The following is a 55,952-nucleotide window of genomic DNA, read 5'->3' as shown; positions in this document are numbered from 1 at the left end:
CTGACGCGGTGCAGTACATCTACTGCACGTCCAGCGCGGTGCTGAGCGGCGCGGTCTCAGGCACCTGCAACGCCCGCGACAAGTTCGGCAACACTCGGAGTTGCAGCACCACCGTGCCGGCGATGATCGACGCCATCCAGAGCATCGACGACTCGTCGTTCGTCCTGTTCCAGGTCAACGGATCGGGGCAGTGCTCTTCGATCAGCGTGTATCGGGGATCGCCGTACATGGATCCGTGATTGCGATCCCGGCAAGAAAAAGCCCCGCGATGCGGGGCTTTTCCCATCCGAAAAAGGGCAGCGATTACTTCGCGGCTTTCTTCGCCGGGGCCTTCTTCGCCGGGGCCTTGGCGGCGGGGGCAGCAGCCTTCTTCGTCACCGGGGCCTTGGTGCCGGTGCCCGTACCACGGGCATTGCCGTAGCTGGAGATGTTGCGCTTGCCCTTGGCGGTACGACGGTCGCCCTTACCCATGTCTGCAATCCTTGAGAATCGAAAGTGGCGCGTAGGTTAGCAAACCGCGTCGCGCGCGGCCATGCTCGGCGGTCTGCTCAATGGCTATGCGCGCAACTGGCGTCGTGCACATGGCCGTGCGTGAGACGCAGGTTGACCAGGTGCGCGACCGCGATCAGGGTGCCGCCGAAGGTCATCGTCACCGCATGGACGATGGCGTTTTCGTGCAGCTCCGGCAGCAGGATGCCACCCCAGACGGCCAGCAGACCGGGCACGAGGAAGGCCAGGGCCCGATACACCCGATGGCGGCGATAACCCATCCAGAGACTGGCGAGCGCCAGCACCGTGGCGAAAGCGACGTAGCCGTATTCGAAGTCCGAGGTCGCCAGCACACCCAGTCCCAGGGCCGGCAACAAGGCAAGAACGAAGGGCAGCAGGGCGCAATGGATCGCGCAAAGCAACGAGCCGGCGGCACCGAGTCGGTCGAGCAGGCGATTGAGGCGTGGGTTCATTAGGGCGTGACTTGAGGCATTGACGAGGCGCTTCGATGTTATGTTATAACATAATTGTCGATCCGCTGTCATGGAGTTTCGCATGTTCCGTCCCGTCGCAAACCTGCCTCGCGCCGCGCTGGCATTGGCCCTCGCCCTGGCGCTGAACCAGGCGCAGGCCCAGCAGGCAACCGAACAGAACCCACCCTCCAGCCAGGAACCCGCGCCGCCGACCAAGGCGCCCAGCGACGACCGCCATACGCAGACGGGCGACAAGCACATCACGGACGTCGGCGATGTCGTGGTTACCGCCAGCGCTCTCGGCGATACGGCGGACACGCTGAGCAAACCGGCGGATGTGTTGTCCGGCGAGCGCCTGGACGAATCCCGCGCCGCGAGCCTGGGCGAAACCGTCGCGAGTATTCCCGGTGTGCAGAGTTCGAACTTCGGGCCGGGCGTGGGCCGCCCCATCGTGCGTGGCATGGACGGTGCGCGCGTGGCGGTACTCAGCGGCGGCTTGGCCACGCAGGACGTTTCGACGGTCAGCCAGGACCATGCGCCGACCATCGAACCCTTCCTCGCCGACCAGATCGAAGTACTCAAGGGTCCGTCCACCCTGCTCTACGGCAATGGCGCGATCGGCGGCCTGGTGAACGTGGTGGATGGTCGCATTCCCGAGTATCCGGTGAGCGGCGGTTTCAGCGGCCGCGCGGAACTGCGTTCCTTCGGCGGCGACCAGAACGGCACGACGGCGATGGCACGGGTCGACGGCGGTAGCGAGCGCTTCGCGGTGCACGCCGATGCCGTGCATCGCGACGCCGACGACTACGATACGCCCGCCGGGCGCCAGTTGAATTCGTACATCGACGGATTTTCCGGCGCCATCGGCGCATCCTTGCTCGGCGATTGGGGTTATGTCGGCCTGTCGGCGTCGCGTTTCGAAGACGAATACGGCAATCCCGGCGAACCCGGCGAACCCGATCTCGGTGAACTCGGCGTCCATCTGGAAGTGCATCAGGACCGCTACGAGATGAAAGGCGAAGTTCGCGACCTGTGGGGCCAGGGCAATGGCCTGCGTTTCGCCCTCGCCCACACCGACTACGAGCACACCGAATTCGAAGGCGACGAAGTCGGCACGATCTTCGGCAAGGACGCCAGCGAAGCGCGCGTGGAGGCCACGTTCGGTAGCCGGGAAAGCTGGCAGGGGGCGGTCGGACTACAAGCTTCGACCAGTCGCTTCGCGGCGATCGGCGAAGAAGCTTTTCTGCCCGAGACCGATACGCGCGCCCATGGCCTGTTGGGCGTCGCGCGACGCAGCTTCGGCGATTTCCAGCTCGACCTCGGTGCGCGCATCGATCGGATCAAGTCGACGCCGGCAGGCGCGGAAGGTCGCAGCTTCAACCCGTTCAGCCTGTCGCTGGCCGGCGGCTGGAAGCTCGCCGAGCACTGGCGCCTGACCGCCAATCTCGATCATGCCGAGCGCGCACCGGTGGAAGAGGAACTCTTCTCCGATGGTCCGCATATCGCCACCCTCGCCTATGAAGTGGGCGACGCCAACCTGCGCAAGGAAAAATCCAACCAGTTCGAACTCGGCCTGCACTACCAGGGCGGGCGCGTGGACGCGAAAGTGTCGGCGTACTACAACCGATTCCAGGGCTTCATCTACCTGCTGGATACCGGCAACGAATGGTATTGGGACGAGGAGGACGAATACCTGCCGATCCGCCAATGGGCGCAACGCGACGCGGCGTTCCGCGGGTTCGAGGGCGAAGCCACCTTCCATCTTGCGGCGAACGACAGCGGCGACTGGGACCTGCGCGTATTCGGCGACACCGTTCAAGCAACCTTCGCCGACGGCGGTGGCAACGTGCCGCGCATCGCGCCATCGCGATTCGGCGCGCAACTGCGTTGGGAACACGAAGGTTGGCGTGCTTCCCTCGGCGCCACCCGGACCGGTCGACAGGATGACGTGGCACAGAACGAAACGCCGACATCCGGCTACACCCTGGTCGACGCGCACCTCGCCCGACACTTCGATACGGGCGATCTCGGCTGGGAGTTTTTCGTGGATGCCACCAACCTCACCAACCAGGTCGCACGGGTGCATACCTCTTTCCTGAAGGACGTGGTGGCCCTGCCGGGCCGCAGCATGGGATTCGGTCTGCGCCTGTTCTTCTGAGGTCAAACCCGCAGCCCAGCGGAGGCTGCACACGCATTGGGTCCGCCCCGCCTCGGGGCGGGCCGACGCGGAGCAGGATGGATTGGCCGCCGCCTTCCCCGGGACGGCGGCTTTTTTATCTGATCGCCGCGCGATCCCATGCGGGAGGGATGGGGCGCCCAGAATCATTCGGGGCCGATACCCCCCCCCGATAAGAGGGGGGTGTCAGCCCGGCTTCCCGGATAACTTGCCGGTACTAGTTGGTGGGCGCTTCTGGCCCCGGATGCGGCCTCACCGGTCGCATCGGACACGCAACATTCCTGAGCCACTGTTCCGCCCCGGGGCAGTGGTCTTTTTTTATGGTGCGCCCATTGCCGGGCCGGTCCGCGACACGCCGGATCAGGCGCAGTTGGCGCAGACGCCGTGCACTTCGAGGATTTGCGCGCGAGGCGCGAAGCCGGCTTTGCGCGCCGCCGTATCGAGCAGATCGGTGATGCGCTCGTCCTCGAGCTCGATGGCGCTCTGGCAACGATCGCAGATCAGGAACGGCACCGAATGCTGCACCTGCGGATGATGGCAACTGACGAAAGCGTTGATCGACGCCAGCCGGTGGATGAAACCCTGTTCGAGCAGGAAATCGAGCGCACGATAAACCGTCGGCGGCGCCGTGCTGCCGTTCTCGGACTTCATCCGGTCCAGCAGGTCGTAGGCCTTGATCGGCTTGCCCGCTTCGGCGACCAGGCCGAGCACCTGCGCACGCAACGGCGTCAGCCGCAGGCCGCGCGCTTCGCAGGATTCTTCGACCGCGCGGACGAAACCCTTCGCATCATGCACATGATGCGAAGGATCGGTGCATTCGTGCTTGTGCGCGTGCCTGGCCATGTCCGTAGGGTGGGCCTTGGTTCACCGTCTTTCAAGCCGTGCCGTTCAGGCGGACTGGATTCGCGCGATCGCCGCATCGATGCGCGCGACGGCCTCGCCCTGCCCGGCCAGATAGACCGTCTGCGAGATGTCGGGACTGACCTGGGTTCCGGTGATGGCCACGCGCAGCGGCTGGGCGATCTTGCCCATGCCCAGGCCCAGCGTTTCGGCAGTGGCGTGCAGGGCGGCGGAAACCGACTCCGCCGACCAAGCCGGCAAGCTCGCCAAGCCTTCGCGTGCCGCCTGCAGCGGAGCGCGCGCGGCTTCCGTCAGGTGTTTGGCGACGGAGGCTTCGTCGTATTCGGTCAAGGGGCGATACCAGACCGACGCGCGTGCGGCCATGTCGTTCAGCGTCTGGACGCGATCGCGCAACGCGATCACCACGTCTTCGGCTCTCGGGCCGCGGCCGAGGTCGAGCCCCGCGTGCCGCAAATGCCATTCGAGATGCAGCGCAACGTCGGCGGGCGCGTCGCTCTTCAGGTATTGCTGGTTCATCCAGCCCAGCTTCGCGGCATCGAGACGCGAAGCCTTGGCATTGACGTCCTTCAGGTCGAACAGCGACTGCATCTCGGCGATCGAGAATATCTCCTGATCGCCATGCGACCAGCCCAGGCGGACGAGATAGTTCAACAGGGCGTGCGGCAAATAGCCGGCGTCGCGATACTGCATTACGTCCGCCGCGCCCGTGCGCTTGGAAAGCTTGGCGCCCTCCTCGTCGAGGATCATCGGCAAGTGCGCGAAGTTCGGCACCGGCCGTCCCAAGGCCTTGTAGATGTTGATCTGGCGCGGCGTGTTGTTGACATGGTCGTCGCCACGCACGACATCGGTGATGCCCATGTCCAGATCGTCCACGACGACGGCGAAGTTGTACGTGGGATAGCCGTCGGACCGGAAGATCACCAGGTCGTCGAGTTCGTCGTTCGCGATCTCGATACGGCCCTTGACCTTGTCCTCCCACACGACCGTGCCGTCGAGCGGGTTCTTGAAGCGGATGACCCGGTTCGGATCGTCCGGGCGATCTTCGCCGCGATCGCGGTAATAACCGTTGTAACGAGGCTTCTGCTTCGCGGCCAGCGCCGCTTCCTGCGCCGCGCGGATTTCTTCCTTGGTCTCGTAGGCATAATAGGCCGTACCGGCCGCGACCATCTGCTCGGCCACTTCCCGATAGCGATCCAGGCGCTGCGTCTGGTAGATCGGGCCTTCGTCGTAGTCCAGCCCGAGCCATTGCATCGCGTCGAGGATGGCGTCGATCGCCTCCTGAGTACTGCGCTCGCGATCGGTGTCCTCGATGCGCAGGATGAACTGGCCGCCGCGGCGACGCGCTTCCAGCCAGCAGTACAACGCCGTGCGGGCGCCGCCGATGTGCAGGTAGCCGGTGGGGCTGGGGGCGAAACGGGTGCGGCAGCTCATGCGGATGCGGCTCGGTCGAGGCGAGCCGGCGATTTTACCGCAGCAGCGGTGCCGCCGCGCTTATTTCACCGTGATCGTGATCTTTTCGGAAGCCACGACCGGCTGGTGCGGGACATGATTGGCGTCGGCCAGCAGCAGTTGCAGCGTGTGCTTGCCGGGCGCCAGCTTCAGCGTCGTTTCGGTCTGCCCCTTGCCGAAGTGCAGGTGCTTGTCGTCCATCGGCACCGGCATGTCCGCCGCCGGAAGAGGCGAATCGATGATCAGATGGTGATGGCCGGTGTTCTCGGCGGCGGTCCCGGCCGGAGCCACGCCCATGCCCTTCAGGCCGAAGCGCACCAGCACCTCGCCCTGGGCCGTATCGCCGTTCTTGGGACTGATGAAATAGACCTTCGCGCCGGCCGGCGACGCGGTGCGCGGCATACCCTGGGCCTGGACGAAGCCGGCGGCCAGCGCCAACAAAACTGAACAGACGACGGGACGCATGCGCTGCACTCCTGGAGGGACGGCCTGCAGCATAACGCTTCGCCGTTGTTGAGAATGAATCCGCCCGATCAAGGTCGGCCACCGCTAAAATGTGCGCATGAACACACTTCGTTTGCGCTTTGCCGGTTTGCTGCTCGGTTTCGCCGCGCTACCCGCTTTTTCCCAGGTGCGCAGCACCGATCTGGCGGTTCCTGCCCCGCCTCCAGCGGTCGGCGGACCGCGCATCGCGCTGGAAACGAACCAGGGCCGCATCGTTCTCGAGCTCTATCCGGACAAGGCGCCGCGCTCGGTGGCCAATTTCCTCAGCTACGCGCGCGATGGCCATTACAACGGCACCGTTTTCCATCGGATCATCGGCGACCTGCTGGTCCAGGGCGGCGCCTATACGCCCGACCTGCAACGCAAGCCCGACCGCGCGCCGATCCCGAACGAGTCGAAGAACGGCCTGTCCAATCTCCGCGGTACCATCGCTGCCGCCCGGCGACCGGGCGACAACAACTCGGCGACCTCGCAGTTCTTCATCAACACCGTGGACAACCGCCAGTTCGACCACCGCGGCGACGATGCCGCGAGCAGCGGCTATTGCGTCTTCGGTCGCGTGATCGAGGGCCTGGACGTCCTCGACAAGATCCGCGCGCTTCCCACCGGCGCGCGCGCGCCCTTCGCCGCCGATGTACCGAAATCGCCGGTCGTGATCGAACGCGTGCAGATTCTGCAAGAATAGCCTCCTGCCCGGCACGGCCATCGAATCGGGGGCAACCGACCCGCGTGAGCATCTATTTCGTTTCCGACCTGCACCTGGACGCCGAGCGCCCGGCCATCACCGAACTGTTCCTGCGTTTCCTGCGTGGAGAAGCGCGCCAGGCAGAAGCGCTGTACATCCTCGGCGACCTGTTCGAAGCCTGGGTCGGCGACGACGAAAGCAGCGAACCGGCGCCGGCGGTGCGCGCGGCGCTGCGCGAACTCACGCAGACCGGCGTGCCGCTGTACCTGATGCGCGGCAATCGCGACTTCCTGTACGGCGCGCGTTTCGCCGAAGAAACGGGCGCCTGCCTGCTGCCCGACCCCGCAGTGATTTCCCTGTACGGCGAACCCGTGCTGCTGATGCACGGCGATCTGCTCTGCACCGACGACAAGGCCTACCAGGCTTTCCGCAACCAGGTGCGGGACCCGAGCTGGCAGTCGCAGTTCCTCTCGCAGCCGCTCGCGGCGAGGCAAGCCTTCGCCCGACAGGCCCGCATGGCCAGTCGCCAGCACCAGCAAGGCCTGAAAGAGGCCGCACAGCTGGAGACGATCGCCGACGTCAACGCCGACGCGGTCGCGCAGACCCTACGCCGCTATGGCGTGGCACGGCTGATCCACGGCCATACGCATCGTCCGGCGATCCATTCGCTGCACGAATCCGGCGCGACCGGCCAACGCATCGTGCTCGGCGACTGGTACGAGCAAGGATCGGTATTGCGCGTGGATGCGGACGGTTTCGAACTCGCCGGGCTGCCGCTCGCGAACGCCTGAGCCTTACTTTCCCTGCGCGTAACGCGCTGCGTCGTAACCCCCGACGTCGAAGCTCACCGATCCGACCAAGCCGCTGCCTTTCGGCAATTCGATGCGGACCTTCTGCGACTGCGCCAGGCGCGAGACGAAACCCTGTTCGTCCTCGACGAACAGCGCCGGCCCCTGGCCGGAATCGGCCTGCTTGCCGGCGAAAGGCAAGGGATCGCCGCTGTCGAAACGGATGTTGACCGTGCAAGGCGTCCCGCACTGGAAACGCGACTGCGCCAACAGCAGGTAGGCGCTGCGTCCCCAGGCAGGATGGTCGCGCAACACCAGACGCGCGTCGGGCCTGGGAGCGGGCTGCCCTTCTTCGGCCAGAACCGTGCGGCTGTCGATGGCGGCGGATCGTTGCACGCCACCATCGGTGCTGACCGCCTGGTAATCCCACAGACTCTGCAGGCGTCGCGTTTCGCGCACCGCTTCGGCCTGCGCACGCGTGTCTTCGAGACTGTTCGCCAGGCGTTTGGCCGCATCGCTTTCCGGAAACCGGCGCCGCAGGTTGTCGGCGGCCGTCTCGGCACTCTCCCAATTGCGGCCGCTACGCGCCGTTTCGTAGGCGGTGAGCAGAGCCTGGGCTTCGTCCTGCTCCTGCGCCGTCATGGCCGGTGGGCCTTCGTCGCCGGCACAGGCGGACAGCAGCAGAACGGACAGCAGCAAGATCGGAATGGCTTTCACGGATCCCCCTCAAGATCGCGACAGGTCCGTGAGCATAGCCAGCTCTTCCTCGCTAAAACCTGCGCGCCGTCTCGCTTCGTGATTGAACGGCCCCCGGATCGAACCCTTGGCGACGCCACGGATCAATTCGCGGAAGGTCGAGCGCGGTTCGCGCCCTTCGCGCTCGCAGCACCAGGCGAACCAATGGCTGCCGATCTCCACGTGCCGCACCTCTTCGCGCAGGATCAGCTCGAGGATATCGGCGGAGGCATCGTCGCCCAGTCCGCGCAGTTTCAGGATCATCGCCGGCGTGACGTCGAGGCCGCGCGCCTCCAGCACGCGCGGTACGAGAGCCATGCGGGCCAGGCAAGAGTCCGCCGTTTTCTCCGCCATGTCCCACAAGCCTTTGTGCGCCTCGAAATCGCCGTACTCGCGACCGTACTCGCGCAGGCGTTGCGACAGCAGCCCGTAGTGCCGCGCCTCGTCGTCGGCGACGCTGACCCAGTCGGCGTAGTACTGCGCCGGCATGCCGCGGAAACGGTAGACCGCGTCCCAGGCGAGATTGATCGCATTGAATTCGATATGGGCGATCGCGTGCAGGAAGGCCGCGCGACCTTCGTCGCTGCCAAGGCCCCGCTGCGGGAGATCGCGTGGTGCGACCAGTCGCAGCCTGGCCGGGCGACCGGGATCGCGAATGGCCTCCGGCGACGGCGCGTCGGGCACGATGCCGATGACCCCGGCGGCGAATTCCGCCGCCGCCACATGCGTCAGACCGAGCTTGTGCGCTGGATCGGCGGCTTGCAGGCAGGCCTGCGCGGCATCGAACAAACCGCTCATCCGCGCCTGACCGCTCGCAGCCTCAGGACGCGCGCTTCTTGCGCTTGGCTTCGTCCGAGCGCAGTTGCCGCAGGCGCTCGAAATAGCCTGCCTCGATGCCGGTGACGTATTCGCCGGTGAAGCAGGACGAATCGAAGCTGACGACCTTGCGTTTCGGCCCGGACACGGCGGCTTCGAGATCGGCGATGTCCTGATAGATCAGCCAGTCGCAACCGAGCAGCTTCTCGATTTCCGCTTCGCTGCGATCATGCGCAACGAGTTCTTCCGAAGAAGGCATGTCGATGCCGTACACGTTCGGGAAACGCACCGGCGGCGCGGCCGACGCGAGATAGACCTTGCGCGCGCCGGCTTCGCGCGCCATCTGCACGATCTGCTGGCTGGTGGTGCCGCGCACGATCGAGTCGTCGACCAGCAGCACCACGCGATCCTTGAATTCCAGCGGAATCGGATTGAGCTTGCGCCGGACCGACTTCGCGCGCTGGCTCTGCCCCGGCATGATGAAGGTACGGCCGACGTAGCGATTCTTGACGAAACCCTCGCGGTACTTCACCCCGAGCACGTTGGCCAGTTCCAGCGCGGCATCGCGCGAGGAATCCGGGATCGGGATGACCGTGTCGATATCGTGGTTTGGCATCAGGCGCAGGATCTTCTCGCCGAGCTTGACGCCCATGCGCATGCGCGCCTTGTGCACGTTGATCTCGTCCATCATCGAATCGGGGCGGGCGAAATAGACGTACTCGAAGATGCAGGGGGTGTGCGGCGCGGCAGGCGCGTTGATCTCGCTATACAGCTCGCCGCGGCCGGTGATGACGACCGTTTCGCCGGGCGCGATGTCGCGCAGGCGCTGAAACCCGAGGATGTCGAGCGCGACCGACTCGGAGGCGACCGCGTATTCGTCGCCGGCCGCCGTTTCGCGCTTGCCCAGCACCAGCGGGCGGATGCCGTTCGGATCGCGGAAAGCGACCAGGCCGAGGCCGAGCACCGCGCTGACGATGGCGTAACCGCCCTTGCAGCGGCGATGCACGCCGGCGACGGCGGCCATGGCCGACTTCGGGCTCAGCACGCCCTGCTCCTGCAGTTCGTGCGCGAACACGTTGAGCAGCACTTCCGAATCGGACTCGGTATTGACGTTGCGGCGATCCTGCTCGAAGACCTCGCGACGCAGCGCGTCGGTATTGATCAGGTTGCCGTTGTGCGCCAGCGCGATGCCGAAAGGCGAGTTGACGTAGAAAGGCTGCGCTTCGTCCGAACCTTCCGATCCGGCGGTGGGATAACGGCAATGACCGATGCCGACGCGACCGGTCAGCAATTCCATCTGCTGCGGCGAATCGAACACGTCCTTCACCAGACCATTGCCCTTGTGCAGGCGCACGCGGTTGCCGTCCACCGTCGCGATACCGGCGGCATCCTGGCCGCGGTGCTGCAACACGGTCAGACCGTCGTAAAGCGCGGCGGCGACATCCGAGGTGCCGACGATTCCGATGATGCCGCACATGAGCGTGTTCTCCGGGTACTGCAGGATCGCGGCGCTGGGCGCCGCGAATGATCTTACGGGTGGGAAACGATATTTCCGTTGATGCCGAGCTTCTGGCTGAGCTCGCCACGCAGCGACGTCGCGGCTTCGCGATCGGCCACCGGTCCGACGCGGACGCGATAGCGAACGCCGCTGTCGGTTTCGATGCGCTGGACGAAGGAAGAGAAACCGGCGGCGCGCGCGCGATCGCGCAGGCTGGTCGCCGCCGCCTCTTCGGCCGGCGCCGCGAGCTGCACGGCGAATCCGCTGGACACCGTCGCCGGTGGCGTGCTCGCCGGTTTCGCGGCCGTCGTCGCAGCCGGCTTCGGCGGCACGGCCACAGGCTTGGCGGCGACGGGCGCCGGCGCGGTGTCCAGGGTCACGACCTTGCTGGTGCCGCCGGAGATGCCGTCGGCACGCAAGCGCGCGGCTTCGGCTGTGGTGCGGTCGGCATAAGGACCGAGGCGCACGCGCATCATCGTATTGCCGTTGCTTTCCACCCTCTCGGCGATGACCGGGAGCTTCGCTGCGCGCAGCTTGGTCACCAGCGCATTGGCATTGGTGAGGTTGCCGAAGCTGCCGATGTTGACGACGTAGTTGCCGGCGGCGGTCGCGGGCGCATTGTCTACCGGCGGTTTGGCGACAGGCGTCGGCGCGGCGGGAGCGGGCGTCGGCGTCGGTGCAGAAGGCGTTCCCGCTTCGCTCATGCCCGGCGAAAGCGGCTTGGCGACGCTCGCTTCGGCGGGCACTTCCGCCGACGACTCGCCGGCCGGCACGGCCGACTCGGCGACCGGTTCGGAGATTTCGGGCGGGGCGGCTGTTTTTTCGCCCGGCATTCCCAGCACGCCGCCCGGCGGCGTCTGCGCGTCCGGCGCAGCCAGCGGCAATTCGCGCGTTTCGAATTTCTGGTCCGGGGCCTTCGGCATGTCCAGCGGCACGTCGGAGGCGTCGGGATCCTTCACGTCCGGTCGCGCCAGCAGGCCGGGGAGAATGGCCATCGCCACGAGGGCGAGCACCGCGGCGCCGATCAGTCGCTGCTTGAGCGTGGAATCCATGCGAAACCCCGGCCGGAAGACGGGGCGAATTATAGCTCGTCGGCGTGGCTGCGAAGCGCCTTCATTGCGTCTGCGACGGTATGGAAGGAGCCGAATATCAGCACTCGTTCATCCGGACCCACCGCGGCCCGGGCGGACGCCAGGGCTTCGGCAACCGTCCCGTGAACCCGCACCCGCTCGGCCGGCACGCCATCGAGGCGCCGGGCGACTTCAGCGCCGCTCAATCCTCGCGGCCCGGCATCGTGGATGCCGGCGACGCACCATTCGCGGATCGAAGCCGTCAGCGTGCGCGACAGTTCCCCGATCTCCTTGTCGGCCAATGCACTGAACACGGCGATCGTCGGTTTCGGATGCGCACGCAGCCAGGCTTCGATTTGTCGCACGGCCTGCGGGTTATGGCCCACGTCGAGCACGATCTCCGGCGCATCGGCCACCTTCTGCAGACGCCCCGGCACGCGCGCACGGGCGACGCCCTCGCAATACGCCAGTTCGCCGATCTCGATCGGCAGGGCGCGCAGCGCCGCGATGGCGGCTGCCGCATTGTCCAGCTGTGCCGGCGCGACCAGCGCAGGCATCGGCAGATCGAGCTCGAATCCAGGCTCGCGCCAGCGCCAGCCCTCATCGAGGCGGTCGATCAAGTAGTCGGAATGGCCGCGGATGGCCGATGCGCCGATCTCGTAGGCACGACGCAATACCGACGACGGCGGGTCTTTTTCGCCGAGCACGCAGAGCTTCCCGGCGCGCAGGATGCCGGCCTTGTCGGCGCCGATGGTTTCGCGATCCGGGCCGAGGTATTCCTGATGGTCGAGATCGACCGTCGTGATGACGGCAACGTCGGCATCGATGATGTTGACCGCATCGAGCCGACCGCCGAGCCCGACTTCGAGGATGGCGATATCGGGCTGCGCCGCTTCGAGGATCAGCAAGGCGGCCAAGGTGCCGAATTCGAAGTAGGTCAGCGGGACCGGATCTTCGCCTGCGCGGCCGCGCGCGGTCTCGATGCGTTCGAAGGCGGCGACGAGCATCTCGTCGGAGGCGTCGATGCCGTCGACCCGGATGCGTTCGTTGTAACGCAGCAGGTGCGGCGAGGTGAATGCGCCGACGCGCAGGCCGGCGGCGCGCGCGATGGCTTCGATGAAGGCGACGGTCGAACCCTTGCCGTTCGTGCCGCCGACGATGATGACGTTCTCTCCCGGCCGGCCGATGCCGAGCCGCGTCGCGACCTCGCGTACGCGGTCCAGCCCCATCGCGATGGACTGCGGGTGCGTGCGCAGCTGGTACTCGAGCCATTCGGCGAGGTCGCGTTTCATCCGCGCATTCTAGTGCCTAAGATCGGCAGGAAACGGACCTTGGAACGCAGGCGCTGCGACAGGCGCCGCCCGACACGCCGTGAATACGTCCATGCAGGCTCTTCGTCGACATACTTGTCTCCGAAGGTCGGGCGGCAACCTGTCGCTCCCGGCCTGCTTCGCCCAATGCAGTGCTGCTTGCCCAGTGCGCCTGTTACAACGCCCGATGCACCGCTTCGCCGAAGAAGAGCGTGTGGTGCGCGCAATCGTTCAGGCGTACCACCTCCAGATCATCGACCGATGGTCCTTCCAACAGGTTGATCGTCGTCGGCGCCTGGCGGAACGACCACAGCCTCGCCATCGGCAGGCCGAGGATCCGGCATAGCAGCACGCGGTTGACCGCATCGTGCGCGACGACCAGCAGCAGGTCGTCGTCGCCCAGACCTTCGGTCGCGCGTGCGAAGGCGGGCCAGGCGCGATCGGCGACCATGCGCAGCGACTCGCCGCCCTCGCCCGGCATCACGACCGAACCGGGATCGTCGCGCCAGGCTTTCAGGCGCGCCGGGTCGCGCTCGCGGATCTCGCTGGCGAGCAAGCCTTCCCAATCGCCGTGGCCGATTTCCTGGAGCTCGGTATCCAGCGAAAGCAGGCCGATGCGTTCTTCGCCCAGCGCCAGCTCGGCCGTACGGCGTGCGCGCACGAGCGGCGAAGCGACGGCACGCGTGATCGGCACGTCGCGCAGCTTTTCGCCGAGCGCCCGCGCCTGCGTCTCGCCAACCGTGGACAAGGGGATGTCGCGCTGGCCCTGGTAGCGACCTTCGGCATTCCACGGCGTTTCGCCGTGCCTTGCGAGAAGAATGCGCATGGTTCAGACCTGCTGCAGCGAAAGCACGCCGGGAATGGCGCGCAACACGTTCAACTGGGCTTCGTCCATCGGCTTGTCCACCGTGATGGCCGCGCGCGCCTGTCCGTCGCCGGCCGCACCCAACGCGAAGTTGACGATATTGACGCCGGCCGCGCCGAGCTGGCTGCCGACGATGCCGATCATGCCGGGCCGGTCTTCGTTGCGCATCAGCAACACCGGCGCCAGTGGATCGAATTCGATTTCAACGCCATCCAGGCGCACGACGCGAGGACCGCGATGCAGGGTTGCTTCGATCTCGCGCGTGCGCTCGCGACCGTCCTCCGTGCCCCCGGCGATCTGGATGCGCAGCAGGCGGTCGAAACCATCGCCGTCGCCGCCCAACGTCTCGGAAACTTCGAGTCCGCGTGCCGCCGCTTCGTGCAAGGCATTCACCGGCGTCACGCGGCCGGATGCGGAACCCAATAGCGCTGCCACCAGCAGTCGTGTCAACGGCCGCGTGTCCAGCGCCTCGGTGCGGCCGGCATACGTGATGTGCAGCTTGGTCGGCGCCGGCACCAGGCGTGCCGACAACTTGCCCAACGCCGTCATCAATGGCATCCAGGGGCCGACTTCGCGCGCGGCTTCCGCGGTGAGCGGCGGCAGGTTGACGCAGCCGGCGACGGCGCCGGTTTTCAGGAAGTCGATGATCTGGCGAGCGAGAATGGTGCTGACGGCCTGCTGCGCTTCGCTGGTGCTGGCGCCGAGATGCGGTGTCAGGATCAGGCGCGCATGCTGGCGCAGCGGCGACTCCTTCGGCAGGGGCTCGGTGGCGAAGGTGTCCAGCGCCGCACCGGCGAGGTGGCCTTCGTCGAGCAGGCGAAGCAAGGCCGCCTCGTCGACCAGTCCGCCGCGCGCGGCGTTGATGACATACGCGCCCTTCTTCATCGCACGCAGGCGATCTTCCGACAGCAGGTTCGTCGTTTCCTTGGTGCGCGGGATGTGCAGAGTGACGATATCGGCCCAGGCCAGCAGATCGTCCAGCGGCTTCATCGGCACGCTCATGCGATCGGCCGCAGCGGCGGGCAGGAAGGGATCGTAAGCAGCGACTTCCATGCCGATGCCGGCCGCCTTGCGCGCGACGGTGGCGCCGATGCGGCCGAGACCGATCACACCGAGACGCTTGCCCTCAAGCTCGAATCCGGTCAGGCCGGTCTTCGGCCATTCGCCGGCCTTCATGCCGGCATCGGCTTTCGGGATGTGGCGCGCCAGCGCGAACAGCAGCGAGATCGCATGTTCGGCGGCGGCCAGCGTATTGCCGTCTGGTGCGTTCATCACCGCGATGCCGCGGGCGGTGGCCGCTTCGACATCGATCGTGTCGACGCCGGCGCCGGCACGACCGATGACTTTCAGGTTCGCCGCGCCCGCCAAGGCTTCGGCGCTGACCTGGGTGGCCGAGCGCACGAGGACCGCATCAATGCCATCGAGGCGCGACGCGAGCGTCGCGGCATCCTTGATCGGGTCGGCGGTTTGGACGTCGTAACCGGCGTCGCGGAACAGATTCAGACCGTCGGCATGGATGCCGTCGAGGGCGAGAACACGCATGGAGCACTCCAGGTGAGGGATGGGGATTGTCGATGGCGCGCCGGAGAAAACACGGACGCGGGGACCCCATGCACGAGGAGAACGGCCTGGTCAGGCCTTGGAATATCGGCAACCGAAACGGAAGCAGCTGTCGCGGCGGCCAGGAGACGGGGCGTCATGCGCATGGGAGTCCTGAACCTTCGGGTGGAAACTTAGCACAACCGTTGCGCGAGGCGGTAGGTGTCCCAAACGGGTGGATGGTTGGTGACTGGTGGTTGATGGTGAAGGCATGACATGACCTCGCATCACGAACCACTCACTACGAACCACCCATCATCCCTATCCCGCCGGACACTCGCCCTTCACGTACTGCGACACCTTCGGATCGCCGCAGGCGGAACAGGCGTTGCCGAAGGTCTTCTGTTCGCTGGAAGGACACGGCGTCGTCACGCAACGAATGCCGGTGTCGCGGGTGGCGCAAACCGGCCGGTAGTCCATCGTGCAGGCCTGCGGACGCGGGTCGGTGCAGGCGACGGGCGTGGCCTCGGCCTCGGGTAGCGGCGTAGTTTCCGCGGGAGGCGGTGTCTCGGCGGGCGCCTTGGGTTCGGTCATCGGCGGCGGCGCGGTCGAAGCCTCCGGCTCGCTCTGATGGGCGCAGGCCGTGGCCAGCAGACAGGCGGCGAGGAAGGCCGGGAACAGCAGACGACGACAAGCCATGAAACTCTCCGGAGGACGGTTCGGGTCCGATTCTAGGGGCAAAGTCCCAGCCATGACCTTCGGCCTACACGGGGTCTTCAGGAATCGCTTACGCTCGCGCGCCTGCCCCCTGCTCCGGCGTCGCCGCCAGGCCGCAGCCCGCCGTTCATCCCTGCCATCGCCCTCACGGGCCGGAGCCTCCTGAATACCGCCATGAAACTCACCCACCTCACCCTCGTGCTGGCGATCGCCGGTGCGCTGAGCGCCTGCAACAAGCAGGAAGCCCCCACCGACGCGAACGCCACGGCCGACGCCAAGGCGCCCGCGCTGAAGATCGACCAGTCGAAGCTGCCGGCCTTGCCGAAATTCGACGTCGCCGACCTTGATTCGGCCCATCCTGTCTGCACGGACCTGAATGCGTTCGTCAACAGCAAGTGGCTGGCCGCGAACCCGGTGCCGTCCGACAAGACCACCTGGGGCAGCTTCGAAATGCTCGGCGAGCGTTCGCTGGCCGCGCAAAAGGAAATCGTCGAAGCCGCCGCCAAGGCCAAGAATTCGCCTGGCAGCAACGAACAGAAGATCGGCGACATCTACGGCCTCGGCATGGACGAAGCGAAGCTCAACGCCGACGGCGCCGCGCCGTTGAAGCCGTTGCTTGCCGAAATCGATGGCCTGAAGGACGGCGCCGGCATCGCGCAATACCTGATCGACGGCTTCGCCAAGGGCCAGCAGTCGGTGTTCTCCTTCTTCCCCGAATCCGATTTCAAGGATCCGGGCATGGTGATCGCGTTCGCTTTCCAGAACGGCCTGTCGCTGCCCGAGAAGAGCTATTACGTCGATCCGGGCCAGAAGGCCAAGCGCGACGCCTTCGTCGCCCACGTCGAACGCATGCTCGTGCTCGGCGGCGTCGACGCCGCTTCGGCCAAGACGCAGGCGGCGGCCGTGCTCGCCTTCGAAAGCCGCCTGGCCAAGGCCTCGGTCGCGCCGATCGAAATGCGCGATCCGAACAACCAGTACCACTACGTGACGATGGAAGAGGCCGACAAGGCCACGCCGAACTTCTCCTGGTCCAAGCTGTTCGCGGCGCAGGGCATCCAGCGCGCGAAGGGCTTCTCGATGAGCCAGCCGAAGTTCTTCGCTGAAGTCGACAAGATGCTGACCGACGTGCCGGTCGCCGACTGGCAGGCCTACCTGCGCTACCACACCATCGCCGACAGCGCGGGCTTCCTGTCCGACGCCCTGTCGAACGAACGCTTCGACTTCTACGGCAAGACGATGCGCGGCCAGCAGGAACAGAAGCCGCGCTGGAAGCGCGTACTCGACACCATCAACGGCTCGATGGGCGAGGCTCTGGGTCAGGTCTACGTCGAACAAGTGTTCCCGGAAGAGTCGAAGGCGCAGATGCAGGCGCTGGTCGACAACCTGCGCGAAGCGCTGAAGGCGCGTCTCGAGAAGCTCGAATGGATGAGCGCCGAGACCAAGGCCAAGGCGCTCGAGAAGTGGAATACCTTCGACCCGAAGATCGGCTACCCGGACAAGTGGCGCGATTATTCCGGCCTGAGCATCGACGGCAGCAAGAGCTATCTGGACAACGCGCTGGCCGCCGGCGCGTTCGAGAACGCCTACCAGATGGCCAAGGTCGGCAAGCCGGCCGACCGCAAGGAATGGGGCATGACCCCGCAGACCGTGAACGCCTATTACAACCCGCTGAAAAACGAGATCGTCTTCCCGGCCGCGATCCTGCAGCCGCCGTTCTTCGACCCCTCGGCCGACCCGGCGCTGAACTACGGCGGCATCGGCGCGGTCATCGGCCACGAAATGCTGCATGGTTACGACGATCAGGGCAGCCAGTTCGATGCGCAGGGCAAGCAGCAGAACTGGTGGACCGACGCCGACCTGAAGAACTTCAAGGAGCGTACCGGCAAGCTCGTCGCGCAGTTCAACGACTACGTGCACGTGAAGGACGAAAAGGAAGGCCCGCTGCACGTCGATGGCGGCCTGACGCTCGGCGAGAACATCGCCGATCTCGGAGGCCTCACCGTGGCTTACGACGCCCTGCAACGCGACCTGATGAACAAGCGCATGGCCCTCGTCGACGGCTACACGCAGGACCAGCGCTTCTTCATGAACTGGGCGACCGTCTGGCGCCGCAACTACACGCACGAAGAAGCGAAGGTCCGATTGAAGACCGACGTACACGCGCCGGCGCCGTTCCGGGCCATCGGCGCACCCTCGAACATGGCTTCGTTCGCCAGCGCTTTCCAGTGCAAGGCGGGTGACGCGATGGTGCGTGGCGACAAGAACATCCTGATCTGGTGATTCGCAAGCAGTCAGGAAGCGACGACGGCCCGGGAAACCGGGCCGTTTCGTTTTCTGCGGCCGCGTGCCGGGCCAGCGACGCAGCGTGCCGCCGACACCGGGCCGGCGCAGGCGTTAGAATCCGCAGACCATTCCCCGGAAACACGCGATGAGCCTGAACCTGCGCCCCCTGTTCGCGATTCTTGTCCTGACCCTCGCCAGCGGCAGCGTCGATGCCGCCAAGAAGCCCGCGACGCCGGCGCCGCCGACGCCCTGCACCGATTTCTACAGCAGCGTGAACGGCGAATGGTTGAAGGGCAATCCGCTGCCCGCGAATGCCGCGAGCTACAGCCGCTGGAACCAGCTCAACGAACTGGCCGACCGACAGACCCGGCAGTTGCTGGCCGACGGCAATGCGCAGAATGCCCGCGGTCCGGCTTCGCGCCTGCTGGCCGACCTGGTCGCGAGCGGCCTGGACGAAGACAGCCTCGACATCAGCAGCCGCGCCGCGATCGAACCGCTGCTCGCGCGCATCGCCACGATCAAGAAGGGCAAGGACGTCTCGGCCACGGTTGCCGCGCTTTATCAGGCCGGCGTGCCGGTGCTGTTCCAGTTCAAGGTGCAACGGGATCCCGGCACCGGCCGGCCGCGCGCGGTGCTGGTGCCCGATGCCCTGGGGCTCGGCGATCCGACCTTCTACCTGAGCAGCGATCCGGCGATCCAGGAGATCGGCGGCATCTACCGCGCTTACAGCGCCGATCTGTTGCGCTATTCGGGCGTGCCGGGCAAGCAACTCGCAGCGCAGTCGGCGGCGGCGCTGTCGATCGAGGATGCGCTGGCCAAGGCGATGTTCGGCGGCGAAACCAGCGTCGAGCTGATGCAGGCCGACAAGTCCTTCCCGAATACGCAACTCGGCGCCTTCGTCCGCCAGACCGGCGCGGCACCGGAACAGGTGGTGCTCGCCAATGGCGAGTTCTTCAAGACGCTGGAAAAAATGCTGGCCAAGCCCGCCATCCCGCAGTGGCAGGCCTATCTGCGAATGCGCGTCCTGCAGTCGATGGCGCCGATGCTGGGCAAGGACTACCGCCTCGCCTACGCCAACCTCGTGGACCAGACGATCGCCAAGCGTCTGCCACGCACGCAGGGCGAACGCGTCGCGGCGCTGGTGCAGGAACAGGCTTCCGACCTGCTCAGCGCCGCTTATGCCGAGCGCCAGATGAGCGATGGCGAAGTGCGTAGCGCCGAAGCCATCGGCGATGCGCTGCGCGCCGCCATGGGCCGCGCGATCGATCGCGCGCCGCAGCTCGATGCCGAACGCAAAGCCGCCGCGCATCGCCAGCTCGCGGCGTTGCGCCTGGCGATCGGACGGCCTCTGCAGCCGACCACGATCTTCGACGGCCTGACCTTCGGCCGCAACACCTACGCGACCAACGTATTGGCCCTGCGTCGCTGGGCGAAAACGCGCGAGATCGCACTGCTCGTCGCACCCGACTGGCCGTCGCCGGTGTCGCAGACGCAGCCGCTGATCGGTTTCGAGGCTTCGCAGAACCGCGTGATCGTCACGGCGGCGGCCTTGCAGTCGCCCGTCTTCGGCCGCGTCAATCCGGCCGCCGACTATGGCGCGCTCGGCGCCTTGATCGGCCGCGAAATCAGCCTGGGTTACGACAGCCTGCTCGCCGGCACGAAGCTGCAGGCGCTCGCGGCGCAGTACGGCGCCTACCCCGTCGCGACCGGCGTGAACATCAATCCGGCGCTGACGCAGTTGCAGAACTCGGCCGACCTGGCCGGGCTCGAACTCGCCTGGGCCGCGCTCAACGCGCAAGGCACGCCGCCGGATTGGGCCGCGAAAAAATCCTTCCTCACGGCCTGGGCCGCGCTTTGGGCCCGACACGATCGCGAAAACCTGGCGTCGTCGATGCAATCGCCCTACGCGCCGGCGCAATGGCGCGTCAACGGCAGCGTGGTCAACCTGCCCGATTTCGCCAAGGTCTTCTCCTGCAAGGCGAAGCAACCGATGTTCAAGAGCGCCGCCCAACAAGTCGCGCTCTGGCGTTGATGACGGATTTCCAGCCCGGCCAGCGCTGGTTTTCCACGGCGGAACCAGAACTGGGGCTGGGCACGGTGCTGCGCCTGGCCGGACGGCAGGTGCAGATCGTCTTCACCGGCAGCGGCGTGCTGCGCCACTACGCGATCGGCCACGCGCCGCTGATGCGAGCGGCGTTCAGGGCCGGCGATCGCGTGCGCATCGACGGCCGCGACAGACTGATCGAGCGCGTCGACGCCGATGCCGGCCTGTTGCGCTACCACTGCCAGGGCCACTGCCATGCCGAGGGCGAACTGGATGCGGAGCAGCCGGTCTCGCAAGCCGACGCGCGCCTGCTGGCCGGGCGCATGGATCGCAACGATCGCTACGAACTGCGCCGCGAAACGCTGGAGCGTCGCGCCAGTTCGCGCGCGCATCCGGGCTGGGGCGTGCTCGGCGCCCGCATCGACCTGATCCCGCACCAGTTGCGGGTCGCGGAAATCGCCGCCGAGCGGCGGCCGCCGCGCCTCCTGCTGGCCGACGAAGTCGGCCTCGGCAAGACGATCGAGGCCTGCCTGATCGCGGCCCAGCAACTCGCCTGCGGTCGTGCGCAACGCGTCCTGGTCCTGGTTCCGGAAAGCCTGGTGAACCAGTGGTTCGTCGAGCTGTTGCGCCGTTTCAATCTTTCGTTCGCCATCTACGACGAAGAGCGCTGCGAAGCGATCGCCGCCGGCGAACCCGCCGGCAATCCTTTCGAAGACGAGCAATGCGTGATCGCATCGGTGGACTGGCTCGCCAGCCACGCCAAGCGCCGCGAGCAGGCGCTGGCCGCGGGTTGGGACTTGCTGCTGGTCGACGAAGCGCACCATCTGGCCTGGTCGCCGGAACAGCCCAGCGACGGCTATCGGCTCGTCGAATCGCTGGCGGCGCGCACGCCGGGCCTGATCCTGCTGACGGCCACGCCCGAGCAACTGGGAATCGGCGGACATTTCGCCAGGCTCCGCCTGCTCGATCCCGCCCGTTACGCCGACCTGGATGAATTCGTCGCCGAACAGGAGCGCTATCTCGCCCTGTCGCGTCTGGCCGAGCGGCTGCTCGCCAGCGAATCGCTGACCACGGGCGATATCGAACTGCTCGCGCCGCTTTTCCCGGATGAGGCCGATGCGCTGGCGACCCGGTTGGCGAAGATATCCGCGGGCGACGAAGCGGCACGCGATGCATTGCTGTCCGACCTCATCGACCGGCATGGCACCGGCCGCGTGCTGATCCGCAACCGACGCGCTGCCGTCGGCGGCTTCCCGCGCCGCGTCGCCGACATCGACGTGCTTCCGGCCAGCGAAGACGCGCAAGCCAGCGGTCGCCTGCACGCCGAATTCGCCCACGACGTCGGACTGTCGCAGGACGAACCCGCGCACGACTACGCGGCTTCGGCCGACCCGCGCACCGACTGGCTGTTGCGGACGCTCGAACGCATCGCGCCGGCCAAGGCGCTGTTGTTATGCCGTTCCCGCGCCAAGGTGCAGGCGCTGGAAGAAGCGCTGCGCCTGCGCAGCAGCCATGCGCTGGCCATCGCGCGCTTCCACGAAGACATGAACCTGTTGCAGCGCGACCGCAACGCGGCCTACTTCGCCGACCCCGACGGCGCGCGCGTGCTGATCGCCTCCGAGATAGGCGCCGAAGGCCGCAACTTCCAGTTCGCCCAGCACCTTATCTTCTGGGATCTCCCGATCGACCCGGACATGCTCGAGCAGCGCATCGGGCGGCTCGACCGCATCGGACAACGCGGCGACGTGCAACTGCACCTGGCGGCCGTCGAGGGCAGTCCGCAGCACGCCCTGCTGCGCTGGCAGCACGAAGCACTCGGCGCTTTCGGCGAAGTCGTGGCTGACGGTCGCGAACTGCTGCGCCTGTTCGGCGAAGAACTGGCGCAACTCGCGCTGCAGGACGGCGAGGCGCGCGAGCCCGCCTTGCAGGAGCTCATCGCGCGCACGCGCGCCACGCACGCCGATCTGGCCGAACAGATCGCCCGCGGGCGCGACCGGCTGCTCGAACTCGGCAGTCGCCATGCGCCGCGCGAACGGGAATCGTCCTTGCGCGAAGCCCTGGCCGACGACGACAGGAAATCGCGCGAGGACGACTACCCGATGCGCCTGCTGGAGGCCTTCGGCGTGCAGCACGAAGCGCTGAGCGAAACCCTGTGGCTGCTCGACCCGGAATACCTGACGGTCGAAGGTTTCGAGGAACTGCGCAACGGACCGCGCCAGGCCTGCTTCGACCGGGCGACGGCGCTGGCACGCGACGACTTGCTCTACCTGCGTGCCGATCACCCGATGCTGCGCTCGGCCGAAGAAATGCTGCTGTCCAGCGAGACCGGCAATGCCGCCTTTCTCATCGACGATGCGCTGCCGCCGCGCAGCGTGGTGCTCGAGGCGCTGTTCGTGGTGGAGTGCATCGCCGACCGATCGCTGGACGCGGAGCGTTTCCTGCCGGCGGAGCCCCTGCGCATCGCCGTCGATACGCGCCTGCAAGTGCGGGAGAACTTCGCGCCGAACGACCGCGCCGGCCTGCGGGCCGGCGACCGCAACTTCGACCTGTCGCCGATGCGCAAGGTGCTTTCCGCCCTGGTCCCGCCGATGCTGGATGTCGCGCGCAAGGAGGGCGAAAGCCAGTGCGCGCTACGCGCGAGCGAAGCGATGGGCGAAGCCGATCGCCGGCTTTCGGCGGAAGTGCAGCGTCTGCGCGCGCTCGCCCGGGTCAACCCATCGGTACGCGCGGAAGAGATCGAGGTCCTGGCGCAGGAACGCGAACGCCTGCTCGCCGCCCTGCCCGGCGCGCGGCCTCGTCTGGATGCGTTGCGCCTGGTCGTCAGCCCGGATTTCCTGTCGCTGCGACGCTAGCTCCCGTCATCCGACGATGCGGAACTTCGGCGGCGGTTTTTTCGGCTTCTTGCGCCCGAACGGCGGATCGCCGCGCCAGTAGCGGATGTGCAACCAGGCGATCAGCATGCCGCCGAGAAAACCGAACTGCGCCCAGATGCCCTGCCCGCGTACGCCGAAAACGAACGCGATGACGGCGAATACGATGGCCAGCGTTCGCATCTGCATGGTGACCGGCGGAATGAGCAATCGCACCGGCGAATACGGCGCCAGATAGGCCAGGGCGAACAGGATGGCGTACATGAGCCCGGAAGCGCCGGCGCTGGGTTGATACGGTGCCAGGCCTGCCCAGAAGACCAGCGTGGAAACCAGCCATTGCAGCAAGGCCGCACCGATGGCGCAGGTGCCGAGGAACCAGCCGTAGCGCCTTGTGCCCCACATGGATTCGAGCTGCCCGCCGAAATAGAGCAAGGTCAGCGCCACGAAGATCAGGTCCCATATGGAATTGATCATCAGGTGCGTGAACAGTTGCCAGGGCCTGAAGTTTCCCGTCAATTGCATCCAGCCACCGAACTCGACGCCGGAGATGTTCAAGGGCCAGAGCACCAGTTGCACGACCAGCCCTTGCGGCAGCAGCGACAGGACGAGGCTGGCCAGGGTGGCCCAAAGCAGTTTCACGGTAAGCGGGCCGTGCAAATCCATGGCGATTCGTCGAGTCGGAGTGGCCCAATCGTATATCCTTTCGCCTGTACCGATCGCAACACGAACCGATTCGATGTCGACTGCCAACCTAGACGCGCTCCTGCTCGCCCTGCAGGCCAGCCCCGAGAATTCGGCCTTGCAGGCGATCGTCCTGCAATCCTGCGTGGAACAGGACGACCTGGCCGCGTTCGAACGTGCCATGCGCCTGGCCGGCGACGATCTCGAACTGGAATCGGGCCTTCGTAGCCGCGTCATCGATTTCGCCCTGCGGCACGGGCGCGCGGAACTTCTCTCGCGCATGGGCGCTGGCGAGGCGGCGACCGACCTCCTGCGTCGCGCGCGACAGCTGCTCGGCGAAGGAGACCAAAAAGGGGCGATCGACGCCTACGAACGCGCGCTGCAACTCAATCCGACCCTGGAAGATCCGGCACTGGCCGCGGAACTGAGCGGCAAGCTGGTGCGCCTGCAAGGAGCCGGCGAGAACCGCCTGCGCAGCATCGCCAACGACGACACCTCGCAGGACGACGTCGTGCGGCTGTTGCAGCCGCCGTCGGAGCGGGTCGATTTTTCCGACGTCGGCGGCCTCGACGAGGTCAAGCAGCAGATCCGGCGCAAGATCGTCACGCCTTTCCTGAAGCCCTCCCTGTTCGATCGTTTCAAGCGCGGCTCCGGCGGCGGCATCCTGATGTACGGCCCGCCCGGCTGCGGCAAAACCTTACTCGCGCGCGCGACCGCCGGCGAGTGCGGCGCCAGGTTCTTCAACGTGGCGATTACCGACGTGCTCGACATGTATATCGGCGAGTCCGAACGCAAGTTGCACGCGATCTTCGAGCAGGCGCGCGCGATGGCCCCCGCCGTCGTGTTCTTCGACGAGATCGAGGCGATCGGCGGCAAGCGGCAGTTCACCCGCGACGGCGGCACGGCCAAGCTGGTCAGCCAGTTCCTCACCGAACTCGACGGCTTCGCGCAGAACAACAAGGGCGTGCTGATCCTGGGCGCGACCAACGTGCCCTGGGCGGTCGACCCCGCTTTCCGACGCCCGGGCCGTTTCGATCGCGTACTTTTCGTTCCACCGCCCGATCAGGCCGCGCGCCGCGACATCCTCGCGGGCTTGCTGCGCGACCGACCGACCAGCGGCGCCATCGACCTGGCCGAACTCGCGCGGCGAACTTCCGCTTTTTCCGGCGCCGACCTGCGCAATCTCGTCGAAACGGCCGCCGATGAAGCGATCGAACAATCGCTGGCCAGCGGCGAAGAACGCCCGATCGACATGACGCATCTGCAGGCGGCATTGGCGCAGACCAAGCCGACGACGCTGGAATGGCTCACCAGCGCGAGGAATCATGCGCGTTATTCGAACCAGGCCGGCCAGTACGACGACGTGCTGGCGTTCCTCGCCAAGCACGGAACGCCATGAGCCGGAGCCGCTACCACATACCGGACGAACCGAAGCCAAGCGGGCTCGCCCACCTCGCGGTCGATCCGATGTGGCCGCTGTTCGCGCAGATGCTGGCCGGCAGCTGGCTGGGGTTGCCGTGGTTCCTGCTCAACAGCCTCGCTCTCGGCAGTCCCACGCGCAATCGCGAGATCCTCTGGATGCTGTTCTGCGTATTCGGCACGCTGGGGCTGTACTTCGCCTACATGCACGTCGTCGACCAGGAATTGCTGGGCGTGACGGCTCGCCGGATCGCCGTCCTTTCCTTCGTCGTGCTCAAGCTGATCGTCGGCTACGTGCTGTACCTGAAGCAGTCGCGCGTGTTCGAGATCTGGACCTACTACGGCGGGCAGGCGCGCAACGGCGTGATCGTGCTGATGGTCGGCGCCTTCATCGGCAGGGCCTTCGTGCTGGACGCGGCGGCGAACTACTTCGTCCTGATGATCATCCTGGCGTAACGCGATGAATCAGGAAAGAGACTTCCAACTGGCGCAGGACCAGCTGCATCGCGGCCAGATCGACCAATCGATCGAGACCCTGGCCGAAATGCTGGGCGAGGATCCCGACTACGCAGACGCGCACGCATTGCTCGCCCTATGCCTGGTGCGGAAGAAGCGGCTCCATGCGGCGCGCCTGGAAGCGACCCGCTCGCTCGAACTGGAGCCGGACTCGGTCTTCTCGCATGTCGCGGTCGCGACCTGCGAAATGGCGGATCGCCGATTCGCTTCAGCCGAACGGCACCTGCATGACGCGATGTCGCTGGCGCCCCATTCGACCCTGGCACGCTATGAGCTCGCCCATCTCTACCTGCTATGGGGGCGCGAAGACGACGCCGAAGCGCAGATCGAATCGGCCTGCCAGTTGCAGCCGGACGACGCCGAACTCTGGGCGTTGCGCGGTCGCGTGGCCAGCGTCAAGGGCGACAAGACCGGCGCGCGACAATTCGCCGCCGAGGCCCTGGAACTCGACCCCGAACAAGTGGATGCGCTCGTACTGCTGGGCGAGCTGGATCTGGCCGAGGGCGATGTGGCTGCCGCGCGCCAGCATGCGGCCTGGGCGCTGCACCAGAACCCCGAGGATGTCGGCGCGATCACCCTGATCGGATCGATCAAGGCGAGGCAGAACCTGATACTTGGAATCTGGTGGAGATTCCAGAGTTTCATCTCTGCCGGCAGTCGCACCCGGGCGGTCGCGCTGCTGGTGGGCATGTACGTCACCTATCGCGTCGCGGTCATCCTGCTCGAAGAGAACGGCCTCAAGGAATGGGCGCCGTTCGCCCAGGGGCTATGGCTCGCGTTCTGCGTCTATACCTGGGTCGCACCGAGCCTGTTCCTGCGCGCGCTGAAGAAGGAACTGGCGCAGGTGCGCCTGGACGCCTCGTTCTGAGCGCGATGCCCGCGACGTCAGCGATCGCCGACTCGTTGCGCCTGCACGGCGTCGCCGAAGCGCAGGATCTGTTCCCGATGCACCTGCTGCAGGCCCTTAGGCAAGATGCGCTGGCCCTGCACGCCGCCGGCCGCCTGCGCGAGGCCGCGACCGGCCGCGGCACGGCAAGACAGCAGACCGGCCTTCGAGGCGATTCCACGCTCTGGCTGGACGATCCGCAATGCGGCGACGCGGCGGCCGACTTCCTATCCGCACTCGACGGCCTGCGCCTGCAGTTGAATCGCGAGTTACTGCTCGGCCTGCACGAAGTCGAAGCGCACTACGCCTTGTATCCGGCCGGCGCGGGCTATGTTCGGCATCGCGACCGTTTCCACGACGACGATGCGCGTGTTCTTTCCCTGGTCTGCTACCTGAACCCGGATTGGCCAGACGGCGCCGGTGGCGCCTTGCGCCTGCATTTTCCCGACGGCGCGCACGACATGGCCCCGCGCCTCGGCACGACGGTGCTTTTCCTCAGCGACGAGATCGAACACGAAGTATTGCCGGCGACGCAGTCGCGCCTGAGCATCGCCGCCTGGTTCCGACGCCGCACTTGAAGCGGGTGAGTGGTTCGTGATGAGTGGTTGATGGTGGGTTTCGCCATACCACCAACCATTCACCACCAACCATCGACCGTTCTCAAGGCTTCCAGATCATCTCGTCGACGGTGGCGGCCGCACGTTGCCCGACGACGCGTCCGTTCTTCAACGCGACGCCCTCGGCACGCAGACGCTGTACCTGTTCGGCGAACTGCGGCGAATCCGGCGGGAAGGCGATGCGACCGTCCGACCGCAGGATGCGGTGCCAGGGCAGCTTCGGATCGTCGTTCTGCGACAGCAGGCGCGCGACCATGCGGGCGCGTCCCGGCAGACCGGCCCGCCGCGCGATCTCGCCGTAACCGGCGACTTCGCCCCGGCGTACGGCCCGGATGGCGGCGAGTATTCGGTCGGCGGGCGTACGGGTGGGCATATGGCGAATGGCAGGGAAGCCGGGGTGTCGGCGATGCTAGACTATCGGTCTAGAAAGGTGCACCGACATGATGAACTTCGAACAGATTCGCAGCCACGTCCAGGGCAAGTACAAGATCACCGCGCGCGAGCCCTACCTCGTCTGCGTCGAACTGTCGCTGGCCAAGGGCAAGCGTCACCAGAGCATCTTCCTGGCCGAGCTCGATGGCGAAGACGGTCGCAAGTTCCTGCGCGTGAACACCGCCGTCGCCCCGATGACCGGCCTCGACGCCAAGCGCATGCTCGCGTTCAACTGGCAGAGCCGCGTGGGCTACATGGCCATGGGCGAGCTCGATGGCGTGCCCTACCTGCAGCTGTGCGAGAACCGCCCTTACGACGGCATCACGGCGGCGGAACTCGATCGCCTGATCCTGGAAATCGGTGGCCTCGGCGATACGCTGGAGCGCGAGCTGTCCGCCGGCGGCGATCTGCTTTGAGCGAATTGATGGTTTGTGGTTCGTAGTTGATGGTTGGTTGCATGGCGCTACCACCAACCACTCATCACGAACCACTCACCCACCCGTACATTTGCTTCGAGTGGATAGACGGTTGACGGTTTGTGGTTCGTGATTGGTGGTGGCTCTGAGGCCTCACCATCCACCACTCACTACCAACCACTCACCCGCTCCTACATCAGCTCGTAGTTGCGCAGCAGGTTCACCAGGCCCCAGGCGATGCCGCCCGCGGCCGGGATCGTCAGGATCCAGGCCCAGACGATGCGCTCGATCACCGACCACTTCAACGCCTTCGGGTTCTTGGCGAAGCCCACGCCCATGATCGCCGTCGAGATGCTGTGCGTCGTCGAGACGGGCATGCCGAAATGCGCCGCGATGGACAGGATGGTGGCCGAACTCGTTTCGGCGGCGAACCCGTTGATCGGATGCAACTTCACCATCTTGTGACCGAGCGTCTTGATGATGCGCCAGCCGCCCATCGCGGTGCCGGCCGCCATCACCAGCGCGCAGGTGACGACGATCCAACGATCGATCGAATCCTTGCCGCCATCCGGATGCAGGAACGACAGCCAGGACGGCAAGTCGTTCAGCACGCCGTCGCCCTGCGCGGCGAACACCGCCAGCGCGATGATGCCCATCGTCTTCTGCGCATCGTTGGTGCCGTGCGCGAATCCCATGTAACCGGCGCTGAAGATCTGCGCCTTGCCGAAGACGGCATTGATCCAACGCGGTCGCGAGACGCGCGCCATCCAGCCACCGGCACCGTTCATCGTGCTGATGACGGCCATCAACAGGCCCATCAGGATGACGCCGAGCAGGAAACCCGCCAGCGGCGAGGAGATCATCGGCACGACGACCTTCCAGAACAGGCCACTGTTCTTCGTCCAGGTCTCGCCGGCTTTCGACCAGATCAACGCGTCGAAATTGTTGTCGGCCGCCGCCAGCGCGGCGCCGCAAAGGCCGCCGATCAAGGCATGGCTGGACGAGGACGGCAGGCCCAGCCACCAGGTGAACAGGTTCCAGGCGATGCCGCCGGACAACGCGCAGATCAGCACCTGCGAGGTCACGTTGACGACCTCGGCATCGACCAGGCCCGAGGAGATGGTCTTCGCCACCGCCGTGCCCCAGAAGGCGCCGACGAGGTTCGTCGTCGCCGCCAGTCCGACCGCCTGCATCGGCGTCAGCACCTTCGTCGCCACGACCGTGGCGATGGAATTGGCGGTGTCGTGGAATCCGTTGATGAACTCGAACACCAGCGCCGTCAGGATGACGAGCAGCAGCAAGGTCAGCACGAGGCGATCCTCAGGAGTTCTTCAGCACGATCTGGTGCACCACGTTGCCGGCGTCGCGGCAACGGTCGATGGCTTTTTCCAGCAGTTCGAACAGGTCCTTCAGGATCAGGTAGCGCATCGGATCCGTCTCGCGCGCATAGGTCTCGCGGTAGAGCTCGAGGATCAGGCGGTCGGCTTCGGCTTCGATCGCCTGCAGCTGGTCGTTGAGCGCCTTGCTGGTATCGATGTTCATGCCCTTGCGCAGCAGGCCGACCATCTGCTCGATGACCTCACTGGCCTGCTCGAGCATCGCCGCGCGCGAACGGAAGTCGACCTCGCCCAGGCGTTCGGCGGCGAAGGTGTAGCGCTCGGCGAACTTCTCGACGATCTTCGGGATCTTGTACAGCGCGCCCGACAGCTCGTCGATGTCCTCGCGCTCCAGCGCGGTCACGAAGGTATTCACCAGCTCCTGGCTGATCTGCGCCGCCAGATCCTTCTCGCGCTGGCGCGCCAGCTTGAACTTCTCCAGCGAGCGCTGCGCGGCCGGGGTGCCCAGCAGTTCCACCAGGGCGCGCGTGCTTTCGCGCGATGCGGCGGCGCTGGCTTCGAGCAGCCCATAGAACTTGTCGCCCTTGCCGAAGATGGTCTGGAGAGAAAACATTGGCTACCCCTGATGGATGCACGCCGGCCAGGGCCGGCGGAATGTGACGCATAGTTTACCCGGAGATGACGGTCCGGACCCCGCTTCAAGGCGGCCGTGTATGCTTGGCGGGCCGCTTCCGGCCGTTTTCAGCCGCTTCATGCCCAGTTCCGCGTCTTCCGACGCCAGGCGCCGCCTTCCGATGGCCTTGGCCCTTTGCGCGTTTTCCGGCCCCGCCCTCGCGTCGGCTCATGCGGGCATGGACTTGACGAACCAGCCGATCGGCTATCTGGCGCTCGGTCTGTTCGTCCTGGCCTATGCCTTCGTCATATTCGAAGAGCGCCTGCGCCTGGCGAAATCGAAGCCGGTGATGCTGGGCGCCGGACTGATCTGGGCCCTCGTCGCCTGGGCCGCCGCGACAACGCCGGGCATGCAGGACGGGTTAGCCGCGGAGGCGTTCCGCCACATCTTCCTCGAATTCGCCGAGCTGTTCTTCTTCCTGATCGTGGCGATGAGCTTCGTGGCGGCGATGACGGAACGCAATGTGTTCGAAGCGATGCGCGCCGGCCTGGTGAGCCGCAACCTCGGCTACCGACCGCTGTTCTGGATCACCGGCGTCCTGTCCTTCTTCCTGTCGGCCGTGCTGGACAACCTGACGACGGCGCTGATCATGTCCGGCGTCGTCATGGCCGTCGCCGCCGGGAACGCCCGCTTCCTCACGTTGGCCTTCATCAACCTGGTGGTAGCCGCGAATGCCGGCGGCGCTTGGTCGGCCTTCGGCGACATCACCACGCTGATGGTGTGGCAGGCGCGCAAGGTGGAGTTTTTCGAGTTCTTCCGCATCTTCCTGCCATCGTTGGTTAACTGGTTGGTGCCGGCCCTGTGCATGCATTTCGCACTGCCCGCCGGCACCCCGCCGCCGGGTCGCGACGATGCCGACGTGAAGTACGGCGGTTGGATAGTCTGCGCGCTGTTCGCCGTCACCATCGTCATGACGGTCTCGGGCAAGCAGTTCCTTCACATGCCGCCGGTGTTCGGCATGATGGCTGGCCTGGGTCTGTTGAAACTGCAGGGCTTCTTCATCCGTCGCCGCGGGAGGCGCGACGCTCGCGAGTCCGGCGACAGCTACAACGTCTTTGAAATCATCGCGCGGGCCGAATGGGACACACTGCTCTTCTTCTACGGCGTGCTGCTCTGCGTGGGCGGGCTGGCGACCATGGGCTTCCTGCACCTGGGTTCGGAATGGCTGTACGGCGAGCTGGGCCATACCGGCGCCAATATCGTCATGGGCTTGTTATCGGCCATCGTCGACAATATCCCCATCATGTACGCCGTATTGCAGATGAACCCCGCGATGGACCACGGACAATGGCTACTGATCACCCTCACCGCCGGCGTCGGCGGCAGCCTGCTGTCGGTGGGCTCGGCCGCCGGCGTGGCACTGATGGGCGCTTCCAAGGGCGGATACACTTTCTTCGGCCACCTGCGCTGGACCTGGGCCATCGCCCTGGGCTTCGCCGCCAGCGTGGCGACGCATCTGTGGATCAACGCGGCGCATTTCACCGGCTAACGAATCGGACTCGCTGAACTCTCCATGCTGGAACTTCTTGTCGTCATCGTCGTGGTCCTGGTCAGCGGCTTCTTCGCCTTGTCGGAGATGGCCGTCGTCACCTCGCGCAAGTCGCGGCTCAAGCAACTGGCGCAGGACAGCCGTGGTGCGCGCAAGGCTTTGGAACTGTCCGAACACCCTGAAAGTTTCCTGTCGGCGGTGCAGGTCTGGATTACCGCACTCGGCATCCTGACCGGCTCGCTGGGCGTCGAATCCCTGTCGCAGAAGATCGAACCCTGGCTGATCGGCCTGCCGCTGATCGCCGATTACGCGCCGACGATCGCCAACGCCCTCAGCGTCGTCGTCATCACCTTCATTTCCGTCGTGTTGGGCGAGCTGGTGCCCAAGCGTCTGGGCACGCTGCGACCCGAGCAGATCGCCTCCGGCGTCGCCTTGCCGATGAGCATCCTGGCCACCATCGCGCGTCCGTTCGTGATCGTCCTCGCCGGCAGCACGCGCTTCCTTCTGCGCCTGCTCGGCTTCGGCAAGTTGTCCGAGGAGAAGGTGACGGAAGAGGAAATCCGCCATCTCGTCGCGGAAAGCCACGAACAGGGCGTCATCGACTCTGACGAACGCAATATGCTCAATCGCGTGCTGCGCCTGGGCGACCGATCGGCCGAATCGCTGATGACGCCGCGTACGCGCATCATCTGGCTCGATGCCGGCGCCAGTCGCGACGAGAACCTGACGATCCTTCGCGAAACCGCCTTCTCGCGCTACCCGGTCTATCGCGGCGGCGACCATGAAGTGCTCGGCACGTTCGAAACCAAGTACCTGGGCGACTACCTCGACCGCGACGGCAAGCCCGATCTTTTCGTCAAGCTCTCGCCTCCCCTGTTCGTTTCGGAATCGACGAATGCGCTAAAGCTGCTGGAGATATTCCGCGAAGAACAGCAGACGCTCGCCCTCGTCGTGGACGAATACGGCGACATCCAGGGCATCGTCACCCTCACCGACCTGCTGGGGGCTGTGCTCGGCCGCCTGCAGGACATTGAGAACCAGGACGAGGAACAACTGGTCGTCGAACGTCCGGACGGCAGCTGGCTGGTCGACGGACGCCTGTCCATCGAAGAGTTCCGCGAACTGATCGCCGTGCACGTGCTGCCCGGCGAAGACGACAACGACTTCACGACCGTGGCTGGCATGGTCATCGCCCGTTACGGACGCATCCCCCATGCTGGCGAATACTTCGACTGGCAGGGCTGGCGCGTGGAAGTGGTGGACCTCGACGGCGCTCGCGTGGACAAGGTGCTCGTCGCCCGCAGCATCCTGCAATCGTCCGACACCGGCGAAGACGAAGGCTGAGCCTTGAAACTGCCCAAGCTCGTTCGCTGGCATCCGGAAACCGGCGCGCCCCTGCCGCCGAGCACGAACCAGATGATCGAGCACTTGGCCGAGGGCGATCCCAACGAAGCGCTCAGCCTGGGCGAACTGCTGGACGAGTTCCGCGAACGCAGCTTCGGCCTGTTCCTGCTGCTGGCCCTGCTGCCGACCTTCATCCCGATCCCGATGGGGCAAGGCGCTTTCAGCGGCGGGCTGATCGCGCTGATCGGCCTGCAGTTGCTGTTCCGCGTGGAGCATCCCTGGCTGCCGGGTTTCATCGCGCGCTACCGCATCCACCGCCACACCATCGCCAGTTTCCGCAAGTACATGGGCAAATGGTTGGCGCGACTGGAACGCCTGACGCGTCCGCGCAGCGAGGTCTGGCTCGAGCATCCTTTGGCGCATGCTTTCACCGGCCTGCTCCTGACGATCCTCGGTGTCCTGCTGGCATTGCCGCTGCCGCTGACGAACTATCCCTTCGGCCTGGTCCTGCTGGCCTATTCGTTCGCGCTGATCGAACGCGACGGCCGCCTGATGCTCATCGGCTGGATCCTCGGCCTGATCGAGATCAGCCTGCTGGCCGGATTTTCCGGGCAGATCATCGCGATGGTCATGGACTTCTTCAAATAACCGATGCAGCCGTGAAGCGCTGCCTTCCCCTGATTTCGCTCTTGCTGGCAGCTTGCGATGGCGGACCGTCGGATGAGCAGTTGCGCGCCGATTTCCAGACCATGCACCCGGGATGCCAACTGCTGTCGGCGAGACCCGGAGAAGGAGACGAGGCCAACGTGTACATGCATCTCGAATTCAGCTGCGCCGGCCGTGCACTACAGCGTGCCGAAGTACGCTATGCGCGCCACGCCGGGCGATGGGCTCCCGTCCCGACCGAAGGCACCCGGGACCGATAGCGGAAAGCCAAATCAGCGAGCCCGCGCTTCCGCCATTTCGCCGATCACTTCGCGCAGACCGATACGCCAATCGGGCAGGCTCAGGCCGAAATCCTTCGCCAGTTTCGCCGTGTCCAGTCGCGAATAGGCCGGGCGCTTGGCTTTCGCCGGATATTCGCTGCTCGGAATCCCGACCAGCCGCGGCGCCCGCTCGATCAGGCGCGCCGCCAACGCTTCGGAATAGATCGCCGAAGCGAACTGGAACCAGCTGCACTCGCCATCGGCAACCACGTGCCAGGTTCCCTGTGCTTCGTCCGCGCGCGACAGCACCAGCGCCGTCACCGTCGCGAGCCAGCGCGCCGGCGTCGGCGAACCGACCTGGTCGTGCACGATGCGCATCTCTTCGCGCTCGCCCGCCAGGCGCAGCGCCGTGCGCAGGAAGTTCTGCCCACGCGCGGCGTAAACCCAGGCCGTGCGGAAAACCAGATGCCGGCAGCCGCTGTCGCGCACCGCCTGTTCGCCGGCCAGCTTGGTCCTGCCGTACACGCCGAGCGGTGCGGTGTCGTCGTCTTCGCGCCAGGGGCGACGGCCCTCGCCGCCGAACACATAGTCGGTCGAATAGTGCACGAGGCGCGCGTTCTGGCGACGGCAGGCGTCGGCCAACTCATGCACGGCTTCGGCATTGACGCGCTGTGCCAACGCAGGCTCGTCCTCCGCGCGGTCCACCGCCGTGTGCGCCACCGCGTTCAGCACCACATCGGGCGAATGTTCGGCCAGCAGGCGGTCGAGCGCGCCGGCCTCGGCGAAATCGATGCGACCGCATCGTTGCTGCCCCGGAAGCTGGCCGCTCATCGTGTACGGCAGGATGCGACCGAGCGGCGAACAGGCGCGGTGCAATTCGTAACCGAGCTGGCCGTCGGCGCCCAGCAGAAGGATCTTCATGGCCGATACTCCGGCAGTTTCTCGGGGGGAATGTCGTCGAGGAAAGGCGCATTCGCATCCTTGTCGGACAGCAGGGGCGCGCTCACCGGCCAGTCGATCGCCAGGCGCGCATCGTTCCAGCGCAGCGCAGCGTCATTCTCGCGTCGGTAGGTTTCGGTGCACAGGTAGTGGAAAATCGCGCGTTCGGATAGCACGACGAAGCCATGCGCGAAGCCCGGCGGAATCCACAGTTGGCGCCGGTTCTCCGCACTGAGGATGGCCGCCTTCCATCGACCGAAGGTCGGCGAACCGCGCCGGATGTCCACCGCGACGTCGTAAACCTCGCCTTCCAGCACGCCGACCAGCTTGCCCTGCGGCTGCGGCCATTGGTGGTGCAGCCCGCGCAGGGTACCGTGTGCGGACACCGAGACATTGCTCTGCACGAACTCCGCCGGCAGGCCGGCATCGGCGTAGCGCTCGCGATTCCAGTTTTCGAAGAAGGTGCCGCGGGCATCGCCGAACACCTGCGGCTCGATCAGCTTGCAGTCGGCCAAGCCGAAATCGACGATCTTCATTCGACCCGCCCGTGTTCGATCAGGCTCAACAGGTACTGGCCGTAACCGCTCTTGGCCAGCGGTTCGGCCAATACGCGAAGCTGGCTGTTGTCGATCCAGCCGTTGCTCCAGGCGATTTCCTCGGGGCAGCAGACGCTCAAGCCCTGCCTGACCGACATCGTCTCGATGAAGTTCGAAGCCTGCACCAGGGATTCGTGCGTGCCGGTATCGAGCCAGGCGTAACCTCGCCCCAGTCTTTCCAGATGCAGGGAGCCTTCGTCGAGATAGCGTCGATTGAGATCGGTGATCTCCAGTTCGCCGCGATCGGAGGGCTTCAGCGCCTGGGCGAATTCCGGCGCCCGCTCGTCGTAGAAATACAGGCCGGTGACGGCGTAATGCGATTTCGGTGATTTCGGCTTTTCCTCCAGCCCCGAGACGCGACCGTCCGCGCCGAACTCGGCGACGCCGTAGCGCTCGGGATCGCGCACCCAGTAGCCGAAGACCGTGGCCCCGTGTTCGCGGCGGTCGGCCAACTGCAGCAGGTTCGTCAATCCGTGGCCGTGGAAGATGTTGTCGCCCAGCACCAGGCAACTCGGCGCACCGGCGAGGAAATCGCGACCGATCAGGAAAGCCTGCGCCAGTCCGTCGGGGCTGGGCTGCACGGCGTATTCGATGCGCATGCCCCATTGCGAGCCATCGCCGAGCAGGCGTTGGAACAGGGCTTGCTCGTGCGGCGTATTGATCACCAGCACCTCGCGGATGCCGGCCAGCATCAACACGCTCAGCGGGTAGTAGATCATCGGCTTGTCGTACACCGGCAACAGCTGCTTGCTGATCGCCTGCGTCAAGGGATACAGGCGCGTGCCCGACCCGCCGGCCAATACGATGCCTTTCCTCGGCGTCATGCGCCCTCTCCCAACCGTTCCATGCGATAGCTGCCGTCGAGCACGCGTCGCACCCATTCCGGATGCGAAAGATACCAATCCACCGTATCGACCATGCCCCGTTCGAACGATACCGAAGGCACCCAGCCGAGCTCGCGTTGCAACTTGCCGGCATCGATGGCGTAACGCCGGTCGTGCCCGGGACGATCGCGAACGAAACTGATCTGCGATTCGCGCAGCAAGCCATCCTCGCGCGGACGCCTGGTATCGACCAGCGCGCAGATCGTCTTCACCACGTCCAGATTGCGTCGCTCGGCGTTGCCGCCGATGTTGTAGGTTTCGCCCGGACGCCCCGCGTCGAGCACGCGTCGCAAGGCGGAAACATGATCGCCGACATGCAGCCAGTCGCGCACGTGGGCGCCGTCGCCGTAGACTGGCAGGGCCTCGCCAGCGACGGCCTTCTGGACGATCAGCGGCACGAGCTTCTCCGGGAACTGGAACGGCCCGTAGTTGTTCGAGCAATTCGTTGTCAGCGTCGGCAGGCCGTAGGTGTGATGGAAGGCGCGGACCAGATGGTCCGAAGCGGCCTTGCTGGCCGAGTACGGCGAATTCGGCGCATAGGCCGTGGTTTCGACGAAGGCGCCCTGTTCGCCCAGCGAGCCATACACTTCGTCGGTGGACACATGCAGGAAGCGGAAGCCTTCGCGCGCCGCGCCCTCCAGCTCGCGCCAGTAATCGCGCGCCGCTTCCAGCAGGGCGAGCGTGCCGACGACATTGGTCTGCACGAAGGCGGCAGGTCCGTCGATCGAGCGGTCGACGTGGCTTTCGGCGGCGAAATTCAGGATCGCCTCGGGCCGGTGCTCGCGCAGCAAGCGCTGGACCAGCGCACGGTCGCCGATATCCCCCTGCACGAAGACGTGATCGGAGTGACCCGACAAGGAAGCGAGCGTATCGAGGTTGCCCGCATAGGTCAGCTTGTCGAGATTGACGATACGGATGCCCTCGGCCACCGCAGCCAGCACGAAGTTGCCGCCGATGAATCCCGCGCCGCCCGTCACCAACCAGGTCCGCATGCCCGCTCCGCTCGACGTCGGCCAGGACACCGACCAACGGATTGTAGCTGCGGTCCGAGCGTCGGCCCAAGCCGGCATTCGGCGAAAGCGAGGCGGCGAGACAGGCGGGCGGTCGCATGCGAGGATGGCGATGTCTTTCGCGACCCTCACGCCATGCCCGCCGCCCCGAATGGAAACAGCGCGAAGCCATTCGCTCCGGATGACGGTGGACCCGAGGCCTCGCTGCTGCGACTGATTGCCTGCGTCGATCTCGACGAAGCGCGGCGCCTGCGCATTCGCGAACTCTTCGAGGCAGGCCTCGATGCGAGCCGCCTGATCGAATTGGCCAAAGCCCATGGCTTGCGGCCCTTGCTGTTCCGACATATCGAGCGGTCGCTGGGTCCGGCCTTGCCGCGCGACCTGTTCTCGACGCTGTGGGTCCATCAGGAGCAACTGACGGCGAAGAACCGCCGCATGCGCGACGAACTGCTGACGATCGTCGACCTGTTCGAGCGCGAAGGCATTCCTGTCCTGCCGCTGAAAGGCCCCGTGCTCGCACTGCAGGCTTATGGCGACCTCAGCTTGCGCGAGTTCGGCGACCTGGACCTGCTGGTGCCGCCGTCACGGCGCACGCAGGCGCGCCGACTGCTGGCCGAGCGCGGCTACGTTTCCTTCTTCCCGATTTCGGCCGCGGCCGAACGCGCCTTGCTCGATTCGCCCGCGCACTACCACATCGCGCTCAAGCGCGACCTGATGGTCGAGCTGCATTGGAAAACGGACGCGGAGTTCGCCGTCGAACCAGCCGGAGACGCGGCGTGGTGGGAGTCGCTCGAGCGCACGCGGATAGGCGATACCGAAGTGCGCTGCCTCGCACCGCACGAACAGCTGCTCGCGCTCTGCCTGCACGGCAGCAAGCACCATTGGAGCAGCCTGCATTGGTTGGTCGACATCAACGAATTGCTCAAGACCCATCCCGACCTCGATTGGGATTGGATCCTGGGGCGCGCGCGTGGCCTCGGAGCGACGAAGCGGCTGGCCTTGGGGATACGACTGCTGCGCGACCAACTGCACTGGGTTCCGCCCCCGCGCGTCGGTAGCTGGCTGGACGGCCAGACGAGCATCGCGAGGCTGGCGGATGAAATCGCCAGCGACTGGTTCGAACTGCCCGCCCGGCAACTCGGTACCTGGCCGCGCCTGCGTCGCAACCTGTCCCTGTACGAAACGCTGCCTCGCCGCCTGAGGCATATCGTCAACGTGATCCTGCGCCCCAGCCTGGTCGAGTGGTCGCGCTGGCCGCTGCCGCCCCCGCTGTTCTTCCTCTATCTACCCCTCCGAGCCGGCCGGCTGCTGGCCAAGCAACTCCGCGCCTGACTCGGCTTCCGTTCGCCCTCTCGCCTCGTCCGCAGCCTCCGAATTCCCAGCGCTGCCGGCATCTTGCACGCCGCGTGCAATCCTTCTGGCAAGTTGCATGGCGCGCAAATGGCCCGTCAGCAAACCTGCGCAAACAGGGTACGTTGCGCTTACCTCAACAGGAATACTAACCATTGCCAGGGCCGGCTCGGGCGACGATCGTTCGCCGCTCGGCCTTGTCGGCAAAGGCTGGGAGGAATGTCTCTACGCCAGTGTGCCGGACCAGGCCGTCACCGGCAGCGGCTGTCCAAGCGCCACAATTCCGTTGCTGCTACCTGTTCAATCTGTTGGGCTTGGCTTGGGGTCTCACCGTATTGCCGACCACGAGACGGCACACCTCGACAGGAGCATCGCCGGCAGTCCCAAGGTCGCCATCCCGATCTGCCTTCGAGTCTGCGCCCCGGCAACGCGATCCAGGCCAGCCAGGCGGGATTGCAAGAGTTCCTGATGACGGCCGCCAGAAACACGGCCGTTAAGTTTCTTCTTCACAGGACGAGACGCGCGCAAGCCTGACACGCGCGGTGAGAAACTGACGCCCGTGGTCAGGCGCCCGCCCCTTCTTTCTGAATGGGTCGCCGGCCATCCCGTGGCCAATCATTCATTGCGCAACGCCAGAGTGTGATCCATCGCACATTTCTGGCGATTTGGCATGTTTCACGCTACCCTAGACAGCAGTTCTAACGATTCAAGTTTCGTACCACTTACCGATAAGTGTTGCTTACGGACAAGCATCGCTTTCACGAAAGCCTTACTAACCGTCCATTGCAGGACTCCGCGGGGGGAGCATGCGCAACAGCACGAAGCGTTCGATCTTGGGTGTGGCCATCATGGCCGTGGTTTTTGCCGCTGGCGCCTCGGCGCACAACGGCAGGTCCGTCGCCAAACCGGCCAAGCCGGCGCCGGCCGCTCCCGCGGCCAGGGCACCCCAATCCGCCCCTATCGGCATGGTCCAGGACTGGACGAACCAGTCGGTCATCTTCCGCAACGTCGAAACGCCGGAAGAAGCCAAGGCCAATAACCGCTACCAGCGCTGGCAGCGCCTGTACCGCGATCCGCGCTTCAGCCTGGCGGTGACAGAAAAGCTCGAAGCACAGGCCCTCGCCGCTTCGCGCAAGACGGCCAACGGCCGTCCCAAACCCAACCCGATTCCCGGCCCGACTCCTGCGCCGACGCCAACGCCGTCCGGCGATGCGGAAGCGGGCGTGCATCGCGACTGGAGCAATATTCTCGGCGTCGGTGGTACGAACGGCCTGGGGGGCAATGGCTCGGCTGGCACCTATCCCGCGAAGTACAACTTCGACATCATGGCCACGCCGAGCTGCGCCAACGACTTCGTCGTTTACGCGACCAATGCCGCCGGCGTCTCCGCCTCCGGCGGTACCAGCGAGACCTGGACCATCACCTTCTCCGGCAACCCCAATGCCGGCCAGACCGTGGTGATTGGTGGCGTCGCACCGCGCCAGGTGACCCTGATCGCCAGCAGCGTCGGCAATACCGGCCTGTACTTCCAGTTCACCGGCAACACCACCACCAATGCGACCAACCTGCGCGATGCGATCAATCGCTGGAGCGGCCAGACCGGTTACAGCGCCAGCTCCGCTGCCAACGTCGTGACCATCAGCTCGATTGCGCCCGGAAACATTACCGGCAGCTATGTCGACCGCGACAACCTGAGCAACACTAGCAGCGGTAACGCCAATGGCACCGCCGGTACGCCTGGTCAGCCGAGCATCATCGCGTTCAACAAGCTGTACAACGGACTCTGCGCCACGGGCGGCGCCGATGCCGGTCCGGATCGCGTCAACGACAACGCTCCCGACGTCTATTGGGCCTACAACACCGGCGGCACGGTACGTACCTCGCCGACGATGTCGTATTACGACGGCGCCCAGCAAATCGCCTTCGTCCAGACCAATGGCTCGAACCAGGCCGAATTGGTCCTGCTGAAGTGGAAGACCGGTGCCGGCAATGGTTCGGCGAGCGCGCCGGCGACGCCGACCACGGCGCTTTCGGCGTCCGACTACCGCGACCCGGACAACGTCGCCAATCCCGGCGGTTGCACCGCGGCCGCAGCCTGCATGCATCGCATGGTGTTCAACGGCAACCCCAACGTCACCTATTCCTCGCCCTTCATCGACTACTCCGGCAACATCGCCTACGTCGGCGACGATAACGGCAGCCTGCACAAGTTCACCGGCATCTTCTCCGGCAATCCGGCGGAAGTAACCACCGGCGGCTTCCCGACCGTCGTCAGCAGCGGCGAAGCGCTGTCGCCGCCGGTTTACGATTTCGGCGGCAATGTTTTCGTCGGCAGCCAGTCCGTGGCCGATTCGGGCGGCACGGGTGAAACCTGGACCCTGCGTATCGATTGCAACGATCAAGCTGGCGGAGGCATCACTTGCGAGGGCGTCAACAATGCGCTGGCTGGCTTTCTGACCGTCAACGGTAATGCCTTCAACGCCGCCGGCAACAACGCGGGCACCAACATCGACGTGGTTGGGCCAAACCGTGCCGCGGATCGCACCAATATCGTCAATGAGATCAACGGTGCGGGCATCGGCTACAGCGCGGCCACGACGGGTGGCTGCAATGACAACGTCAATGATGCGCCTTGCGACCTCATCATCACCCGCACCGCAACCGGGGACGCAGCCAGCACCCTGGTCGCCGTGGCCGGGAGCAATATCAGCATCACTGGCAACACTAACGGTACTAGCGATGCCCCGAATGGCGGAGGACGCCTGCACCGCATCAATGCCACCACTGGCGCCGTGGTCGACAGCGGCAGGTTGACGGCCAACAATGCGAACACCGGTTTCCGCGCGACGCCGATGATTGATCTCAAGACCAGCGTCATTTATGCCTCGACCTCCAGCGATGGCACCGATCGCGCGATCTATCAGTTCCCGCTCGCCTTCACGGCCGGCGCGACGGGTAGCAAGGTCTCGGTCGGCCTCGGCACGAGCAGCCTGACGACGGACGCCCAGTACGTGGGCCGCTTCGACAGCGCCTATCGCTCGAGCCCGAACGGTACCGGCAATCTCTACGTCTGCGGCAGCTTGCCGGGTGACAGCACCAGCGTGGCCATGTGGCGAATCCCGATCACGGCTGGCGTGATGGGCGCGCCGGTCCAGGGTGCGACCCTGTCCACTTCGCAGTCGCTTTGCTCGCCGGTTTCGCTGATCACCAACGGCGCGAATCAGTATCTTTACGCGGCGGTTCCCGCTGGCGGCAGCGCTCAGTGGTGTACGGGCGCCTGCCTGTACATGTTCAACCTGAACGGGCTGGATGCGGGCGTCAGCGAGCAGTGGTCCTTCACCTTCCCGACCACGCAAACGGTCGGCGGCGGCACCTTCATCGTCGACAACGTGACGTTCAATGCCGTCAGCGATGGCGACACCGGCGCCAACGTCACCAACTGCACCGGCGCGGGTGGCGACTTCGACATCTTCTCCGACGGCGGCGAGAACACCGATGGTCAATACCTGAGGGGTTGCACCTCGCAGGTCGCCGGCTACACCACCACTGGCACGAACAACAATGTCATCATCACGCGCAACCTGCCGGGTAATGTCGCCGACAACCTGGTGCGAGAAGGCGTCGACATGAACAATTTCATCGAGAACGTCGGCTCGCATGTCCAAGGCGTCGCCCCCTCGTCGACGACGTGGGGCACGACCAATGTGCCGGCGGCTGGCCTGACCGTGGTTGGTGGCATCAGCGGGCATCGTGCTGGACAACATCAGCAGCCTGCCGGGTACCTCGCAGATCTATTTCTCGAACCTCGGCACCCCGGGCAGCATTCCGGGCAACGCGATCCAGACCAGCCAGTCCGGTCTGCAATAACTTGCAATCAGTGGCGGGCCGGCGGACACTTTGCCGGCCCCCACCGAAACGACGGACCCCGACCATGAACGCCGACTCGCAGAACCACATGCCCGCGCCGGCAGCTACCCAGGACGAAGGCCGTCGCGCCTACGTCAAGCCGGAGTTCCGCCACGAGCAGGTCTTCGAGACCATGGCCCTGGCCTGCGGCAAAGTGAACGACACGCAGGCTCCCTGCGTCGGTGTGAACTCCGCTTCCTGAGTTCGCATGTCCCTGCCGCCCGCCCCGTCGCCCGCGGGCGGCATCGCGTTGGCCCAGGACGTCCTGTCGGAATTCGGACAGCTTCGGCTACGCGTCACCGGCAACAGCATGTTGCCGGCCGTGCTTCCCGGCGATGTGCTCTTCTTCAAGACCTGCCCGGCCGAGTCGCTCGCGCCGGGCAGCGTCGTTCTGGTGCGACGCGACGGCCGTCTGTTCGCCCACCGTCTGCTGGCGCTGACGCCAGAGGGGTTGTTGACCCAGGGCGATTCCATGCCGCAACCTGACCCGCCGACGCCGACCGCCGATTTTCTCGGCGTGATGATCGGTCAACAGCGCATCGGTCGCGATATCGACCCCCATGCCTCTCCTCGCTTCGGCCGCTGGCTGATGCGCCATTCCGCCCTCGCCCGTCGCATTTTCCTGCGCTGGCACCGATCCACCATCACCGCCCCCGCATGACCCAGAATCCTTTGCACCTGCACGCCGACATCGGCATCGGCGGCATCCACGTGCGCCTGCATACCGATTCCCAGGCCTATCTCGATGTCATCGGCGAACGTTTCGCCGGGTTCATCGAATCGGTCGACCGGCCCGACTACGAATTCGACGTGAGCCTCGTGCCGCCGGGCAATGGCGCGGGCGAACAGGTGCGCGTCTCGCGCGAGGGCGAGCTGTGGCGCGTGCAGCGCGGCGACTTCCTCGCCGAATGGGACCCACGCACGCGACGCGGCTGGATCCGCCAGGTATTGAGCCCGTTTTCGCTGGACTCGGTGATCCGCATCGTGATCACCCTGGTGCTCGCCGGCGAAGGCGGCATGCTGATGCATGCCTCCAGCGCCATACGCAACGGTCGCGCCTTTGTCTTCACCGGCGTGTCGGGCGTGGGCAAGACGACGATCTCGCGCCTCGCGCCCGCCGATGCTCACCTGCTGACCGACGAGATGTCCTTCATCCGACGCGATGACGACGGCGGCTATCGGGCCTTCGGCACGCCCTTCGCGGGCGAGCTGGCCAAGCCGGGCGAAAACCTCAATGCGCCGCTGGCCGGCATCTTCCTGCTGGCCCAGGGACCGGAGAACCGGATCGATGAACTGAGCCCCACCGAGGCGGTCCGCGGCCTGCTGGCGAACATCCTGTTTTTCGCGCAAGATCCTGAGCTGGTGAAGGCGATTTTCGACTCCGCCATCGCGCTGGCGTCCCGGGTTCCGGTACGCCGGCTGACCTTCCTGCCGGATACGCGAGTCTGGGAACTGATCGGAAACGAACGAGCATGAGCGCCCCCCTCTACATCAGCCGGTCCAGCGACGTGGCCGCGCGCCAGTTCGGCGACGAGCTGATGATCATGTCCGGGCGCAATTCCTCGCTGTTCAGCCTGAACGAAACCGCGGCCATGCTCTGGCAGGCCGCAGACGGCGTGACGCCGCTCGAGCAAATCGTCGAAAGCCAGCTCTGCTCGGCCTTCGATGTGGATGCCGCCACCGCCTTGCGCGATGCCCGCGAGCTCGTCTCCAGCCTAGCGGAACATGGCATCCTGCGCGTATCGGATACGCCGCAGGCGGCGGCAGCCCCGGAGAGCTGACATGAGCCTGATGGAGCAGATGGGTGTGCGTGCCCTGCAGCTCGGCATCCCGCTGCGGGCCCAGATCGACCTGACTTATCGCTGCAACGAAACCTGCGTGCATTGTTACCTCGACCATGAAGACCATGGCGAGATGACGGCCGAAGAGATCAAGGGCGTGCTCGACCAGTTGGCCGCCTCGGGCACCTTCTTCCTGAACTTCAGCGGCGGCGAGATTTTCATGCGCAAGGATCTGTTCGAGATCCTCGAATACGCGCGCAAGCTGCAGTTCTCGGTGAAGCTGAAGACGAATGCGGTCATGATCAAGCCCGCCAAGGCCAAGCGCCTGGCCGAGCTCGGCGTCGAATCCGTGCAGATCAGCCTGTATTCGCACAAGGCTGAAGTGCACGACGAGATCACCCAGCTGCCGAACTCCTTCAAGCGCACGATGGAAGGCGCCCGCCTGCTGAAAGCCGAAGGCATCAAGGTCACGCTGGCCAACGTGCTGATGAAGCAGAACGCCGACGACTACAAGGACGTGCAGGCGCTGGCGGCGGAAATGGACATGGGTTACACGGTGGACGCGACCATCACGCCGATGATGGATGGCGACCGCTCGATCCTGTCCTTGAACATGGATGCGCAACGGCTGGAACACGTATTCCACGACCATTCCCTGCTGGGCGACCAGGCCGAAACCCTGCTGGCGGCGCCTAAAGGCCCGCGCCCGCTGGAAGAGGCCTACAAGACCCTGCCCTGCAGCGCCGGCCATACCGCCGTCTACATCTCGCCCTATGGCGAGGTATACCCGTGCGTGCAGTTCCCCTATCTGGTCGGCAACGTGCGCAAGCAGAAGTTCGCCGATATCTGGCGCGACTCGCCGCAGCTGAAGGAGGTGCGCGCGATCCGCATCGCGCATCTGGAAGGCTGTTCGTCCTGCGTGCACGGCAGCACCTGCACGCGCTGCCCCGGCCTGGCCTATCTCGAAGGCAATATGCGCGGCCCATCCACGCAGGACTGCGAGAAATCCTTCGCCCGCACCGGCGTACCGTCGAAGAACCTGCAGCGCCAGCGCGAGAAGGCCGCAGCCGCCGCCAGCGAAGCGGCAAAGAAAACGATTCCCTTCGTCTGGACCTGAACCTGGTCCGAGGCCAGAAGATGGAATCTCCGGCGACTTCTTCCCAAGCCTCTTCGCTTGTCTGACCTGACGGCGGTGCGGCGCGTCGCGTATTGGCTGATGCCGCTCGTCGGTATCGCTTCGCTGCTGGGCGGCAGTGTGTTCTGGCTGCGCCGCGTGGGCTGGCTGCAGACGGACGAATACTGGTTCGACAACGCCCAGCTGGCCGCGCGCGCGCCGGCGACGGAGGATCCGTTCGGCGTTTACTGGTTCGTGATGCAACACCATGCATCGTTGCATCGCATCGAGGGCTGGTGGACGCTGACCAAGCTCGCGAAGGAATTCCTGCTGCTCGCCTTCCTGTTGCTCGCGCTGGTTTCGATCCTGCGCGCGCGCCCGCCACGCGCCTTCGCCTGGGCCTATGCCGGCGCCTTCTTGCTCGGCCTGGTTTCGGCGATCGCCTCGGCCGCGGGTGCGCAATGGCTGGCCCTGGTCGCAGGTGCGCGCGGTTTCGCCAGCTGGGTCATCGCCTGGGGTTCGATGGCCTGGCTGGACGAAAGCCTGCTGCGCCGCCTGGCCCGTGTCTGCGCCTGGACCTTGTTCGCGCAGATGCCGCTGGTCGCGATCGAACTGATGCGCGGCATGCCGATCTACGCCACGCGCTTCCTCGACCACGATCTCGTCCGCGTCGTCGGCAGTTTCAACCTGCCGATCTCCCTGGGCGCTTTCGCCGTCGTCGCCTGGACGACGATGCTCTGCTGGAGCGGCTACTCGCGCCGCACCTTGCGGCTGGCGACCGCCGCGCTGATGGTATTGCTGCTGTTCAACGCCTCGGCCACGGCCTGGGTCGCGTTCGCGGCGGCCGTCGTCGCGACGAGTCTTCCGACGCTGCGAACCCGCGCGCGCTCGCTCATGCTGGCGCTCGTTTTGCCAGCGGCTATCGTCGGCTGGTTCGCCTTGCCGACATTGACCGGTCGCGAAGACGTGCACGACTCGCTCTGGGGTCGCATTACGCCCGTACAGACGTACGCGGCCGAGAACCTGTCGACGCGCGAGCTGTTGTTCGGCAGCGGCTTCGGGCTGGGCACGAATGCGCTGGGACGACAGGACGACAAACCGGACGGCCCCGTGGGCCGGATGCCGGACCGCCCGGTCGGCGATTCCATGCCAGCGGCGGTGTTCTGGCAGATCGGTCTGATCGGCCTGGTCCTGATCTATTCCCTGTTCGCGCTGGCGCTGCGTGCCGACGCGCGGACGCGACCGATCGGCATCGCCTTGCTGGTCTGCAGCCTGGGCGTGAACATCACCGAGCTGTTTCCGGTGAATCTGATCCTCGGCTTCTGGCTGGCGAATGCCATGCGCGGCGGACGCGATGATGTCGCCGCCTGAAGCGCACAAGGAAGCCGACCTCGCCGCCTGGAACGGCGCCTGGGTGCTGGGCACGCGATTGATCGCGATGGCGATCGGACTATTGGGTCTGCCGATCCTGATGTCGGCGCTCGGCCTGCTGCAATTCGGCGCCTGGGCCGTATTGCTCGGCGGCACCTTCGCTTTCGGCACGCTGGAGCTCGGCATGAGCGTGGCGGTGATGCGCTGGACCACGCTGTCGCTGATGCCGGAATCGAAGATCAACGGCGGTCACGGCCTGAGCGCGATCATGAGCAATTCGCTGGCCTGCACCGCCCTGGTGTTCGCCGGCGTGGGAATACCGCTGTATTTCGTCAGCGAACCGCTGGCGGCCTGGCTGCAACTGCCGATGACGGCGTTGCTGACGCCCGGCCAATGCATCCTCGTCATCTACGCGACCGTCGCGACGATGGCCCTGCTTCGCTGCACGATCGCGCCGATGCTCGCGGCGCGCCGCATGGCCGTGCATTCGGGCTTCGCCCTGCTGCAATCGGTCGTAGGCGCCGCCGTGATCTGGACCGTGGCCTGGACCACGCGACGGCTCGATCTCGTCATTCTTTCCAACGCCGTCGCCATCGTCGCGGTGCAGCTGTTCGCCGCCGCCTGGACGCGTCGACGCATGCCCTGGCGCTTTTCCCGGCGCACGCTCGACCGCCGGCTCGCCAGCGACATGCTTCGGTTTGGCGCCGCACTGCAGTTCAGCGACCTTTCGACCTTCGTGATGTACCAGTTCGACAAACTGGTGATCTCCGGCGTCGTCGCGCCGACCGAAGTCGCGCACTATGAAGTCGCCAGCCGTTCCGCGCAGGCGCTGGGCAACGTGTCGAGCGCGCCTTTCGTCGCTTTCGCGCCGACCTTGACCGAGCGGCATGGCCGCAACGAGGACGTGTCGGCCGACTTGCTGCGCATGCTGCGCCTGACCGTATTCGGTAGCGGCGTTTTCCTGCTCCTGCCCCTCGCCGTCGCGCCGATCGGCCTGTTCGCCTGGATCGGCCAGATCGGTTATCACGCCGCCACGACCTTCGCCCTGCTCGCGCTGGCCGTGATCAGCACCGTGCTGATCATGCCCCTGTCGATGACGGCGCAGGCGCAGGGGCGCGCCCGACTGGAATTCGCGCGCGCCTTCGGCGCGATGCTCGTCAACGTGCCCTGCTCCTTCCTGTTGATCCACGCCTACGGCAAGGAAGGCGCCGCGCTCGGTACCTTGCTGGCCTGCCTGCTGGGCAATTCGCTGTTCGCCTGGTGGCTGTTCCGTTCGCTCGGACTGTCGTGGGCGCGCGTACTGGCGGTGCTGCAGCCTTTCGCCCTGCCCATCGCCGTCGTCACCGGCGCGACGATGGCCGTGGCGCAATGGGTCGAACCCTGGGTCATCGTCTCGCGCTGGTACATGGCTCCGACCGCCGTGGTGTTGTATGCGACGGGCGCCGTGGGCCTGATGCTCTGGCTCTGGCGTCGCGCGCTGCAGGCGGACGAACGGGCGATGATCGCTTCGCTACCGGCGCGACTGTTCCGCGCGCGCCCCGGCGTCGGCTGAGTCCCGCGATGCGCGGGCTGCGGCCGCGCCGCTTGCCATGGGTCGCGACGATTCGACACACTGCGACGCATGCCTTCCACGTCCGACTACCCCCGCGACCTCGCCGGTTACGGCCGCCACCCGCCCCGGGCCGATTGGCCGGGCCAGGCACGGATCGCGGTGCAGTTCGTGCTGAACCTCGAGGAAGGCGCGGAGAACTGCGTGCTGCATGGCGACGCCGGCAGCGAGACCTTCCTGTCGGAGATCATCGGCGCCGCCAGCTTCCCGGACCGGCACCTGAGCATGGAGTCGATCTACGAATACGGCACGCGCGTCGGCGCCTGGCGGATCCTGCGCGAGTTCGAACGCCGCGGCCTGCCGCTGACCGTGTTCGGCGTAGCGATGGCGATGCAGCGCAACCCCGAGTTGACGCGTGCCTGCGTCGAGCTCGGACATGAAATCGCATCGCACGGCTGGCGATGGATCAGCTACCAGCAGGTGCCGGAAGAGATAGAGCGCGAACACGTCGCCCGTGCCGTGCAGGTGCATCGCGAGCTGACCGGCGCGGCGCCGTTGGGCTGGTATACCGGGCGTGACAGCCCGAATACGCGGCGACTGGTGGTCGAACACGGCGGCTTCGAATACGACTCCGACTACTACGGCGACGAGCTGCCGTTCTGGACACGCGTGCGCACGAGCGATGGCAGCGAACGGCCGCACCTGGTCGTTCCCTACACGCTGGACGCCAACGACATGCGCTTTGCCAGCGCACAGGGCTTCAATAGCAGCGAGCAGTTCTTCGCGTACCTGCGCGACAGTTTCGACGTGCTCTACGCCGAGGGGGAAGAGACACCGCGCATGCTGTCGATCGGCATGCACGCCCGGCTGCTGGGACGACCGGGCCGTTTCCGGGCGCTGCAACGTTTCCTGGACCATGTCGCCGCGCACGACAGGGTCTGGACCTGCCGGCGCATCGACATCGCCCGGCATTGGCGCCAACGACATCCTCCGGCATGACCCTGGGCGAACTCAATCGCATGGACCGCGCCGCCTTCCGCACTGCGCTGGGTGCGATCTTCGAACATTCGCCCTGGGTGGCCGAACGGGCCTGGGACGCGCGGCCGTTCGCGGATACGGATGCGCTGCATGCGGCGATGTGCGCGGTGGTGGCCGACAGCGACAAGCAAGCGCAGATGACGCTGATCCGCGCGCATCCGCGCCTGGCCGACCGGGCCGCGCTGCGCGCGGGTCTCAGCGCCGATTCGCAGCGCGAACAGATCGGTGCCGGCCTCGACCAGTGCAGCGCCGACGAACTGGCGGACCTGACCGCGCTGAATGCCGCCTACGACGAACGCTTCGGCTTTCCCTTCATCATCGCCGTACGCGAACATACGCGCGCCGGCATCATCGAGCAGATGCGGAACCGCCTCGGCCGCGCGCCCGAGACCGAGGTGGCGGAAGCGCTGCGGCAAATCGAACGCATCGCCCGGCTGCGCCTGGACGCACTGGTCGAACACTGAAGACGAATAAGGAAAGGCATGCGGCCCCAAGACGAAGCCCCGGATTTCACCCGCGAATGCGTCAACCTCGCGAACGCGCGCCTGGGCGCGCTGGCATTGGCGACCAGCGACGATTTCTTCGCGCCGATGGAGCGCATGCTCGATGCGCGAGAGCCGGTGTTCATCCCGGACAAGTACGACGACAACGGCAAGTGGATGGATGGCTGGGAGAGCCGGCGCAAACGCGTGCCGGGGCACGACTGGTGCATCGTGCGCCTGGCGCGGCCCGGGCGCCTGCATGGCGTCGATTTCGACACCCGGCATTTCACCGGCAACTACCCGCCGGGCGCATCGCTGGAAGGTTGCTATCTGCGCGATGGCGACCCGGGTGCGGCTACCGAATGGTTCGAACTGCTGCCGCGCGTGCCCTTGCAGGGCAACAGCCATCACTACCACGCGCTCGACGGCGCTCGCCCGGTTTCGCACGTGCGCCTGAACATCTACCCGGATGGCGGGGTGGCGCGTCTGCGCCTGTACGGACGACCGGAGTTCGATCCGGCGCGCCGTGACGACGATGGTCTGGTCGACTTGGCCAGCGCGCTCAATGGCGCCGTCGCGCTGATCGCCAACGACGAACATTTCGGTCGCGTCGGCAACCTGTTGCTGCCTGGTCGCGGCGTCGACATGGGCGACGGCTGGGAGACGCGGCGGCGTCGCGAACCTGGGCACGACTGGTGCCTGCTCGCCCTGGCGGGGCCTGGCGTGATCGAGGCGATCGAAGTCGACACCGCGCACTTCAAGGGCAACTACCCGGCCCGCTGCAGCCTGCAGGCGGCGCATTCGCCATCGGGCGACTTGCAGGCCCTGGTCGCGCAGGCCGAGAACTGGCCGCTGCTGTTGCCCGAACAGACGCTGCAGATGGATCTGCAGCACTACTTCCGCGAACAGATCCGCGCGCATGGCCCGGTCACGCACGTGCGCCTGAACATCTTCCCCGACGGCGGCGTTTCGCGGCTGCGGTTGCGCGGCCGACCGGCCTGAGCACGGCGATGCCCCGGCTCGTCATCGAACCCCTGGACCGCGAGGCCTTCGCGCCTTTCGGCGACGTGCTCGAACCGGGCAATGCGGAAACCGTGTACGAGATCAATGCCGGAACCGCACAACGCTTCCATGCTCTCGCCCGCGTCGACATCGCCGGCGATGACGGTGCTGCCGTGATCAGCCTGTTCCGGGCGCAGCCGCGCGCACTGCCCTTCGTCGTTTCGCAATTGGAGCGTCATCCGCTCGGCAGCCAGGCCTTCATGCCGTTGGGCACCGCACCCTATCTCGTGGTCGTCGCGGAATCGCCGCAGTCGCCGCCGCGCGCTTTCTTCGCCCGCGCCGGACAGGGCGTGAACTTCCGTCGCGGCACCTGGCACCACCCCTTGCTGGCGCTGGAGCGCGAGAGCGACTTCCTCGTGGTGGACCGTTCCGGCACGGCGCCGAACTGCGACGAGATCGACCTGCCCGAGCCCTGGACGATCGAGCCGCTGTCGCCACGCTAGTCGCCGGCCTGCTCCGAACGCGCTTCGTACCAGCGCGCGATGGCCGCGCGTTCCTCGTCGCTGATCTGGGTGATGTTGCCTGGCGGCATCGCCCGCGTCCGGACAGTCTGCGTGTAAATCAGCGCCGCACGCAGCTCGATTTGTTCCGGCGTATCGAACAGTGCGCCCTTGGGCGCACTCGCCATCAGGCTCGGTTGTGCCGAATGGCAGGCACCGCAACGTCGGGCGAGGATGTCCACGATGCCGGCGGTGGAAACATCCGCGTGCGCGGGAAGATTGGCTGCCGTCGTGGCCGGCGTTGGCGCCGCGACGGAGCTTCCCGGCGCATCGGCGCTATCCGTCGCCACCGTGGATGCCGGCGTCGCGACGGGCGCGGTCGCCGGCGTGGGCCGCGGTGCGAGCCAATAGAATGCGGCGCACAAGGCGAAGCCGCCAACCGCCAGCAGCCACCAGGCCCGCTGACCGGAATGCCATAACACGAAGTACTGCCGGATCAGGGCGCCGCCGGCCATGAACACCGCCAATACCAGCCAGGCATGTTCGCCCGCATGCGCGATGGCGAAATGGTTGCCCAGCATCGCGAACACCACCGGCAAGGTGAAGTAGGTGTTGTGCACCGAACGCTGCTTGCCGCGCAGGCCGGCGAGCGGGTCCGGGGCCTCGCCGCGCGCGAGCGCCGCGACCATGCGCTTCTGCCCGGGAATGATCACGAAGAACACGTTCGCCGACATGATCGTCGCCAGGCCTGCGCCGACCAGCAGGAAGGCCGCGCCACCAGCGAAGGTATGCGTGGCCACGTAACACATCGCCAACACCTGGGCGGCGACCGCCGCACCCAGCCAGCCGTCGCGGAATCCGATCGCCCGGCACAGCCCGTCGTAAACCAGCCAGCTGGCGGCCAGGAAGGCAAGCGCGAACATGACCGCCTGCGTCGGCGTCAGCGCCGCCACGGCCGGATCGATCAGGTACAGGCGCGGCGAAGCCAGGTACAACACGGACAGCAACGCGAAGCCCGACAGCCAGGTCGTGTACGACTTCCATTTCGACCAGTGCAGCTCGGCCGGCAAGCGCGCCGGCGCCGGCATGAACTTGCGCTTGTGGTAGAAGCCACCGCCATGCACCGACCAGGATTCGCCGACCTCGTTGGTTTCGGGCTCGTTCGCGCCCGGCTTGAGGGAACGGTCCAGCATCACGAAGTAGAAGGATTCGCCGATCCAGGCGATCGCCGCGATGACATGCAACCAGCGCAGCGCGAAAGCCGCGACATCCACCAGATAGGGAGTCACTCAGCTACCCCGATAGGTGCTGTAGCCGTAGGGCGATACGAGCAAGGGCACGTGGTGGCTCGCGCCGGGATCGGCGATGCCGATGCGCACCGTGACCACGCCGAGGAAAGCCGGTTCAGGTTGAGCCACGCCGGCGGCGGCGAAATAGTCGCCGATGGCGAAATCCAGCTCGTAGCTGCCGGCCTGCAGTGCCGCGCCTTCGAGCAGCGGCGCATCGCAACGGCCATCGGCATTGGTGACGTAGCGCCCGAGCGAATGTCGGCCTTCGCCTTCGCAACGATACAGCGCGATGGATACGCCGGCGGCCGGACGGCCATTCGCCGTATCGAGGACGTGCGTGCTCAGCTTGCCCATGGCCTTATTGCGCTCCCGACTGGGCGACGTATTCCTGCAAGCGATCGAAATAGCGGCGCCTGTGCGCGGCATCGGCGAAGCTGGCCTCGAAGCTGTTGCGCGCCAGCGTGATCGCCTGCTCGCGACCGAGCCCCAGCGCATCGAAGGTCTCGACGAAGTTCTGGTTCATGTAACCGCCGAAATAGGCCGGATCGTCCGAGTTCAACGTGGCCACCACGCCGGCGTCGAGCAATTGCGGCAGGCTGTGCTGGCGAAGATCGGGAAACACGCACAGCTTCTGGTTGGACAAGGGACAGACGGTCAGCGGGATGCGCTCGGCCACCAGGCGCTGCATCAGTGTCGCATCCTTGGGCGCCTGCACGCCGTGATCGATGCGTTCGGCGTGCAGTTCGTCGAGCGCGCTCCAGATATAGGCCGGCGGCCCTTCCTCGCCGGCGTGCGCGACGCGGTGCAGGCCCAGCTGTCCGGCGCGCGCGAACACCTGGCGGAATTTTTCCGGCGGATGTCCGACTTCGCTCGAATCCAGCCCCACGCCGATGAACTTGCCCAGGTGCGGTTCGGCCTGTTCCAGCGTCTCGAAGGCTTCGGCCTCGCTGAGATGGCGCAGGAAGCACATGATCAATTCCGCGCCCATGCCGAATTCGCTGCGCGCCCGCTGCAGGGCGCTGTCCAGGCCGGCGATGACGGTCTCGAAGGCGACGCCGCGTGCGGTATGGGTCTGCGGATCGAAGAACAGCTCGGCATGGATGACGTTGTCGGCATGGGCGCGCTGGAAATAGGCCCAGGCCATGTCGTGGAAATCCTGCTCGGTGCGCAGCACGCTCGCACCGGCGTAGTAGATGTCGAGGAAACTCTGCAGGTTGCTGAAATCGTAAGCGCGACGCAGTTCGTCCACCGAGGAATACGGCAGCGCGATGCCGTTGCGCTCGGCCAGCGCGAACATCAGTTCCGGCTCGAGCGAGCCTTCGATGTGCAGATGCAGTTCGGCCTTGGGCAGGCCACGCAAGAAGCTGGCATCGGGGCGTTCGGCGGATGCGGTCGCAGTCATGGCAGCCTGCAGGGTCTGGGGTTGCCTAGAGTCTGCCCGAAGCCGGCACGGGCGCAAAGTTAGGCCGTCTCCGGGAGCCTGCTAGTCTATGGCGATGTCGAACGCGCCCTGCTTCCGCCTCAACGGCGAATCCGTCCCGCTCGAAGGCGTCGATCCCCGCCAGTCCCTGCTGCGCTGGCTGCAGCAGCGCCGGCTCGGCGGCACCAAGGAAGGCTGCGGCGACGGCGACTGCGGTGCCTGCACGGTCGCGCTGCTGGAAGCCGATGCCGACGGGCGCAGTCGCTACCACGCCGTGAACAGCTGCCTGTTGCCGCTGGGCTTCCTGCCGGGTCGCGAGATCTACACGGTCGAAGCGCTGGCCGATGGCGAGACGCTGCATCCCGTGCAGCAGGCGATGATCGAATGCGCCGGATCGCAATGCGGTTACTGCACGCCGGGTTTCGTCATGAGCCTGTTCGTCGGCGGTCATGAGGGCGAACTGGGCGACGCCGCGATCGAAGGCAATCTCTGCCGCTGCACCGGCTATCGACCCATCCGGGCAGCCGCACGGCGCCTGGCGCAGTCGCCACCGGCGCCGGACCGTTTCGACGTCGCAAAAGCCGCGCCCAGGCAGCTGCCTGCCTCTACCGCCCTGCCCGACTACCACAGTCCCGCCAGCGTCGATGAAGCGATCACGCTGAAGACGCGACACCCGCAGTCGGCCTGGATCGCAGGTGGTACCGATCTCGGCGTCGGCCTCAGCCGCCACCAATCGGTGGCGCCGGTATTGATCGCGCTCGATCGCATCGCCGAACTGCAGGCATTGCAGGTCGAAGAATCCCGTGTGCGTATCGGAGCAGGCGTTCCGCTGAGCCGGATCGAACGCGAGCTGCACGGCCGAATCCCGCTGCTCGATGATCTTCTCCACTGGTTTGCCGGTCGTCAGGTGCGAAATCGCGCGACGCTGGGCGGAAATCTCGGTTCGGCCTCGCCGATCGGCGATCTGTTGCCCGCGTTGCTGGCATTGGATGCCCTCGTCCATCTGCGCGGCCCGCGCGGCGCCCGCTCGGTGCCGGCCGCCGATTTTTTCCTCGACTATCGCCGCACCGCGCGCGCAGACGACGAGCTGGTCATGGCGGTAGACATGCAATCGCCTGGCTCGCGACGCAATGCCGGCTACAAGGTCGCCAAGCGCCAGACCGACGACATCAGCATCGTCGTCGCAGCCTTCATCCTCGGCTTCAACGGGCAGGGGCTCGTCGACCATGCCCGCCTGGCTTTCGGTGGCGTCGCGGCCGTGCCGCTGCGCGCACACGCGGTCGAAGACTGGCTGCAGGGCCGCAGGCTCGATGCGGATACCCTCGTCGAAGCAGGTGTGCGCCTGCGCGATGCGTTCACGCCGATCAGCGACCATCGCGCCAGCGCCGACTATCGGCGTGCGCTTTGCGCGAATCTGTTCGCGCGTTTCGTCGCGGAGCGCTGCGCATGACCCGCTTCGACCGGCACGCCGTGCACGAAAGCGCCGTCGGTCACGTCACAGGCCGCGCCGTATTCACCGACGAGCAATATCCCTCGGTCGGCATGCTGAGCCTGTATCCGGTGCAGGCACCGCACGCGCATGCACGCCTGCTACGCATCGATTGTGCGGCTGCGCAGGCGATGCCCGGCGTGCACGCGGTGTTGACCGCGGCGGACGTTCCCGGCGAGAACGACACCGGGCCCATCCTGCACGACGAACCGCTGATGCCGGCCGATACCGTGCGATACCACGGCCAGGCCATCGCCTGGGTCGTCGCCGACACCGAGGCGCAGGCGCAGGCGGCGGCGAAGGCCGTGCGTGCCGAATACGAAC

54 protein-coding genes (2 of these 54 only partly in view) are annotated in these 55,952 nt (G+C 66.1%); 30 read left to right on the top strand and 24 right to left on the bottom strand.

Annotation, left to right across the window (positions count from 1 at the left end; translation table 11 throughout):
- Nucleotides 1-239, top strand: the 3' portion of a protein-coding gene (locus QM707_RS11795) for a hypothetical protein (protein ID WP_415002066.1). 139 nt of this gene lie to the left of the window's left edge; 239 of the gene's 378 nt are visible here — the last part of the coding sequence; its start codon lies off the left edge, out of view; its stop codon occupies nt 237-239.
- Between the two features lie 64 nt (nt 240-303).
- On the opposite strand, the gene QM707_RS11790 is transcribed toward QM707_RS11795, so the two are convergent.
- Together QM707_RS11790 and QM707_RS11785 are read right to left on the bottom strand one after the other, a co-directional pair.
- Complete coding sequence (locus tag QM707_RS11790; RefSeq protein WP_415002065.1) at nt 304-471, bottom strand: 30S ribosomal protein THX; 168 nt, start codon at nt 469-471, stop codon at nt 304-306.
- Nucleotides 472-548: 77 nt separating this feature from the next.
- Nucleotides 549-962: a MerC domain-containing protein gene (locus tag QM707_RS11785; protein ID WP_415002064.1), complete on the bottom strand. Its 414-nt coding sequence runs from the start codon at nt 960-962 to the stop codon at nt 549-551.
- Nucleotides 963-1,044: 82 nt separating this feature from the next.
- Here QM707_RS11785 and QM707_RS11780 point away from each other — a divergent pair, with 82 nt between their 5' ends.
- Complete coding sequence (locus QM707_RS11780; protein WP_415002063.1) at nt 1,045-3,120, top strand: TonB-dependent receptor; 2,076 nt, start codon at nt 1,045-1,047, stop codon at nt 3,118-3,120.
- A gap of 378 nt (nt 3,121-3,498) precedes the next feature.
- Here QM707_RS11780 and QM707_RS11775 read toward each other — a convergent pair whose 3' ends face one another.
- The 3 genes from QM707_RS11775 to QM707_RS11765 are packed head-to-tail and all read right to left on the bottom strand — an operon-like array spanning nt 3,499 to nt 5,913.
- Complete coding sequence (locus tag QM707_RS11775) at nt 3,499-3,981, bottom strand: transcriptional repressor (RefSeq protein ID WP_415002062.1); 483 nt, start codon at nt 3,979-3,981, stop codon at nt 3,499-3,501.
- A gap of 45 nt (nt 3,982-4,026) precedes the next feature.
- Complete coding sequence (gltX, locus tag QM707_RS11770; RefSeq protein WP_415002061.1) at nt 4,027-5,430, bottom strand: glutamate--tRNA ligase; 1,404 nt, start codon at nt 5,428-5,430, stop codon at nt 4,027-4,029.
- 60 nt (nt 5,431-5,490) lie between these two features.
- Nucleotides 5,491-5,913: a DUF4399 domain-containing protein gene (locus QM707_RS11765; protein ID WP_415002060.1), complete on the bottom strand. Its 423-nt coding sequence runs from the start codon at nt 5,911-5,913 to the stop codon at nt 5,491-5,493.
- Between the two features lie 97 nt (nt 5,914-6,010).
- Between QM707_RS11765 and QM707_RS11760 the strand changes: the two genes are divergently transcribed.
- Together QM707_RS11760 and lpxH are read left to right on the top strand one after the other, a co-directional pair.
- A complete protein-coding gene (locus QM707_RS11760) occupies nt 6,011-6,637 on the top strand; it encodes a peptidylprolyl isomerase (protein ID WP_415002059.1) in 627 nt (208 codons plus the stop codon).
- Nucleotides 6,638-6,681: 44 nt separating this feature from the next.
- Nucleotides 6,682-7,428: a UDP-2,3-diacylglucosamine diphosphatase gene (gene lpxH / locus QM707_RS11755; RefSeq protein ID WP_415002058.1), complete on the top strand. Its 747-nt coding sequence runs from the start codon at nt 6,682-6,684 to the stop codon at nt 7,426-7,428.
- Nucleotides 7,429-7,431: 3 nt separating this feature from the next.
- Here the strand turns inward: lpxH and QM707_RS11750 are convergent, their stop codons facing one another.
- The 8 genes from QM707_RS11750 to QM707_RS11715 form a co-directional block, all read right to left on the bottom strand.
- On the bottom strand, nt 7,432-8,142 hold the full coding sequence (locus tag QM707_RS11750) for a hypothetical protein (protein ID WP_415002057.1): 711 nt from the start codon (nt 8,140-8,142) through the stop codon (nt 7,432-7,434).
- A gap of 9 nt (nt 8,143-8,151) precedes the next feature.
- Nucleotides 8,152-8,958: a ferritin-like domain-containing protein gene (locus QM707_RS11745; RefSeq protein WP_415002056.1), complete on the bottom strand. Its 807-nt coding sequence runs from the start codon at nt 8,956-8,958 to the stop codon at nt 8,152-8,154.
- Between the two features lie 22 nt (nt 8,959-8,980).
- Nucleotides 8,981-10,453 carry an amidophosphoribosyltransferase gene (purF, locus tag QM707_RS11740; protein WP_415002055.1) on the bottom strand — a complete coding sequence of 491 codons (1,473 nt, stop codon included), beginning with the start codon at nt 10,451-10,453 and terminating at the stop codon, nt 8,981-8,983.
- Nucleotides 10,454-10,506: 53 nt separating this feature from the next.
- Nucleotides 10,507-11,526, bottom strand: a complete 1,020-nt coding sequence (locus QM707_RS11735) for an SPOR domain-containing protein (RefSeq protein WP_415002054.1) — start codon at nt 11,524-11,526, stop codon at nt 10,507-10,509.
- Between the two features lie 29 nt (nt 11,527-11,555).
- The gene (gene folC, locus QM707_RS11730) at nt 11,556-12,836 is read right to left on the bottom strand and encodes a bifunctional tetrahydrofolate synthase/dihydrofolate synthase (protein ID WP_415002053.1); all 1,281 of its coding nucleotides are present in this window, start codon (nt 12,834-12,836) and stop codon (nt 11,556-11,558) included.
- A 193-nt stretch (nt 12,837-13,029) separates the two neighbouring features.
- Nucleotides 13,030-13,680 carry a histidine phosphatase family protein gene (locus QM707_RS11725; protein WP_415002052.1) on the bottom strand — a complete coding sequence of 217 codons (651 nt, stop codon included), beginning with the start codon at nt 13,678-13,680 and terminating at the stop codon, nt 13,030-13,032.
- A 3-nt stretch (nt 13,681-13,683) separates the two neighbouring features.
- Nucleotides 13,684-15,261 carry a phosphoglycerate dehydrogenase gene (gene serA / locus QM707_RS11720; protein ID WP_415002051.1) on the bottom strand — a complete coding sequence of 526 codons (1,578 nt, stop codon included), beginning with the start codon at nt 15,259-15,261 and terminating at the stop codon, nt 13,684-13,686.
- 318 nt (nt 15,262-15,579) lie between these two features.
- The gene (locus QM707_RS11715) at nt 15,580-15,957 is read right to left on the bottom strand and encodes a hypothetical protein (RefSeq protein ID WP_415002050.1); all 378 of its coding nucleotides are present in this window, start codon (nt 15,955-15,957) and stop codon (nt 15,580-15,582) included.
- Nucleotides 15,958-16,149: 192 nt separating this feature from the next.
- On the opposite strand from QM707_RS11715, the gene QM707_RS11710 reads away from it, so the two are divergent.
- The 3 genes from QM707_RS11710 (at nt 16,150) to rapA (ending at nt 23,154) form a co-directional block, all read left to right on the top strand.
- Nucleotides 16,150-18,255, top strand: a complete 2,106-nt coding sequence (locus tag QM707_RS11710) for a M13 family metallopeptidase (protein WP_415002049.1) — start codon at nt 16,150-16,152, stop codon at nt 18,253-18,255.
- Nucleotides 18,256-18,403: 148 nt separating this feature from the next.
- The gene (locus QM707_RS11705; protein ID WP_415002048.1) at nt 18,404-20,290 is read left to right on the top strand and encodes a M13-type metalloendopeptidase; all 1,887 of its coding nucleotides are present in this window, start codon (nt 18,404-18,406) and stop codon (nt 20,288-20,290) included.
- The gene (rapA, locus tag QM707_RS11700; RefSeq protein WP_415002047.1) at nt 20,290-23,154 is read left to right on the top strand and encodes an RNA polymerase-associated protein RapA; all 2,865 of its coding nucleotides are present in this window, start codon (nt 20,290-20,292) and stop codon (nt 23,152-23,154) included. Before QM707_RS11705 ends, rapA begins: the two co-directional genes overlap by 1 nt.
- A 6-nt stretch (nt 23,155-23,160) precedes the next feature.
- On the opposite strand, the gene QM707_RS11695 is transcribed toward rapA, so the two are convergent.
- Nucleotides 23,161-23,835, bottom strand: coding sequence for a rhomboid family intramembrane serine protease (locus QM707_RS11695; protein WP_415002046.1), 675 nt, complete (start codon nt 23,833-23,835; stop codon nt 23,161-23,163).
- Nucleotides 23,836-23,908: 73 nt separating this feature from the next.
- Between QM707_RS11695 and QM707_RS11690 the strand changes: the two genes are divergently transcribed.
- Genes QM707_RS11690 through QM707_RS11675 form a run of 4 tightly spaced genes read left to right on the top strand, consistent with a single transcriptional unit; the run spans nt 23,909 to nt 27,252 of the window.
- A complete protein-coding gene (locus QM707_RS11690; protein WP_415002045.1) occupies nt 23,909-25,252 on the top strand; it encodes an AAA family ATPase in 1,344 nt (447 codons plus the stop codon).
- Nucleotides 25,249-25,728 carry a hypothetical protein gene (locus QM707_RS11685; RefSeq protein WP_415002044.1) on the top strand — a complete coding sequence of 160 codons (480 nt, stop codon included), beginning with the start codon at nt 25,249-25,251 and terminating at the stop codon, nt 25,726-25,728. The genes QM707_RS11690 and QM707_RS11685 overlap by 4 nt, the downstream gene beginning before the upstream one ends.
- Before the next feature lie 4 nt (nt 25,729-25,732).
- Entirely contained in the window at nt 25,733-26,656 is a 924-nt protein-coding gene (locus tag QM707_RS11680; RefSeq protein WP_415002043.1) for a tetratricopeptide repeat protein, read from the top strand.
- Between the two features lie 5 nt (nt 26,657-26,661).
- Complete coding sequence (locus QM707_RS11675) at nt 26,662-27,252, top strand: 2OG-Fe(II) oxygenase (RefSeq protein WP_415002042.1); 591 nt, start codon at nt 26,662-26,664, stop codon at nt 27,250-27,252.
- An 82-nt stretch (nt 27,253-27,334) separates the two neighbouring features.
- On the opposite strand, the gene QM707_RS11670 is transcribed toward QM707_RS11675, so the two are convergent.
- Nucleotides 27,335-27,664: an MGMT family protein gene (locus tag QM707_RS11670; RefSeq protein WP_415002041.1), complete on the bottom strand. Its 330-nt coding sequence runs from the start codon at nt 27,662-27,664 to the stop codon at nt 27,335-27,337.
- 67 nt (nt 27,665-27,731) lie between these two features.
- On the opposite strand from QM707_RS11670, the gene QM707_RS11665 reads away from it, so the two are divergent.
- A complete protein-coding gene (locus QM707_RS11665) occupies nt 27,732-28,139 on the top strand; it encodes a hypothetical protein (protein ID WP_415002040.1) in 408 nt (135 codons plus the stop codon).
- Between the two features lie 191 nt (nt 28,140-28,330).
- On the opposite strand, the gene QM707_RS11660 is transcribed toward QM707_RS11665, so the two are convergent.
- Together QM707_RS11660 and QM707_RS11655 are read right to left on the bottom strand one after the other, a co-directional pair.
- Nucleotides 28,331-29,449, bottom strand: coding sequence for an inorganic phosphate transporter (locus QM707_RS11660; RefSeq protein ID WP_415002039.1), 1,119 nt, complete (start codon nt 29,447-29,449; stop codon nt 28,331-28,333).
- Nucleotides 29,450-29,459: 10 nt separating this feature from the next.
- Nucleotides 29,460-30,089 carry a DUF47 domain-containing protein gene (locus QM707_RS11655; RefSeq protein ID WP_415002038.1) on the bottom strand — a complete coding sequence of 210 codons (630 nt, stop codon included), beginning with the start codon at nt 30,087-30,089 and terminating at the stop codon, nt 29,460-29,462.
- A 238-nt stretch (nt 30,090-30,327) separates the two neighbouring features.
- Here QM707_RS11655 and nhaD point away from each other — a divergent pair, with 238 nt between their 5' ends.
- From nhaD to QM707_RS11640, 3 genes are read left to right on the top strand one after another with little or no spacing between them, the layout of a single operon-like run.
- Nucleotides 30,328-31,638, top strand: coding sequence for a sodium:proton antiporter NhaD (gene nhaD, locus QM707_RS11650; RefSeq protein ID WP_415002037.1), 1,311 nt, complete (start codon nt 30,328-30,330; stop codon nt 31,636-31,638).
- A gap of 24 nt (nt 31,639-31,662) precedes the next feature.
- Nucleotides 31,663-32,982 (top strand): hemolysin family protein, encoded by a 1,320-nt coding sequence (locus tag QM707_RS11645; protein ID WP_415002036.1) that lies wholly within the window; start codon nt 31,663-31,665, stop codon nt 32,980-32,982.
- A 3-nt stretch (nt 32,983-32,985) separates the two neighbouring features.
- Nucleotides 32,986-33,630, top strand: coding sequence for an exopolysaccharide biosynthesis protein (locus QM707_RS11640; protein ID WP_415002035.1), 645 nt, complete (start codon nt 32,986-32,988; stop codon nt 33,628-33,630).
- A gap of 290 nt (nt 33,631-33,920) precedes the next feature.
- On the opposite strand, the gene rfbD is transcribed toward QM707_RS11640, so the two are convergent.
- The 4 genes from rfbD to rfbB are packed head-to-tail and all read right to left on the bottom strand — an operon-like array spanning nt 33,921 to nt 37,319.
- Entirely contained in the window at nt 33,921-34,829 is a 909-nt protein-coding gene (gene rfbD / locus QM707_RS11635; RefSeq protein ID WP_415002034.1) for a dTDP-4-dehydrorhamnose reductase, read from the bottom strand.
- Nucleotides 34,826-35,383 (bottom strand): dTDP-4-dehydrorhamnose 3,5-epimerase, encoded by a 558-nt coding sequence (gene rfbC / locus QM707_RS11630; protein ID WP_415002033.1) that lies wholly within the window; start codon nt 35,381-35,383, stop codon nt 34,826-34,828. Before rfbC ends, rfbD begins: the two co-directional genes overlap by 4 nt.
- Nucleotides 35,380-36,267 carry a glucose-1-phosphate thymidylyltransferase RfbA gene (rfbA, locus tag QM707_RS11625; protein WP_415002032.1) on the bottom strand — a complete coding sequence of 296 codons (888 nt, stop codon included), beginning with the start codon at nt 36,265-36,267 and terminating at the stop codon, nt 35,380-35,382. Before rfbA ends, rfbC begins: the two co-directional genes overlap by 4 nt.
- Nucleotides 36,264-37,319 (bottom strand): dTDP-glucose 4,6-dehydratase, encoded by a 1,056-nt coding sequence (rfbB, locus tag QM707_RS11620; protein ID WP_415002031.1) that lies wholly within the window; start codon nt 37,317-37,319, stop codon nt 36,264-36,266. Before rfbB ends, rfbA begins: the two co-directional genes overlap by 4 nt.
- 153 nt (nt 37,320-37,472) lie before the next feature.
- Here rfbB and QM707_RS11615 point away from each other — a divergent pair, with 153 nt between their 5' ends.
- From QM707_RS11615 to QM707_RS11555, 13 genes are all read left to right on the top strand, one after another.
- Complete coding sequence (locus QM707_RS11615; RefSeq protein WP_415002030.1) at nt 37,473-38,669, top strand: nucleotidyltransferase family protein; 1,197 nt, start codon at nt 37,473-37,475, stop codon at nt 38,667-38,669.
- An 824-nt stretch (nt 38,670-39,493) separates the two neighbouring features.
- Complete coding sequence (locus QM707_RS11610) at nt 39,494-42,622, top strand: hypothetical protein (RefSeq protein ID WP_415002029.1); 3,129 nt, start codon at nt 39,494-39,496, stop codon at nt 42,620-42,622.
- On the top strand, nt 42,619-42,795 hold the full coding sequence (locus QM707_RS11605; protein WP_415002028.1) for a hypothetical protein: 177 nt from the start codon (nt 42,619-42,621) through the stop codon (nt 42,793-42,795). Before QM707_RS11610 ends, QM707_RS11605 begins: the two co-directional genes overlap by 4 nt.
- A 6-nt stretch (nt 42,796-42,801) precedes the next feature.
- Entirely contained in the window at nt 42,802-43,254 is a 453-nt protein-coding gene (locus QM707_RS11600; protein ID WP_415002027.1) for a S24/S26 family peptidase, read from the top strand.
- A complete protein-coding gene (locus QM707_RS11595) occupies nt 43,251-44,069 on the top strand; it encodes a hypothetical protein (protein WP_415002026.1) in 819 nt (272 codons plus the stop codon). Before QM707_RS11600 ends, QM707_RS11595 begins: the two co-directional genes overlap by 4 nt.
- The gene (locus tag QM707_RS11590; protein WP_415002025.1) at nt 44,066-44,374 is read left to right on the top strand and encodes a PqqD family protein; all 309 of its coding nucleotides are present in this window, start codon (nt 44,066-44,068) and stop codon (nt 44,372-44,374) included. Before QM707_RS11595 ends, QM707_RS11590 begins: the two co-directional genes overlap by 4 nt.
- Nucleotide 44,375: 1 nt before the next feature.
- Nucleotides 44,376-45,491: a radical SAM/SPASM domain-containing protein gene (locus QM707_RS11585; protein WP_415002024.1), complete on the top strand. Its 1,116-nt coding sequence runs from the start codon at nt 44,376-44,378 to the stop codon at nt 45,489-45,491.
- Nucleotides 45,492-45,548: 57 nt separating this feature from the next.
- On the top strand, nt 45,549-46,859 hold the full coding sequence (locus tag QM707_RS11580; RefSeq protein WP_415002023.1) for a hypothetical protein: 1,311 nt from the start codon (nt 45,549-45,551) through the stop codon (nt 46,857-46,859).
- Nucleotides 46,846-48,411 carry a polysaccharide biosynthesis C-terminal domain-containing protein gene (locus QM707_RS11575; RefSeq protein ID WP_415002022.1) on the top strand — a complete coding sequence of 522 codons (1,566 nt, stop codon included), beginning with the start codon at nt 46,846-46,848 and terminating at the stop codon, nt 48,409-48,411. Before QM707_RS11580 ends, QM707_RS11575 begins: the two co-directional genes overlap by 14 nt.
- A gap of 69 nt (nt 48,412-48,480) precedes the next feature.
- Nucleotides 48,481-49,407 (top strand): allantoinase PuuE, encoded by a 927-nt coding sequence (puuE, locus tag QM707_RS11570; protein ID WP_415002021.1) that lies wholly within the window; start codon nt 48,481-48,483, stop codon nt 49,405-49,407.
- Nucleotides 49,404-49,910 carry a 2-oxo-4-hydroxy-4-carboxy-5-ureidoimidazoline decarboxylase gene (gene uraD / locus QM707_RS11565; protein ID WP_415002020.1) on the top strand — a complete coding sequence of 169 codons (507 nt, stop codon included), beginning with the start codon at nt 49,404-49,406 and terminating at the stop codon, nt 49,908-49,910. Before puuE ends, uraD begins: the two co-directional genes overlap by 4 nt.
- Nucleotides 49,911-49,928: 18 nt before the next feature.
- Nucleotides 49,929-50,930 (top strand): allantoicase, encoded by a 1,002-nt coding sequence (gene alc, locus QM707_RS11560; RefSeq protein ID WP_415002019.1) that lies wholly within the window; start codon nt 49,929-49,931, stop codon nt 50,928-50,930.
- Between the two features lie 8 nt (nt 50,931-50,938).
- Complete coding sequence (locus tag QM707_RS11555) at nt 50,939-51,433, top strand: ureidoglycolate lyase (RefSeq protein ID WP_415002018.1); 495 nt, start codon at nt 50,939-50,941, stop codon at nt 51,431-51,433.
- On the opposite strand, the gene QM707_RS11550 is transcribed toward QM707_RS11555, so the two are convergent.
- The 3 genes from QM707_RS11550 to QM707_RS11540 are packed head-to-tail and all read right to left on the bottom strand — an operon-like array spanning nt 51,430 to nt 54,121.
- Complete coding sequence (locus tag QM707_RS11550; protein ID WP_415002017.1) at nt 51,430-52,719, bottom strand: urate hydroxylase PuuD; 1,290 nt, start codon at nt 52,717-52,719, stop codon at nt 51,430-51,432. The genes QM707_RS11555 and QM707_RS11550 overlap by 4 nt on opposite strands.
- Nucleotides 52,720-53,073, bottom strand: a complete 354-nt coding sequence (gene uraH / locus QM707_RS11545) for a hydroxyisourate hydrolase (RefSeq protein WP_415002016.1) — start codon at nt 53,071-53,073, stop codon at nt 52,720-52,722.
- Between the two features lie 4 nt (nt 53,074-53,077).
- Nucleotides 53,078-54,121 (bottom strand): adenosine deaminase, encoded by a 1,044-nt coding sequence (locus tag QM707_RS11540; RefSeq protein WP_415002015.1) that lies wholly within the window; start codon nt 54,119-54,121, stop codon nt 53,078-53,080.
- 88 nt (nt 54,122-54,209) lie between these two features.
- Between QM707_RS11540 and QM707_RS11535 the strand changes: the two genes are divergently transcribed.
- Together QM707_RS11535 and xdhB are read left to right on the top strand one after the other, a co-directional pair.
- Entirely contained in the window at nt 54,210-55,589 is a 1,380-nt protein-coding gene (locus tag QM707_RS11535; RefSeq protein ID WP_415002014.1) for a xanthine dehydrogenase small subunit, read from the top strand.
- Nucleotides 55,586-55,952 carry the beginning of a xanthine dehydrogenase molybdopterin binding subunit gene (xdhB, locus tag QM707_RS11530; RefSeq protein WP_415002013.1) on the top strand. 1,955 nt of this gene lie beyond the right edge of the window, so only the first 367 of its 2,322 coding nucleotides appear in the window; it begins with the start codon at nt 55,586-55,588; the stop codon falls past the right edge of the window. The genes QM707_RS11535 and xdhB overlap by 4 nt, the downstream gene beginning before the upstream one ends.

This window comes from Arenimonas sp. (genome assembly GCF_047602345.1).
Classification (GTDB): Bacteria; Pseudomonadota; Gammaproteobacteria; order Xanthomonadales; family Xanthomonadaceae; genus Arenimonas.
This window is presented reverse-complemented; position numbering and strand designations above follow the sequence as displayed.

Bases quoted from the DNA above. Each gene is read 5' to 3' on its own strand.
- QM707_RS11615 (WP_415002030.1), top strand. From the start codon at position 37,473: ATGCCCGCCGCCCCGAATGGAAACAGCGCGAAGCCATTCGCTCCGGAT.
- serA (WP_415002051.1), bottom strand. From the start codon at position 15,261: ATGCGTGTTCTCGCCCTCGACGGCATCCATGCCGACGGTCTGAATCTG.
- QM707_RS11585 (WP_415002024.1), top strand. From the start codon at position 44,376: ATGAGCCTGATGGAGCAGATGGGTGTGCGTGCCCTGCAGCTCGGCATC.
- QM707_RS11765 (WP_415002060.1), bottom strand. From the start codon at position 5,913: ATGCGTCCCGTCGTCTGTTCAGTTTTGTTGGCGCTGGCCGCCGGCTTC.
- QM707_RS11760 (WP_415002059.1), top strand. From the start codon at position 6,011: ATGAACACACTTCGTTTGCGCTTTGCCGGTTTGCTGCTCGGTTTCGCC.
- QM707_RS11705 (WP_415002048.1), top strand. From the start codon at position 18,404: ATGAGCCTGAACCTGCGCCCCCTGTTCGCGATTCTTGTCCTGACCCTC.
- QM707_RS11645 (WP_415002036.1), top strand. From the start codon at position 31,663: ATGCTGGAACTTCTTGTCGTCATCGTCGTGGTCCTGGTCAGCGGCTTC.
- alc (WP_415002019.1), top strand. From the start codon at position 49,929: ATGCGGCCCCAAGACGAAGCCCCGGATTTCACCCGCGAATGCGTCAAC.
- QM707_RS11685 (WP_415002044.1), top strand. From the start codon at position 25,249: ATGAGCCGGAGCCGCTACCACATACCGGACGAACCGAAGCCAAGCGGG.
- QM707_RS11540 (WP_415002015.1), bottom strand. From the start codon at position 54,121: ATGACTGCGACCGCATCCGCCGAACGCCCCGATGCCAGCTTCTTGCGT.
- QM707_RS11725 (WP_415002052.1), bottom strand. From the start codon at position 13,680: ATGCGCATTCTTCTCGCAAGGCACGGCGAAACGCCGTGGAATGCCGAA.
- puuE (WP_415002021.1), top strand. From the start codon at position 48,481: ATGCCTTCCACGTCCGACTACCCCCGCGACCTCGCCGGTTACGGCCGC.
- QM707_RS11605 (WP_415002028.1), top strand. From the start codon at position 42,619: ATGAACGCCGACTCGCAGAACCACATGCCCGCGCCGGCAGCTACCCAG.
- rfbA (WP_415002032.1), bottom strand. From the start codon at position 36,267: ATGACGCCGAGGAAAGGCATCGTATTGGCCGGCGGGTCGGGCACGCGC.
- QM707_RS11735 (WP_415002054.1), bottom strand. From the start codon at position 11,526: ATGGATTCCACGCTCAAGCAGCGACTGATCGGCGCCGCGGTGCTCGCC.
- rapA (WP_415002047.1), top strand. From the start codon at position 20,290: ATGACGGATTTCCAGCCCGGCCAGCGCTGGTTTTCCACGGCGGAACCA.
- QM707_RS11780 (WP_415002063.1), top strand. From the start codon at position 1,045: ATGTTCCGTCCCGTCGCAAACCTGCCTCGCGCCGCGCTGGCATTGGCC.
- QM707_RS11745 (WP_415002056.1), bottom strand. From the start codon at position 8,958: ATGAGCGGTTTGTTCGATGCCGCGCAGGCCTGCCTGCAAGCCGCCGAT.
- QM707_RS11785 (WP_415002064.1), bottom strand. From the start codon at position 962: ATGAACCCACGCCTCAATCGCCTGCTCGACCGACTCGGTGCCGCCGGC.
- QM707_RS11555 (WP_415002018.1), top strand. From the start codon at position 50,939: ATGCCCCGGCTCGTCATCGAACCCCTGGACCGCGAGGCCTTCGCGCCT.
- QM707_RS11665 (WP_415002040.1), top strand. From the start codon at position 27,732: ATGATGAACTTCGAACAGATTCGCAGCCACGTCCAGGGCAAGTACAAG.
- nhaD (WP_415002037.1), top strand. From the start codon at position 30,328: ATGGACTTGACGAACCAGCCGATCGGCTATCTGGCGCTCGGTCTGTTC.
- QM707_RS11715 (WP_415002050.1), bottom strand. From the start codon at position 15,957: ATGGCTTGTCGTCGTCTGCTGTTCCCGGCCTTCCTCGCCGCCTGTCTG.
- QM707_RS11675 (WP_415002042.1), top strand. From the start codon at position 26,662: ATGCCCGCGACGTCAGCGATCGCCGACTCGTTGCGCCTGCACGGCGTC.
- uraH (WP_415002016.1), bottom strand. From the start codon at position 53,073: ATGGGCAAGCTGAGCACGCACGTCCTCGATACGGCGAATGGCCGTCCG.
- QM707_RS11790 (WP_415002065.1), bottom strand. From the start codon at position 471: ATGGGTAAGGGCGACCGTCGTACCGCCAAGGGCAAGCGCAACATCTCC.
- rfbC (WP_415002033.1), bottom strand. From the start codon at position 35,383: ATGAAGATCGTCGATTTCGGCTTGGCCGACTGCAAGCTGATCGAGCCG.
- folC (WP_415002053.1), bottom strand. From the start codon at position 12,836: ATGAAACGCGACCTCGCCGAATGGCTCGAGTACCAGCTGCGCACGCAC.
- QM707_RS11610 (WP_415002029.1), top strand. From the start codon at position 39,494: ATGCGCAACAGCACGAAGCGTTCGATCTTGGGTGTGGCCATCATGGCC.
- uraD (WP_415002020.1), top strand. From the start codon at position 49,404: ATGACCCTGGGCGAACTCAATCGCATGGACCGCGCCGCCTTCCGCACT.
- QM707_RS11710 (WP_415002049.1), top strand. From the start codon at position 16,150: ATGAAACTCACCCACCTCACCCTCGTGCTGGCGATCGCCGGTGCGCTG.
- gltX (WP_415002061.1), bottom strand. From the start codon at position 5,430: ATGAGCTGCCGCACCCGTTTCGCCCCCAGCCCCACCGGCTACCTGCAC.
- QM707_RS11670 (WP_415002041.1), bottom strand. From the start codon at position 27,664: ATGCCCACCCGTACGCCCGCCGACCGAATACTCGCCGCCATCCGGGCC.
- QM707_RS11680 (WP_415002043.1), top strand. From the start codon at position 25,733: ATGAATCAGGAAAGAGACTTCCAACTGGCGCAGGACCAGCTGCATCGC.
- QM707_RS11575 (WP_415002022.1), top strand. From the start codon at position 46,846: ATGTCGCCGCCTGAAGCGCACAAGGAAGCCGACCTCGCCGCCTGGAAC.
- rfbD (WP_415002034.1), bottom strand. From the start codon at position 34,829: ATGAAGATCCTTCTGCTGGGCGCCGACGGCCAGCTCGGTTACGAATTG.
- QM707_RS11775 (WP_415002062.1), bottom strand. From the start codon at position 3,981: ATGGCCAGGCACGCGCACAAGCACGAATGCACCGATCCTTCGCATCAT.
- QM707_RS11590 (WP_415002025.1), top strand. From the start codon at position 44,066: ATGAGCGCCCCCCTCTACATCAGCCGGTCCAGCGACGTGGCCGCGCGC.
- QM707_RS11595 (WP_415002026.1), top strand. From the start codon at position 43,251: ATGACCCAGAATCCTTTGCACCTGCACGCCGACATCGGCATCGGCGGC.
- purF (WP_415002055.1), bottom strand. From the start codon at position 10,453: ATGTGCGGCATCATCGGAATCGTCGGCACCTCGGATGTCGCCGCCGCG.
- QM707_RS11690 (WP_415002045.1), top strand. From the start codon at position 23,909: ATGTCGACTGCCAACCTAGACGCGCTCCTGCTCGCCCTGCAGGCCAGC.
- QM707_RS11600 (WP_415002027.1), top strand. From the start codon at position 42,802: ATGTCCCTGCCGCCCGCCCCGTCGCCCGCGGGCGGCATCGCGTTGGCC.
- QM707_RS11655 (WP_415002038.1), bottom strand. From the start codon at position 30,089: ATGTTTTCTCTCCAGACCATCTTCGGCAAGGGCGACAAGTTCTATGGG.
- QM707_RS11535 (WP_415002014.1), top strand. From the start codon at position 54,210: ATGGCGATGTCGAACGCGCCCTGCTTCCGCCTCAACGGCGAATCCGTC.
- QM707_RS11695 (WP_415002046.1), bottom strand. From the start codon at position 23,835: ATGGATTTGCACGGCCCGCTTACCGTGAAACTGCTTTGGGCCACCCTG.
- rfbB (WP_415002031.1), bottom strand. From the start codon at position 37,319: ATGCGGACCTGGTTGGTGACGGGCGGCGCGGGATTCATCGGCGGCAAC.